The organism is Campylobacter sp. LR291e, assembly GCF_008633915.1.
Lineage (GTDB): Bacteria > Campylobacterota > Campylobacteria > Campylobacterales > Campylobacteraceae > Campylobacter_D.
Window position 1 is genome coordinate 1 of the sequence record NZ_VJNV01000022.1, and the last position, 57671, is coordinate 57671.

Sequence of the window (57671 nt, forward strand, 5' to 3'; positions counted from 1 at the left end):
CTTTTTTAAGTTCCCTTTTTACTCCATTTTTTTTAAATCTTTTATAAAAAATCTAAACAAGCCTAGTTTAAATGGGCTTTTATACGCCTTAATAAAGGCAGTTCCTATTTTATATCTTATGTCATTTTTAGCTAATTCATTTGTTTTTTTATCATTAAAAGCTAGGGCTAAATTTGGACTATTTTCTAATCTTTTTTGTGATAAAATTTGTTCTTTATCGTGCTTTTGCTTAATATAGCTTAATACAAAAAACATTTTTAACATACTAATTAAGCCCTTTTTATACTCAAGTATCACACTTCCTAGCTTATAAGCAAGATGATTTTTTGTTTTGTTAATGTCATCATTTTTAATAAGTACGAAATTTGAATTCTCACCAGCTAATAAGGCTTTAAGCCTTGCATTTTCATCATTTGCTAATTTTAACATAGCCCTTTCACTACTTAACCAACCAAGTCTAAATTCACTTCTTTGCAAGAAAAAATCCCTATTAAATTTATAATCTATGCCTATAACTGGAATTTTATGCATTTGAGAATAAGGCACAAACAAAGGATTAAAAGAACCAAACCACAATAAATCACCCTCACAAAAACACCTTGGGTCACTTACTGGCATTCTGTGAAAATAATTATTTGCTACAAAGATATGATTTTGAGGCAAAGGATGATTTCTTATGGCTTTGTTTTCATAAAATTTTATATAGGTATTTAATCTTAAAGGTGTATCAAAATAAATATCAGGGCGAGTTAATAGGGTATAATCGTAATTTATCAATTTTTCTTTTGCATATTCAAGGGCTAGAATTTGTACCTTTTTAATGCTTAAAAACATGCCCTTATCTTCGTTTAAATGTTCGATTAAATAGGATTTTGGATTATAAATTTTACAAAGTTCTTCTTTATCTTCATTGCTTAAAACCTTGCCATTTAAGCCTTTAAAAATTTCTTCTCCATTATACCAAGCAAAGCCCGATTTTTCAAACTCATCCCAGCTATGCAAAAAAATATCAATCTCCCAATTATCATTTAAATTTGTCTTAACTATATTTTTAAATAGCGATTGATAAGTTTGCTTATAGGTTCTTAAATGCCCAAAAAGACAAAGTGCTAATCTCATAAATATTCCTCATTATGTAAAAGCTCACTTAAAATTTGTGTAGCATAAGAGCCTTTTTGTAGAAAAAATTCCATGCAAAAATGTGCCTTTTCTTCATCATAGGTAAATTTAGTATTTTGCATAAAGCTCCACAAATATCTACGCGACCCTTGCATTTGTGATTTAAATTGCAAATAAGGATTAAAAATTTCTTCTTCTATATCCTTTGCAAAGCCGTTTTCACATTCAAACATTTTTTCACCAAATAAAGCACCTGTCGGGCTAATTTGCTTATTAATAAATCTTTGTACTTCTTCGTTTAAATTCTCACAAATAAAGCATTTTCCAAAGGGATAATGGCTTAACACTTCTGTTTTTAATAATTTAAAAAATTGTTTTTGTTCTTTAATGCACCTTAACTCATCCTTGTCTATTTTATAAATTTGTGCAAGTTCTTTGATTGAAAAATCACACATAAAATGAGAAAGCTGTACTCTTTTACTAAGATATCTATTAAAAAGTTCGCTTTGAAAGGCTGAGATTAAAAAATTTTGCATACGTTTATTTTTCATTTTTTTACCCTGTAAAATTTCAAGTCCACTTTGAAAATTATCCTTAAATTTGCCAAATCTTTGATAGCCAAAATAATTTGCAAAGCCTTCTTTATCAAGCATCTTAAAGGCTTCTTTTAATTTTAAAGCATCAATCTTACTTACCTTTTTAAGCCTTATAAAAAAGGAATTTCCCTTTAAATGTCCTATTTTTAATTTATTATTATGAGTAAATAAATTTATTATTTTTAGTTTTTCGTGTGAAAAATTTTCTATTGTATGTTGCATTTTTTTAGGCATAGAAAGGTATTGATAAGTAAGTCCTTGCTTATCTTTAAGTCCTGCATAGCCAAAATCTTTTATCTTAACTCCACTAATTTCACTTAAAATTTGCAAGGCCTCATTTGTGCTTAAATCCTTTTTGCAAATTTGTAAGATTAAATGCTCGCCACTGCCACTAAATTCATATAACGGCACCTCTCTAACCACAAAATCCTTACTATTTTTACTAAAATAAGCATCAATCTTACTATGTTTTAAAGCAAAAAGAGGCTTAAAAATGGTGTTCTCGTCCGATAAATTCATAACTTCCTTTTATTGCTTTTCCAAAAATATTAATCTTTGTTTTATGTTTTTTAGCAATTTTTTTAATTATATTTTCATATCTTTTATCAAAGGCAAACAAAATTTCATATTCTTCCCCACTATAAAGCGTATAAAAATCAAGTTCTTTAAAGAATTTTACTCCAAGCTTATTAAGGGCTAATAAACGCGACAAATCCTTACTTAGTCCATCTGAAATATCCATAGCACAAGATACAAATTTAGCTATATCATAAAAAAATTTAGGTTTTAATTTAGGTCTTATAAAGGTGTGATTAAAAGGCAGTTTCTTTCCATTTTGCAAAAGTTCAAGCCCCTTTAAAGAAGTCCCAAGTTTTCCTGTATAGGCTAATAAATGGTCTTTTTTTAAGCCCTTTCTAAAAACAGCTTTTTTATTGATTTTAGAAATCAAGCTTATAGAAATTGCTATTTTATCATTTTCAATTGTATCTCCACCTATGATTTTAATATTAAATTTTTTAGCACATTCTAAAAAGCCCTTTTGCAAGGATAAAATTTCATTTTTGCTTAAAGTTTTAGGTAGCCCAAGTCCTAAAAGAACAAATTGTGGTTTTGCATTCATAACAATTGCATCAGAGATATTAACTAACATTGCCTTATAGGCTATTTGTTTTAGGTTTAGCCATTCTCTTTTAAAGTGTACATTTTCAAAAAATAAATCCTTGCTAAAACACCATTTATCAAGCACGGCCCCATCATCGCCATTAATATCATTTAAAAATGCTTTTATAATAAATTCTTCCTTATCCATAGGCAAAATTTTATAAAATTTCTTTTTAAAAGCTAGTAAATTTTTAAGAATTTTTTATATAATTAAACAAAGGAAAAATTATGAAAGAATTAGAATTAAGAATATTTAGATTTGACAAAGATAAGGATTATGAAGCCTATTATAAGCCTTATGTGTATAAAAATTATGAAAATTTTGCTATGCTTTATGACTTGCTTTTACAAATTCAAGATGATGATATTTATTTTAGTTTTGATAAAAATGAGTCTTCTTTTGTTTTGGTTAACAAACAAGCATTTTCGCTAAGCACCCCTTTAAGCGAAATTTTGCAGCTTTGTGGTTTTGAATTAATTATCCAACCACTTAGCACAAAAAGGGCAGTTTATGATTTAATCATTGATAAAAGTGATTTTTTAGATAAATTTAAGCTCATAGAAGAACTTGTAAGCAAAGAAGATAAAAAGCTTTATGAAGGACTTGATTATTTATATTATACTAGTGAAATTTTAGAGTACTTGCCAGAATATTTAGGCGATTCATTTTTTTATTTTGTTAATGAAATGATACAAAAATATCCACTTAAAAAAAGAAAATTTTTAAGCCTTATAGCAGATAAAGAAAGAGGAATTTTTTATCATTTAAGCACTAAAAATGAGAATTTAGAAAAGATTATAAGTAACCTACAAAATGAGATTTTAAAAGAAGGGCTTTTTGATAAAAAATTACTTAAAGCAAATTTAAAAGATGATGAGATAAAAAAGAATCATTTAAGTAGTATAAAATACGATTTTAAAGACTTTAATATAGCTTGTTATGGTTTTAATCCTTGTGAGAATTTAAGGGCTAAGATTAAGGCTAATTTTGTTGATTATGATTTTAAAAGCAAGTCTAGTCCTTATACACTTTTAAATTTAAATGAAAATTTAGCTTATAAAATAGCTGCAAATATTATTTTAGATGCTTATGATAGTGGAAGCGATTTTTTAGTGGTAGCTAAAAATAATGATTTTTACCTTTTTGATACTTGTGCTAAAAAATTAATGAATGAAAGTGGTAGGGATTTTGATGATTTTTATGTCTTAACTAGGGCTGAGTTTATTAGTTTAATAGGTGGAGAAGTATCCTCAAGTCTTAAAAATCATAATTTAAAGGTAAGCTTAATATGAGAATTTCCTTAGAATGCAAAGATATATTAATAGCTAGGGCCTTGGAATTATTTTTAAAAGAACATTTAGTTATGAAAAAGGATTGTGATTTTATAATTTGTGATGAAAAAATAACAAGCCCTAAGCCCTTGTTTATCATATCTAACAATTCTCCTTTTTTATCTGTACCATTTAGCAAGGAAACTTTAATTGCAAATTTACAAGAATTTGACACTGCTTTAAAGCTTAACGCTCAAAAATTAGCAGATGAACAAAGGCAAATTTTAGAATCAAAGATTGATGCGATAACTACTGCTTTTAAGGAAGACTATCAACATAAAATTGACTTAGCTATAGCTGATTTAAAAGATAAACTTGTAAAAGCCTTAATGAATGTCTAGAAATGAAAAAAATTTATACCATTATAGAAAGTGGCAAATTTAAGGGTAAAAAGCTTTTATTGCCAAGTTTGACAAGTACTAGAAGCACTAAAAGTATAGTTAAAAACTGTGTTTTTAATGTGTTAAGATATATTTTAGAAGATAAAGTGTTTATTGAATGCTTTGGAGGAAGTGGGGTTATGGCAGCCCTAGCACTTAGCAATAATGCCTTAAAAGCTTATGTTATAGAACTTGATAAGGATGCTTATAAGATAGCTTATAAAAATGCCCTGTCTTTAAATTCAAATTTAGAGGTTTTGCAAGGGGATTGTTTTGAGCTTTTAGATACGCTTTTAAAAAGGCAAGATAAGGATATAATCTTATATTTTGACCCACCCTTTCATATAAGATATGGTTTTGAAAAAATTTATGAAAAACTTTGTGCTTTTTTAGAAAAAATTGACTTAACAAGGGTTAAAAATATCATTTTTGAACATAGTTCAAAGATTGAAATTTGTTTAAATATAAAAGAATTTCACAAAAATAAAATTAAAAAATTTGGAAATACTACTCTTAGTTTTTACGAAAAAATATAAGTTGGCATTATTTTTGCTTTAAAAGCATAAAAGCTAGTTATTTAAGGAACTAAGATGAGAATTTTATTAACAATTTTATTTTTTAGTGTAAGCGTTTTTGCAACGCAGATTAAAGAAATAGTAAATACCGTTGGCGTTAGGGATAATCAACTTATAGGTTATGGTTTAGTGGTTGGTCTTAATGGTAGTGGCGATGGTACTAGTAATAGATTTACCTTACAATCTGTATCTAACCTTTTACAAGGTATGAATATAAAGGTTGACCCAAATGATATTAAATCAAAAAATACAGCTGCGGTTATGGTAACTGCTAGAATTCCAGCCTTTGCTAAAAGTGGGGATAAGCTTGATGTAACCGTTTCATCTATGGGTGATGCAAAGTCTTTACAAGGTGGTACTTTATTATTAACTGCTTTAAGAGGAATTGATGGTGAAATTTATGCTATAGCCCAAGGAGCCCTTTCAATAGGTGGACTTAGTGCAAGACCTGGTGGGGCTGGTTCTCACCCAAATGCAGCCTCTGTTATAAACGGGGCAAATGTTGAAAGAGAAATTAATCAAAATTTTAGTACTAGCAATGATTTAACCCTAAGTTTAAAAAATGCAGATTTTAAAACAGCACATGATATTGAAAGGATTATAAATACTATCTTTGATGATGGCGTTGCTGTGGCAGTTGACTCAAGGACTATTAAATTAAATAAGCCTGATGAAATGTCTTCTGTGGAATTTATGGCAATGATTTTAGAACAAGACGTAGCTTACAAGCCTGTTAGAAAGGTAATAATTGATGAAAAAACAGGCACTGTTATAGCAGGAGTTGACGTAGAGGTTGAACCTGTTTTAATTACTCATAAGGACATTACTATCAAGGTTGAAGCAAATAATCAAGCAGGTATTAGTACTAATGAAATTGATATGAAAGATGGAGGGGCGATTGACCCAGCGTCAAATACCTTGCGTATAATGAATGAAAAAACCACGGTTGCAAATATAGCAAGAATGCTTAATAAACTTGGGGCAAGTCCTAATGATATTATTTCTATTATGGAAAATTTAAAAAGGGTAGGTGCTTTTAGTGCTGATTTGGAGGTAATTTAAAATGAAGATTGATACTTCTTTGAATAATTATATATTAAATGGAATAGGCTTTTCAAATATAGCTACAAATTCTATGACAAGTGAGGTTAAGATTGAAAGCAAAGAAGATGAGGCCTTAAAAGAACAAACCGATGCCTTTGAATCTTTTTTAATAAAGACAATTTTAGATATTTCTATAAATCAAGAAAACTCTCTTTTTGGAAAAGATGCAAGTGATGAAATTTATTCTTCTATGTATAATGATACAATGAGCAGGGCTTTAAGTGGTGGAATGGGATTTTCTAATATGTTATTTAATTTTTTAAAGGAAAGGGGTTAAATTTTTATCCTTAATGCCGATTTAGCTTTTAGAAATTTTTAAAGCAAGGAGGCATAATGATAAATCCTGTTAAACAAGGCTTTGTTGCGGGTTCTACTTTGAATACAACAAAGACCGATAAAGATTTAAAAACAAATCAGACTCAAAGAAGTGAGAATGATAAACTTGCAAGAATCAAAGAACAGGTAAAAAGTGGTAGCTATCAACTCGATATGAATGCTACTGCAAATGCCATGGCTGATTCTTTAATATAAAGCTTATCTCCTTTTTTTTTGAGTATGAATAAAAGTAAAGAAAGGAGATAAGATGATTAAACAATACTTAGACGAGGTAAATGAAATTCTCGAAAAACTCATTGATATCACAAACGAAGATATAGAAAATATAAAAGTAGCAAATCATTCTAGCGTTAAAGAAAGCGTAGAAAAGAAAAATAAGCTTATAGAAGAATTTGTACTAGCTAAAAGAAGACTTGATGCAGCCCTTGTTCAGCTTAATAGTAGCACAGATAAGGGCTTAGCAAGTATGCTTGATAGCGAGGATAAGCAAAAATTAGATATTTTAAAAAAGAATTTAAAAATGCTACATGAAAGAAATAAAGAATATGCAAAATTTATGTTAATAGTTAAAGATTTTATAGATGGACTTGTCAATAAAATGTTTAATATAAATGATGGAACAAATAATGCTTATGGTGATAAGAAGGCACAACCTGAATCGTTATTTAAATTAAATGTGTAAAAAGGAGATAAAATGGGTATTTTTGCAACATTATATACAGGTGTAAGTGGTTTAAAGGTTAATGAACTTCAAATAGCTACGGTTGGTAATAATATCACAAATGCAAATACTGAATTTTACACAAGACAAAGAGTTGTGCAAACTACGAGTGGCTATTATACCACTAGTGGAGGCGTGCAAGTTGGAACGGGTACCACTGCTGAAAGTATAATTAGAATACACGATGAACTTTCATATACTAAGCTTAAAGATGCTACTACCCAGCTTGAATATACTGAGTATATGGCCACTGTTTTACACGAGATAGCAGAACGTTTCCCGGACTTAGAAACTACTGGTATTTTAAATAATTTAGAAAATTATTACACAGCGTGGAATGACTTTGCTTCTAATCCTAATGAAGATGCCACAAAGGTAGCACTAGCAAATGCAGCCCAAACCTTAACTGAAAGCATTAATCAAGCTTATAATGATATGAAAGCTATACAAACTAGAGTTGATGATGAGATTAAATCAACGGTTGAAGAGATAAATTCAATAGCCGAACAAATAGCAGCTATAAACAAGCAAATTTATAGCTCAGAAGTACTCCCAACAGACCATGCAAACGAGTTAAGAGACCAAAGGGACCAACTAGAACTCCAACTTTCAAAGCTTGTTGATGCAGTGGCTAGCAAAACTGAAATTTCAAGGGATAGTTCGCAAGATTATACTATAACAGAACCTGGTCAGCAATATAATCTTAGTATTTGTGGTTATTCTATAGTAGATGGGGTTAATTATCACCCTTTAACCCTTGAATATAATGATATTACAGGTTCATATAGCATTTATTATCAAACAAGGGATGAAAAGGTACGTGATTTAACAGAAAAAATTTCAGGTGGACAGCTTGGTGCACAACTTGATTTAAGAGGTAGAAGTTATAGTTCTACAAGGGAAAAATATGATGATGGTATTATTCAAGGTTATTTAGATGCTCTTGATACCTTTGCTAAAACCCTTATAAATGAAACAAATAATATCTATGCCTCATCAGCCCAACACACAATGGCTTCTGATTATATGACAGGTTTAAAGAGTGATACTACCTTAATGAATTATGATAAGACCATACAAGCAGGGACCTTTGATATAGTAATTTATGACGAGGCAGGTAACGAACAAGTTAGAAAAACGATAACAGTTACCTTAAAAACTACTATGGAAGATATTGTCTCACAAATTACTTCAAATACTGATGATAATGGCGATAATAATTCATTAAACGACGCGGATGATTACTTACAATCTGTTGCTTTTAGTTATGATTATAAAACAGATAGTGGATTTTTTCAAATGGTTGCTAAGAATGGCTTTAAGGTGGCAATTGAAGATAATGGTACGAATTTTAGTGGGGCATTTAGTATAGGTGGTTTTTTTAGTGGAACAGATGCTAGTACAATTAGCGTTAAAAGCTCACTTCTAAGCGACCCAAGTACTATTAGGGCAAGTGTAAATGGGGTTGATAGTGGTAATGATATGGCAAATGCTATTATCCAGCTTCAATATACTAAGATAAATTTTTATAATGAAGATGGGACTATTGATTATTTAACCACTGAAGAATATTATAGAAAGCTTACAGGACAAATTGCAAGCGATGGGGAAAATAATGATATATTAAATGAAACCTATACTACGCTTTATAACTCAGTTTATAGCGAGTATCTATCAATAACAGGTGTTAATACAAGCGAAGAGTTAACTGCTTTAATACAATATCAATCCTCTTATGCAGCAGCTTCAAAGATTATTACAACCGTTGATGAAATGTTAGATACCCTGTTAGGACTTAAATAAATTGTCTCTAAAAGCTAGGCTTGATAATTTAGCCCTAAAACATAATACAAATTTAGGGCTTTTTACGGCAAGTGATCCCTTGCAGATTGCTAAAAATAATAAGGATGAATGTGCTATTTTACTTTGTGCCCTTTTTGCTTATGGCAATGCTAATCAAATTTTAAAATTCTTAAAAAAGCTTGATTTTTCTTTGTTAAATGAAAGTGAAAAGATCATTAAAAAAGATATTAAAAATTTAAAATATCGCTTTCAAAACGAAGTTGATATACAAGAAATTTTCATTAGTTTAAGAAGATTTAAGCAAGAATATAATTTAAAGGAATTTTTCTTTGAACATTATAAAAAAGAATTTAAGGTACAAGTTGCTTTTAGGGAATTTATAAGAAAAATTTATGCTTTAAATTCTTATAAGAGTCAGGGCTTTTCGTTTTTTTTCTCAAAGGTCTTTGAAAATGAGCCAACCTCTACGCTTAAAAGATATAATCTTTTTTTAAGATGGTTAGTTCGCAAGGATGAACTAGATATAGGAATTTGGGCTGATAAATTTAGCACAAAGGACCTTTTAATACCTCTTGATACACATACTCACAAGGTAGCTTTAAAAAATAAGCTTTTGCAAAGAAAAAGCTATGATTTTAAGGCCGTTTTAGAACTTACTAATAAGCTTAAAGAATTTGACAAAAACGACCCTATAAAATATGATTTTGCCCTTTATAGGTTAGGACAAAGTGGGGATAATTTATTAATTTAAGCAAAATCAAAAAAAATTATCCTTATTTTTAAAGGATAGCTATGAAAATTTTAAATTTTTTGATTTTAAGTTTATCCTTATTTTTAAGTGCTTGTGCCTATGTGGAAAATACTTCAACAAAGTTAAGCAATCCTACTAATAAAATTGTTGATTCTAGTGTTTCTATTTATGATGGCTTTGCTAATTTATTTTCATCAAATGAGTTAACAGAAGAAGATTTGTTTAAGCCTCAAGGTTATGTAGAAGAAGCATATAAATTATTTTATAAAGAATATTCTTCTGATAATTATTACCTTATAAGTTATGAATACGCAGAAAAACTCGCTCAACAAAAAATATAAATCAATTTATCAAAAAGGCGTTCACATAAAATCGCAAAAACAATGTATTGATAAAATAAAAAATGATATTAATACATTTTTTCTTCCTAGTTCTCAAGTTACAATGAGATTATATTATGTTAAAAAATCTAATATTAGACAATATTATATGAAGATTGCAACAATATATTTGCCAAAAGATAAAACTTGTGCAGATTATTTTAGTAAATAATTAAAATTTAAGGTAAAAAACTTTACCTTAAATTCTTAAAATAAGGCAAATAAACTTCCTTGAATCACAACAGCATTAATTAAATCTATAAAAAATGCCCCAACAAGTGGCACCACTATAAAGGCGACATGGCTTTGCCCGTAGTGTTGAGTGACCGTTTGCATATTTACCATAGCAGTAGGGGTTGCCCCAAGTCCAAATCCACAATGTCCAGCAGATAGTACAGCAGCATCGTAATCTTTTCCACAAAATCTAAATGTTATAAAGATAGCATAAAATATCATTAAAATAACTTGTGCGGTTAAAATCATAAGTATAGGCACGGCAAGGGCTACTAATTCCCAAAGATTTATACTCATCATAGCAAAGGCTAAAAATAGCGATAAGCTTACATTTCCAAGTACTGAAACTTCTCTATCAAAGACTTGGTGAATTCTTAAAATAGATAAGGCATTTCTTAATACTACCCCTATAAAAAGACAATATACAAAGGTTGGCAGGTTAAAAAGTGGCCAAGCTGTCTTTGCGTAAGCACTTATAAGTGTTCCTATAAGCAAGGAAATGGCGATTAAGGCAAGGGATTCTATAAAGCTAGTCGGGGTTATAAGCCTTTCTTTTTGTGGGGTTTCAAAGATATGAATATCTTTAATATCTTCTTCTTTTTTAGGTAATTTTAAATTATGCTTTTTTATTAAATACCTAGCAACTGGCCCACCTATTATCCCACCACATACTAAACCAAAGGTAGCACAAGTTACAGCTACTTCTGTGGCTGCACCAAAACTATAAGGTTCGCTTTTAAAAATTTCAGACCAAGCAGCACCTGTTCCATGACCTCCACTCATGGTTATAGAACCTCCAAGTAAGCCTATTAATGGCTCAACTCCCATAACATAAGCAAGGCTAACCCCTACTATATTTTGCAAGGCTAAAAGTCCACAAACTATTACTAAAAATATAGCCAACATTTTTCCACCCTTTTTTAAAGATGCAAAATCAGCACTTAAACCTATGGAGGTAAAAAAGGCTAGCAATAAAGGATCTTTTAAAGAACCATCAAATTTAAATTCTATCTTTAAGCTTTGATAGATTATTAAAATCGCAAGGGCTGCGATAATGCCACCAACTACAGGCTCTGGTATATTATAATCTTGTAGAAATTTTACCTTTTTTATGATTATACGACCAAGTAATAAAACTAAGACCATACAAACTAGGGTAGCATAAAAGTTAAATTCTAAAACTTGCATTTATTTCCTTTTTGAAAATTTATAAATTATATAAAATTTGAACTAAAAAATGAGTTAGCTATATGAAAATTTATATTTTTGTGTAACTTTTTTGCATGTTTTTATATTTTGAAAATATTGATCATTTATTAAAAATTTAAGTAAAAAAATCTTTTTTTATGTTAGACTTGCAATGTTAATTTTTATATTAAGGAGTAATTATGAAAATAACTAGGCTTAGTTTAGTTGCGACTTTAACTGCTGGTGTTTTTTCTAGCGTTAGTGCGATTTCTTTAGAAGAAGCTATAAAAGATGTAGATCTTAGTGGAGTTTTAAGATATCGCTATGATAGTGGTGCTGTTGATAGTGTAAAAACTCATGGCTTTAATGATTCAAGATCAAATGTAGGTGGTAGGCAAGACCATAACTGGTTGGCACAAATTAATTTTAATGCTGCCATTGCGGATAATTTCAAAGCTTTTATTCAATTAGCTTACGAACCAGAAGATGACCATGGTTTTACAGATGGTAGTGGTATTAAGGTGAGTAACTCAAATACTATTACACCTTTTACTGTTAGACAATTTTATCTAACTTATGAAAGCGAAGAAGCACAAGCTAGTGTATTATTTGGTAAGCAAGCAGTAAATTCTATCTGGTCTGATAATGGCGAAGAAGGACTTATAGGAACTGGTGTTAAAATTTTAAATCAAAGTGTTGAGGGTTGGACCTTTGCAGCCTATGCCTTTGATGGTTTTAATGTTGGTGATACAGGTGATGAGGGCGATGTTATCCTTAGTTCAGGTGTGTATGATGTTTTTAGCTTTAATCCATACAGTAATAACCTTTATGGTGTAGCAGCTATCGGTTCTTGGGAGCTTTGGGGATTTGAAATAAGCCCTCAACTTTGGTTAGCTTATCTTAATGATACAGCATTTTTCTATGCACTTGATATAGCTTATGCTACTACCTTTGGAGAAAGCTTGGATTATGTCCTTGAATTTGCATACTTAGGAAATGCTATACAAGGTGATTTAGAAGAAATGAGTTTTTATGCTAATGGTAACCTAATGGGAGGCGTAGGTAGTGCGTCTGCTGTTGATGATGGTAACTTCTTTGCCTTGCAAGGTGCTATTGAATATAATGGCTTTGATGCAAGTTTAGGTGGGGTTTTCTATGGTAATAAGGGCAAATTAACCATAAACACACTTGAAGATAATGGTAATATAGTACACCTTTTAGCAGGTGAAGAAATTTTCTATACAGATGGTTCTAACCTAACTGGTGATATCGGTCAAAATATCTTTGGTTATGTAACTGCTGGTTATACTTTTCAAGAGACTTTTCGCGTAGGTGTTGACTTTATCTATGGTGGTACTAAAACAAAGGGATATGCAAGAACTTACACACCAGGTGGTGAAAAAATGGAAGCTGTTGCAAGACTTGAATATCAATACTCTCCAAAACTTAACTTTTCTGCATTTTATTCTTATATGAGTGTAGATGGCAACAATGATTTAGAGGGTGAAAAAAATACAGTTCGCCTTGAGGCCTTGTATCAATTCTAAGAAAATAAAAAGAATTCTCCAAATTTAGCCTAGTTTAACTAGGCTAAATTACTCACTAAGACTATCAAGCAAAAAAGCGATATTTACAAATTCTATCTTAGAATATGAATTTAAGCCTATCTCACAGGTAGCACTTGAACTTACACCTAAATCAAAATCCAAACTTTCATCCTTTAAATACTTAGTCGAACTTTGATTAAGCTCAGGTACAAAAAAGCCCTTATCTCCGGCAAAACCACAGCACTCAAAGCTTTTTATTAGCTCTACTTCATCGCTACACATTCTTGCAAGTTTTTCTATAAATTCATCTTTTTTTGCCTTTTTAAGTAAGCAAAGTTTGTGGACTAGAATTTTTTTATCTGTTTTTTGAATTTTTAATTTAGAAGATATTTGAAATAAAAACTCGCTAATGTCAAGTACCTTTAAATTTGAACCCTCAAATTTTTTAAGCAATTCATAATAACAGCTTGAATGGTCCAAAACTATGCTAAATTTGCCATTTTCACTTAGACTTTCAAGCATATTTTTAAGTCTATTGATATTGCTTTCTTGCAAGTTATCAAAATTACTAAACATTTTTCCACAGCAAAGCTTAGGTAAATTTGGCGGGTAAAGCACAGAAATTTTTGCTTTTTTGCACAAATTTTCAAAAACTTCTTGTAAGCTTTTGTTTTTATTAAATTCTAAATTCGGTTTAAAAAGCCTATTTGTACAAGCACTAAAATAAATAATCTTTTCTTCAAATTCAAAGCTACTTTTTAGCTCATAATTATTAGCCAAAGGCATTTTAACAGGAATAAAAGGTATTTTTGAATTTAATTTTTTCACCCTTAAACTTAAACTTGAAATAAATTTTGGATTAAAAATTTTACTTGTTTGATGATAAATTTTAAGCCCCTTTTTAGCTAAGATTAATTTTTTATCTAAATTTTCATAAAGTTTAATAGCATTTTTTTCAAGGTCTTTATTTAAGCTTTTTCTTAAATCAAGGGCAATTTGTGCCGTGTCAATATTTAAAGGACAAAGTTCTAAACACCTAGAACAGATAGCACAGGTATTAACGCCAAAGTACTCATATTCTTTTAAAAGCTTGTTAGCTTCTTTGTGTAAGCTTTTATTATTAAGCCTTGCAACCTCTCTTAAAACGCTAATTCTTTGCCTTGGGGTTAGGGTAATTTCACGGCTTGGACAATGCTTTTCACAAAAACCACATTCTATACATTTATTTATCATCTCTTTAATGTTTGGTAAATTTTCAATTTCTACCATATCTTTTAAATTTTGCTTGTAAATATCCTTGTTTTTAGTAATTATTACGTCTGGATTTAAAAGATAGTTTGGGTCAAAAAGTTCTTTTATCTTTACATTTAACAAATAAGCCTTTTTACCCCATTCTAACTCAACAAAGGGTGCTACCATTTTGCCCGTGCCGTGTTCGGCCTTTATACTTCCTTTCATTAAGCTTACTTTTTCACTCATTTTTACAACAAGTTTTGCAAAATTTTCATACTGGGTCTTATCGCTTAAATTTGGCGTTATGATAAAATGCAAATTTCCACTTAAAGCATGGCCAAATATAACCCCATTATCATCAAAGCCAAATTCCTTAAAAAGTTCTTTTATAAAGGCAGCCCCATCGCAAAAATCTTCAATATGAAAACAAATATCCTCTGTTATTACGCTACTTCCTTTTTTTCTAACTCCAGCTACAATAGGTAGCAAGCCTTTTCTAATTTTCCACCAATTTATTTGTTCTTTTTCATCTACTGAAAATAAGGGCTCAAAGGCCATATCATATTCTTTTAAATTTTCCTTTATGATTTGTAAATTTTTATCAAGCCCTTCTTTGCTATCGCTTACACTTTGAAGCAAGATACAAGTATAATCTTTTTGACATTCTTTAACAATGCTAGGAACGCCCTCATAGTCCTTAACAGCATTTAAACAAGCATAATCCATCATTTCAGCTGCATTTACTAAATCTCGCCCTAAACTTGCAAGTTTTACAACCACCTTTGAAGTTTCATCTAAATTTTTAAAAAATAATAAGGCACAGCCCTTAAATTTATAATCCTTAACACTTTTATAACGTACCTTTGAAACAAAGCCAAGTGTGCCTTCACTGCCTATAAATAAATGGTTTAAAATATCTTTTATATTTTCAAAGTCAAGCAAGGCGTTAATAGAATAACCAGTGGTATTTTTTATCTTAAATTTATGTCTTATGAGTTCACAAAGTTTTCTATCTTCTAAAAGTTCTTCTCTTAATTTTAAAATGCTTTCAACTAAACTACCCCTAGTTTTTAAAAATCTTCTTATGCTAAGGGCGTCGCTAGTATCTAAAATAGAACCACAAGGCAAGATAACGCGTATTGAAGAAACGGTATGATAACTATTTTCTTCTACCCCACAGCACATTCCACTAGAATTATTATTAAAAATTCCCCCTATTAAAGCCGAACTAATGGTAGCTGGGTCAGGTCCTATTTTTTTATCAAAGCCCTTTAAGGCATTATTAGCTTCTTCTCCTATAACTCCACAATCACAATCTATAATACTAGCATCTTCGTTTAATTTTATATCCTTAAAATGCGAATTTGCAATAACCAAAACCCCACCACAACTTGCCTGACCACTTAAACTAGTCCCAGCTGCTTTAAAAGTAATGCTAGTTTTATGCTTATTTGCTAGTTTAAAAATCTTTTGAATTTCTTTTTCGTTATTTGCATTTATCACAACTTGAGGGGTATAATTATAACAACTTGCCTCTATGCCATAAGCATATCTTAGCAAATAGCTATCATAAACTTCCTTACAAACTCTTTTTGCATCCTTAATAAAATTTGCATAATTTTTTTCAATCTTATACATTGCTTTCCTTGTATTTAATTTTGATTAAAAATCAATTATACTTTAAATTTAAAGAAAATTTCTTAAAATTCTTTGAAAGCTTAAATTTTTAATTCAAAATAAAATTTCTTTTGTGTATAATCTTTCATTTGACTAGTAAAAAAAGGAAAAATCTATGCCAAAGCGAACTGATATTAATACTATTTTATTAATAGGTAGTGGTCCTATAGTTATAGGTCAAGCGTGTGAATTTGATTATAGTGGTACTCAAGCTGCAAAAACCTTAAAAGAATTAGGCTATAGGGTAGTTTTAATAAATTCAAATCCAGCTACCATTATGACAGACCCTGAATTTGCCGATGCAACCTATATTGAACCTATCACTAAAGAAAGTATTTTAAGTATTATAGAAAAAGAAAAGGTCGATGCGATTTTGCCAACAATGGGTGGTCAAGTAGCTTTAAATGTGGCTATGGAGGTCTTTGAAAGTAATCTTTTAAAAGATGTTACATTTCTAGGGGCAAAGCCAGATGCCATTAAAAAGGGCGAGGATAGACAGATTTTTAAAGAATGTATGCAAAAAATAGGTATGGATTTGCCAAAATCAATGTATGCTTATAATTATGATGAAGCCCTAAGGGCTACAAATGAAATAGGTTTTCCTTTAATGATTAGGGCTTCTTATACGCTTGGAGGTGCAGGGAGTGGGGTTGTTTATAATATGGATGAATTTAAAGAATTGGCCACTTCTGCTTTAAATTTAAGCCCTATACATGAAATTTTAATAGAAGAAAGTTTACTTGGCTGGAAAGAATACGAAATGGAGGTTATTAGAGATAGACTTGATAATTGTATTATAGTTTGTTCTATTGAAAATGTTGACCCTATGGGCGTTCATACAGGAGATTCTATAACTATAGCCCCTGCATTAACCCTAACCGATAAAGAATATCAAGCCATGCGAGATGCTTCCTTTGCTATTTTAAGAGAAATAGGCGTTGATACTGGTGGGTCAAATGTACAATTTGCTATAAATCCAAAAAATGGCAGAATGATAGTAATAGAAATGAATCCACGCGTAAGCCGTAGTTCAGCCCTTGCAAGTAAGGCTACAGGCTATCCTATAGCAAAGGTTGCTACCCTTTTAGCCGTTGGATTTAGTTTAGATGAGATTAAAAATGATATTACAGGTACTCCTGCTAGTTTTGAACCTGTAATTGATTATATAGTAACTAAAATTCCTCGTTTTACTTTTGAAAAATTTCCAGGGGCTATAACTACGCTTGGTACTGCTATGAAAAGCGTTGGCGAGATAATGGCTATAGGTAGGACCTTTAAAGAAAGCATTCAAAAGGCACTTTGTTCTTTAGAAAGAAATTTAAGTGGCTTTGATAGAATAGCTTATGAAGATAGTAATGAATTAATTTATAATATAAGAAATCCTAACGAAAAAAGATTATTATACATAGCACAAGCATTTAGAGAAAATTTTAGCGTTGATGAACTCTATGAGTTTTGCAAGATTGATAAGTGGTTTCTAGAACAAATAAAAGAAATTGTTGATTTTGAAAAAAATATAGATATGGATATTTTGCATAATAAAGAACTTTTAAGACAGGCAAAAACCTTTGGATTTTCTGATAAAATGATAGCCTATGAGATAAATTTAAAGGATAATTTAGATTTATGTCAAAATGATATTTATTATGCTAGAAAAAATTTAAATATTATTTGCGAATTTAACGAGGTGGATACTTGTGCGGGTGAATTTAAGGCCCTTACTCCTTATCTTTACTCAAGTATGAATGTAAGCGAATTAACCCCTATTAATAAAAAAAGTGAAAATAATGAAAAAAAGGTTATGATTATAGGAGGTGGTCCAAATAGAATAGGGCAGGGTATTGAATTTGATTATGCTTGCGTGCATGCTAGTTTTGCCTTAAAAGATATGGGTGTAAAGACTATAATGTATAATTGCAATCCTGAAACCGTTTCAACCGATTATGATACAAGTGATATTTTATATTTTGAACCTATTGATTTTGAGCATTTAAGAGCGGTTATTGAACATGAAAAACCAGATGGCATTATAGTGCATTTTGGAGGACAAACCCCTTTAAAATTTGCAAAAAGATTAAGTGCCTTTGGGGCTAAGATTATAGGTACAAGTGCTAGAGTTATTGATTTAGCAGAAGATAGAAAGAAATTTTCAGAATTTATAACAAGGCTTAAAATTTCACAACCTAAAAATTCTACAGCTACAAATATAGAAGAAGCCTTAATCAAGGCTAATCAAATAAAATATCCTGTCTTAGTTCGTCCAAGTTATGTATTAGGTGGTAGGGCAATGCGTGTTGTAAATGATGAAAATGAGTTAAAACTTTATATGCAAGAAGCAGTACAAGTAAGTGATAAAAGCCCTGTTTTAATAGATGAGTTTTTAGAAAATGCAAGTGAGATTGATGTTGATGCTATAAGTGATGGAAAAAATGTATATGTGGCTGGGATTATGGAACACATTGAAGAGGCTGGAATTCATAGTGGGGATAGTGCTTGTTCGTTGCCACCTTGTGATATAGATGAAAAAATGCAAGAATTAATCACTCAAAAAACTGCTGATATAGCCTTGAATTTAGGCGTTGTAGGCTTATTAAATATACAATTTGCAATTTATAATAACGAACTTTTTATGATAGAAGTAAATCCTCGTGCAAGTAGGACCGTACCTTTTGTAAGTAAGGCTACAGGAATTCCACTTGCTAAGGTAGCAACTCGCGTTATGTGGCAAGGAAATTTAGAAGAGGCCTTAAAATTTTATGATAAATTCGGGGTGGTTGATTATAGTAAAAACATATTAAGACCTAAAAAATCAAAGCATATTAGCGTTAAAGAAGCAGTTTTTCCTTTTGCAAAGCTTAGTGGAAGTGATTTAGAATTAGGACCTGAAATGCGTTCAACTGGCGAAGTAATGGGGATTAGTAAGGATTTTGCAACCTCTTTTGCTAAGAGTCAAATTTCTTCTTTTAATCACTTGCCTAAAAAGGGTACAATTTTCATATCTTTAAAACAAAAGGATAAAAATTACGCTAAAAAAATAGCCCAAGAATACTCAAAACTCGGCTTTAAGCTTATGGCTACAAGTGGGACTTGTAAGGAAATTATAAAAAATGGCTTTGAATGTGAGTTAGTTTATAAAATTTCAGAAGGAAGACCAAATGTTGAAGATAAGCTTAAAAATGGTGAAATCGACCTTGTAATTAATACAAGCGACCAATATAGCTTTAAGGATGATACGAAAAAGATAAGAGAAAACATAATAAGATTTAAAATTCCTTATTTTACAAATTTAAGCTCAGCCTTTGCAGGTGTAAAAAGCATAAGCACTATGCAAAATAAAACCTATTTAGAGGTGAAAAGTTTGCAAGAGTATTTGAAAAATGATTAAATGGGAGAGATTATGGAAACTCAAAATTTTACTTATGAAGAAATAGCACAAAAGATATTAAAAGAAGAGAAAAAGCCATTAGGTGGTAGGGAAATTTGGAAGATTGCGAAAGAAAGGGGTTTGAAAGAAAAACATGGTGAAACTCCTTGGCGAACAATCGATTCTCGTATGGCTACTATGAGCAAAGAAGGTGAAATTTTTTATAGAGTTTCAAAAGGAAAATATTATTTAATCGAATTAAAAGAAAGTTTACAAACCCCATTAAAACAAGAAAATAAAAATAAAGAATGTACTTATATAGAACGCGATTTGCACCCATTGCTTGTTAAATTTTTAAAAGAAAATAAGCAATTTAATCTTTATTGTAAGACTATTTATCACGAACAAAGTATAAAGGGTTTAAAAGGTCTTAACAAATGGGATTATCCTGATATCGTTGGTGTGCATTTTTCATTTGATGATAATTATGATGATTTAACTCTTAATTTGCGTAATATGCTTTATAAAAAACATAATTTTTATTCTTTTGAGTTAAAGGTAAGAATTAACTCGCAAAATTTAAAAGAATATTATTTTCAAGCAATTAGTAATTCAAGTTGGGCAAATGAGGGTTATTTGGTAGTTTTTGAAAAAATTGAAGAAGATATTTTTAAGGAGTTAAGAAGACTTAATGAAAGCTTTGGTATAGGAGTGATTTGCTTAAAAGAAAAAGAAGTAAAATTACAAGCTAAATATAAGGAAATTGATTTGTCTACAATTGATATGTTGATTAAACAAAATCCAAATTTTAAGGATTTTATGAAAGCTATAATAAAGGTTGTTAATATACTTGATAAGACAAATGAATCAAGTAAACCAGACATATACGATAAAATTTTAAGCGATGAAGAATTAATAAAGCATTGTAAAGAACATAATATCGAGTATAAAATTTGAACTCTATACAAAAACATTTAAACAAAGAAGAAAGTATAAATTTAGGTAGCTTTTATACGCCTTTAAATTTAGTTAATATTGCTTATGATTTGATTGAAAGGCTGAATTTAAAGCTAGATGAGTATATTTTTTTAGATTCTTCGTGTGGGTATGGGGATTTTTTCATTAAAAACTATACTTATATAGGCACAGATATCGATGAAAAGGCTTTGACAAGGGTTAAGAATGCTAAAATTTTTCATACAAATTCCTTGCTAAATGTTTCAAGGACTAAGTTTAAAATTTCACAAAGTCAAAGATTAATTATTATAGGCAATCCCCCTTACAATGACACGACTTCCTTAGCCCGTCAAAATTTAAAAAATAAAATCATGATTTGCGATAAAGATTTAAAATATAGGGACCTTGGAATTTCTTTTTTACGTTCTTATGCAAAATTAAAGGCTGATTTTGTCTGTGTTTTGCACCCTCTTTCTTATCTAATCAAAAAGACAAATTTTAATGCCTTAAATGATTTTAGAAAAAAATATAAATTAATCGACGAAGTAGTAATTTCATCGCAATTTTTTACGCCAAATTCAAGCACATTTTTTCCCATTATCATAGCCTTATATGAGAAAAATAAGCAAGGAATGACCTATGATTTTATACAAAATTATAAGTTTAAGACTTTGGAAAATACAAGTTTTAGCTTGAAAAATTTTGATTTTATTTCAAATTATATTTGCAAATATCCAAATTTAAAGGATAAAAGAAAGGCTGTTGCGTATTTTCATACCCTAAGGGATATAAATGCCTTAAAACGCAATAAAAGCTTTTTGCAAAAGCAAAGCTCAAATTCCATTAAGGTTTTTAAGGAAAATTTAAAATACTATGTTTACGTGCATCTTTTCAAACAATATGCTAGTAAATTGCCTTATTATTTTGGAAATTTAGATATTTTTATAGACAATGCTAGCTTTTTAAAAATCGCAGGTGAGTTTGAAAAATACTTTTATAAGCAAGATTTTAATCAAGGTGCGATTGATGATTATTTTATAAAACTTTTTGCAAGGTATAAAGTAAAGATTGATGATTTATAAATTAAGCTTTTGCAAAATAAGGAAAAATTATGATTTATGAACTGCCATTAACTCAAATTACGGGCAAAATTCGTATAAAAGAAAGACTTACCTTTAGTGATTATGGATTAAGTATCGCACCACTTAAGACCATAGTAAATGAAAGACATTATATAGAATGGCAGATTGGTTATGATAAAATTGCAACTAAGTATAATTTTCATTTTTATGGGGCAAATAAAAAACCTAAACGACTTTATGAACTTAGTGAGATTATTTTTGATTTTTATAAAAATGATATTATTAAAAGAAAAAGTTTAGAAAATATTAAATCTTTTTTAGAAAATAATACCGAGTTAATCGAAGATAAAGCACAAATCAACAGAAGTATTTTTAAGCCTGAAAATATAGCTAATACCCAGTTTTTACAATCTTTTATTTCTTATCCTTTGTTTATTTATAAGGATAAGAATTTTTTAAGTGAGATTATCATTAAAGAAAAACAAAGGGCAGTTGGTATACAAGCTATGCTTTATTTTTGCTTTCCACTTTCTATGCTAAAAAATAAAAAAGAAGAATCTTTTTTAAAGAAAAGCATACAAAGTAAGGAAAAAGGATATTTAGAAATCAATAAAGAAAATATAGATATATTTTTGAAAATGTTAAAAATTTTTGGAATTTTAAGTAAAAATCACAACTATGATATTTTACAAATTTTAAACTTTATGCTTAAAAATTAAATATCTTTAAAATTTTTCCCACCAAATTTTAAAAGAGCGCATCCCCAAGTAAAGCCACCACCAAAGGCATCAAGCAAGATTAAATCCCCATTTTTAAGCCTACCTTCTTCATAAGCATCATTCATAGCCATAGGTATAGAAGCAGCAGAGGTATTGCCGTATTTATGAACGCTAATAACGCATTTTTCATCGCTTAATTTTAGCTTTTCTTGCACAGCCTTAATTATACGCAAATTCGCTTGGTGAGGGATAAAAAGGTCTATATCATCGGCTTTTATATTGTTTTTTTGCAAGATATTTATCACATCACTACTTAGAGTTTGAACGGCTATTTTAAAAACCTCGTTGCCTTTCATTTTCATAGCTAACATTTCTTTTGTAACACTAAATTGAGCCCTTCTTGTGATGAGTAAATCACCATAATTACCATTGCTTGAAGTATGTACATCGATTATAGGATTTTGCGTATCAAGGCTTATTATCCCAGCACCTGCACCGTCCCCAAAAAGTATACAAATGCTTCTATCTGTATAATCCATAATAGAACTAGCCTTTTCAGCACCTACTATTAAGACATTTTTCTTAACCCCACTTTCTACTAAAGCCCTAGCCACATCTAGTAGATAAATAAAACCAGAACAAGCAGCCGAAATATCAAAGGCGGTTATATTTTCAAGTCCTAAATTTGCAGCGATTTTACAAGCAGTTGAAGGCATGGTAAAATTATCAGGGCTAAGCGTAGCAACTACTATTGCATCAAGCTCACTAGCCTTCATACCTGCCCTTTTTAGTGCTAAAATGGCAGCCTTTGTGCCTAAATCGCTTGTTAATTCGTGCTCACTTGCAATATGCCTTTGTTTAATGCCAGTACGTCTAACTATCCATTCATCATTTGTATCTAAAATTTGTTCAAAATAATGATTATCTAAAATTTTTGCAGGGACATAAGAGGCTATGCTTTTTAAACTAGCTTTTAAATTTGTTGAGTTCATTTTCTATTACTTCATTAATCTTGCAATTATAAAAATCAATGGCTTGAAAAATGGCGTTTTTAATAGCTCTAGCATCGCTTTTTCCATGGCTTATAATAACGCAACCATTTACACCAAGTAAGGGTGCTCCACCATATTCTTGCCAATCCATATGTTTTTTAAGCTTTTTAAAGGATTTTTTCATTAGTAAGGCACCCATTTTTGCACCAAAAGAACGTTTAACTTCTCTTTTTAAAATTTGAAAAATCGCCGTTGCTACGCCCTCACAGGACTTTAAAATTACATTACCACTAAATCCATCACAAACTAAGACATCAATACTTCCATTAAAAATATCACGCCCTTCAGCGTTACCTATAAATTCAGGGATTTTTTTCATTAATTGGTGGCTTTCTTTGGTTAGTTCATTACCCTTGCATTCTTCTTCACCATTAGAAAGTAGGGCAAGTCTAGGCTTTGATAAATTCATAATATGCTTTGCATAAACATTACCCATAACGCCAAATTGAAACAAATTTTCAGCCTTGCAATCAGTATTTGCACCTACATCTAAAAGTAAGGTTTTAACTTGTTCGTTTGGCATAAGCGTAGCAATAGCAGGTCTTAACACTCCTTTAATACGACCTAACCTAAGAGTAGCTAGGGACATTGTAGCCCCACTATGACCAGCTGAAACTACAGCTTGTGCCTTATTTTCTTTAACAAGTTCAATAGCCTTATAAATAGTGGTTTCTTTTTGTTTTAAGGCATCAGTTGCATTTTCTTCCATAGAAAAAATTTCACTAGCTTCTTCGTAACTAATGTATTTTTCTAAATTTTTTGGAATTAAAGGCTTTAAGATTTCAGATTTCCCAACTAAGATAGCATTAAAAGGCTTAGCATGTAAGGCCTGTATTAAGCCATCTATTATGGGTTTTTCTCCAAAATCTCCACCCATTGCATCAATAGCAATGTTTATCATAGATTTTAGTATTCCTTAGTTACAGGATTAACGCGATGAGACATTTTGTAACTTCCATCCTTATCCTTTACAGGTGTTGGAAGACTTACTTTATAATGAGTTCTACGTTTTGCTACGTGAGTTTTGCTCATCCTTCTTTTAGGTACTGCCATTTTATCTCCTTTTTTTTAAGTTTCATTACATTTTTGACAATAAAAATAATCGCTTAAATATGCTTCAAGCTCACTTATTCCAAGTTCTATAAGATTTATTTGTCCATCAAAAAATTCCATTACATCACTTGGAGTATGTGTATCATCTTTAAAAATTCCATCACTTGCGAAGAGTTCCAAATTTTCATCTATATCTAATTCTATTTCTTCGCCACATCTATCACAGGGTCTATAAACTACGCCCTGCATGGTAGAGTTAATTTTAACTAAATTTTGATTAACCCTTTGAATTTTGCCATCAAAGACCATATTTTCTAAATTTAAAGTGAAAGGATATGGGGTTTGATTGATTTTAGAAAATTCTATTTTCATTAACTAAGTTCATTTTCTTTAAAAAAGAAATTAATTTCAATTTTTGCATTTTCTAGGCTATCACTGCCATGTACAGCGTTTGCATCTATATTTTCTGCAAAATCAGCCCTAATTGTCCCAGGCTTTGCTTCTTTTGGATTAGTTGCACCCATTAAATCCCTATTTTTAAGCACTGCGTTTTCACCTTCTAAAACAGAAACTACCACAGGACCACTTGTCATAAATTCCACTAAATCATTATAAAATGGTCTTTCTTTATGAACTGCATAAAAATTTTTAGCATCTTCTTTGTTAAGTTGAATTTTTTTCATTGCAACAATTCTTAATCCATTGCTTTCAAAGCGATCTAAAATTTTTCCTATAACGCCCTTTTTTACAGCATCAGGTTTTATTATAGATAAGGTTCTTTGCATTATTTGCTCCTTATTATTTATTTAAGCTTGAAATTATACTTGACTTTGTATTAAATAAAGTTAAATTTTAGAAAGAAAAGCTAGTTTAAAACTAGCTTTTTGAATTTAGGCAAATACAGGAGTATTTGAATTTCTTAAATCAGCACCGATATTTTCACGGCTTGGTTGACCAGTTTCTACGCTACTCCATACTATACAACCCTCGGTTGGACAGGCGCTTGCACAGGCTGGCTGGTCATTGTGTCCTACACATTCAACGCATTTATTTGCATAAACATAATATCTATCAGCACCTTCTGGATTATTTGCATCATCCACTATTGCACCCACCGGGCATTCATCTATACAAGAACCACATGCAATGCATATATCTGTAATCTTTACTGCCATTTTTGACTCCTTTTTAAATTTTGGTTTTGAATTTACATTTTAACACAAGAAATCTTAAAAAATACAAAAATTATTAAATTTTGATAATCAAAAAAATAGTATTTTGATAAGATATATTAATTTTTAAAATTGGTGAATTTTTGTCTGATTTGTCTGAATTTAAATTTTTTTAAAGTTTTAAAGGATATAATTTTGCCGTCAATAAAATTTATTATTTAGGAGAATAAAAATGGTTGTTACAAAAAAAGCGGTTGATTTTACAGCCCCTGCGGTATTAGGAAACAATCAAATAGTTGAAGATTTTAATCTTTATAAAAATATAGGTCCAAAAGGTGCCGTGGTATTCTTTTATCCAAAAGATTTTACCTTTGTATGCCCTTCTGAAATTATTGCTTTTGATAAAAGATATCAAGAGTTTAAAAATCGTGGTATCGAAGTAATCGGCGTTTCTTGCGATAACGAATTTTCACATTTTGCTTGGAAAAACACTCCTGTAAATCAAGGTGGTATCGGTCAAGTACAATTTCCATTGGTTGCTGATTTAACAAAACAAATCGCTAGAAATTTTGACGTGCTTTTTAGCGAAGCTGTTGCTTTACGCGGTTCTTTCTTAATTGATGCAGATGGTACAATTCGCCACGCTGTTATTAATGATTTACCACTTGGTAGAAACATTGATGAAATGGTTAGAATGGTTGATACTATGCTTTTCACTAATGAACATGGCGAAGTTTGTCCAGCTGGTTGGCATAAAGGCGATGAGGGTATGAAAGCTGATCCTAAAGGCGTTGCTGATTATCTTGGTAAAAACGAAGGTAAACTATAAAAATACAAAGTCCTTTTTTAAGGACTTTTCACTTCTTTAAAATTTCTTTTATAAAATTTCACTTTTAAAACTTTAAAAACAAATTTTATGTAGTTTTATATGCTATAATATTTGCAATTTTGATTAAAATTTAAGGTGCAAAATGGCAGCTGATGACCAAGAAAAAACAGAAGAACCCACGTCCAAAAAGATAAATGACGCTAGAAAGGAAGGCAATGTCCCAAAAAGTCAGGATGCAAGTGCTGTTACTACATTGCTTGTGGCTGTTGTCGTATCACTTTTCACTATAGGTTATATGGGCGATAGGATTAGTACTCTTTATAAATATTATCAAAGTTTAATAGGGCTTGAAGTAAATGTTCATTTAATACAATCTGTTATGATTAAAACTATGCTTGAAGTTGCCTTAATGGTAGCACCTATTTTTATTTGCATTATGATAGCTGGAATTTTTGGTAATGTTATGCAATTTGGCTTTATATTTACCACTAAGCCTATAACTCCAAATTTAAATAAGATGGACCCTATTAAGGGCATTAAAAATCTTTTTTCTATGAAAAAGCTTATTGAAGGTGTGAAGATTATTTTAAAGGTAGGAACTATTTTTACGATTGCTTTTATAGTGCTTTTAAATTTTATGAGAGAATTACCTAGGGTTGAATTATATGACCTTATTTCGCAAATGTATTGGCTTAAAGAAAAGGCCATTATTTTAGCTGCAATCGTAATTATCGCTTTTATAATTATCGCTGTAATTGATATATTCTTAGTCCGTTTCCAGTATTTTAAAGGGCTTAGAATGAGTAAGCAAGAAATAAAGGACGAATATAAGCAAATGGAAGGAGATCCTCAAGTTAAGGGCAGAATTAGACGTTTGCAAATGGAGGCTGCAAGACGTAGAATGGTGCAAGATGTAGCTGGTGCTGATGTTGTTATTACTAACCCTACTCATTATGCTGTTGCCTTGCGTTATGATAGAACCAAAGAACAAGCCCCAAGGGTAGTGGCTAAGGGGGTAGATTATTTAGCCTTGCGTATTAAGGAAGTAGCTTATGAAAATAATGTTATTATCTATGAAAATCCTCCACTTGCAAGAGAACTTTATAAGATGTGCGATATAAATGATATTATCCCAAGGGAAATGTTTAAGGCAGTTTCTGAGGTCTTTAAATTTGTTTATCAAGCAAATTCAAAGGGTCGCCTTGCTACTCAATTTAGACAAGAACACCAATAATTAAATATTTGGCTTTTGATTGATTGCCAAGATAATAACTTCTGGCTTTGCTATTTTTTTTATCTCATCAAGAGGTAAATTTAGCATTTTTTCATCATTATAAATATAAAGTGTGTTGTTTGAAAAGGCAAAATTTATTTTTTCTTCATTTAGACTTAAAATTTTTGCTAGGGCAAGTATGAAATTTAACCACATAAGTACGGGAAGTTTTGGTAATAATTCCTTAAAATTATTTATATAATAAGGGTTAAGTTTTTTGCCATTAAAGCGAATAATACTTGCAATTAATGCCTTTTCTTGGTGTGAAAAACCATAATTTAAGCTATTTAAAATAAAATAAAAAGAATGTTCATTAGCAAAATAAAAATCCAAATACTCACCTATATGACAAAGCTTAGCAGCGTTTATAAGGCTTGTTCTAAAATGAGTTTGTAGTTTATGCAAGGGATTTAGGGCGTTAAAAATTTGCAAGGCAAAATGTGGAGTTTTTTTATCTCCGTGTAAAAATCTATCTTGCAAGCATTTAAGACTTGTATTAAAATTTGCAGGAAATTTATTTGCAGGTCGCAATAAATCTTGCAAATAAACGCCCTCTCTAATGCCAACTCCACTTGTAATAACTTGTTTAATTTTAAGTTTATCAGCTATCTTTAAAAAGATCAGGGTGCCCTCTTTTATAGTATCAAAACGTTCTTTTTTAATGCCATAATTTATTAAATCATCAAAATCAGCGTTTAAAATTTTATTGACATGATTATATTCAGCCTTAAAATCATATCTAAAATCGTGTAAATTTTTCAAAGGATAAGAATTTTTTTGCATAATAGAATTTGAAATCGCTCTTAGACTACCTCCAATTGCTATTAGATTATCATTTGCAAAATTTGCAGGGATTTGCTCTAAAATAGGCTTTAAAAAATCATCAAGGCTATCTTGCTTTTTGGTATCGTAAAATAATTCTTTAAGCCTAACTGTTCCCACGTCAAGTGATATAAAATCAACAATTTTACCATTTTGTATCAAGCATAATTCACTAGAACCTCCACCTATGTCAAGAGTGGTGGCATTTTTAAAAGAACTTAGTAAATTTAGTGCAGCAAAGCCACCTAAAAAAGATTCGTTTTTGCCGTCAATCACTTTTATATTTAAGCCAAGTTTATCTTTGATTCTTTTTACAAAATATTTAGAATTTGGTGCATCTCTAAGGGCTGAGGTACCAACTATAAAAATTTTTTTACACTGGTGTTTAATTGCCCTTTGTTTAAAAAATGCTAGTGTATCTTCTGCCCTTTGCATAGGTTCTTCTTGCAAAACCTTGCCATTATTATAGGCATTTTCACCAAGTCTAACCTTTCTTTTATACTCATAAGTAGTGAAAAATCCATACCTTGAAGTTTTTTCAAAGACAACCATTCTAATGGAATTTGAACCAAGGTCCACAACAGCGGTTTTTTTTGCCATTAATACTCTTTATTATGGCTTTTAAGACGCAATTCTTCGATTGTTTCTATATTGTCAGGGTCTGCTATAATACACTCATAAGGACAAGCCACTATACAAGCAGGTTCTGAAAAATCATTCACACATTCAGAACAAAGGTCAGGGTCAATCACATAAATAGGACTATTTTCATAAATTGCCTCGTCAGGACATTCTTCCCTACAAGCATCACAGCAAACACAATCTTTTGTTATTAAAAGAGACATTGTTACCTTTCATGAAAAAAATTTTAGCAAAGTTTATACAATAATAAGACTTAAAGAAAATTTAAATTTTTGCAAAATTGATTGTGTTGAGAATTTATTGAGAAATTTGCACCAAAAAAGGTGCAAAATATTTTAAGCTTTTTTAGGAAAGCAAAATCTATAACCCCTACGACGAACTGTTTCAATAGTAGAGATATTTAAAGGCTTATCCATTTTTTGACGAATTTGATTAATGGCTACTTCTATCACATTTGGAGTAACAAGTTCAGGCTCTTCCCAAATAGCATCCAAAAGCTGTTCTTTAGATACGATTTGATCAGAATGTCTTGCTAAATGCGTAAGTACCTCAAAAGGCTTACCCTTAAGCTCAATTTCTTGTCCTTTATAGGTGATTTTTTCTTCATCTGGGTCTATTATTAAATCTTCTATTTTAATAATATTTGTACCACCCATTCTTAATCTAGCCTCAATCCTTGCAAGTAAAATATCAAAATCTATAGGTTTTTTGATAAAATCATCAGCCCCAAGTCTTAGCATTTCAATTTCTGTTTCCTTGTCTGTTTTAGAAGACATAATCAAAACAGCAGTGCGTGGAGATTTATGCTTAATAGTATTTATAAGCTCACTACCATCGCCATCAGATAAATTCCAGCTTATTAAAACTAAATCATAATGTCTAATACCAATGAAGTATTCACCATCTTTGAAATTCTCGGAATTATCTGTTTGATAGCCATAATCACTAAGATTGTTAATAATTGCCTTGTTCAAATGAAGGTCATCTTCTATTACCAAGATTCTCATTTTTTATCCTTATTAAGAAAATTTTAAAGGATTGTAGCAAATTTAAGTTAATGTTTAAGTAAATTATAAATTTTTTAAAAGAATTTTTTAATTTTTGCCCCAACCCTTGTATTTTTAAGGATTTGAGGCTTATAGGTAATGATTTTTAAATAAGAGAGTTCATTAAAATTATTTTTTAAGTTTTCACTAATAAATTTAAGAGATTCTTCAATAGTATAAAATTTTTCTTTCTTATAAATTTTTTTAATCTCTTTTGCTAGCTTTGCATAATCTAAAAATGTGTTAGACTTTGCAGAAATTTTTACTATAATTTTTTGTTTTTTCTTGCGTTCAAAATCAAGCATTCCTATTATACATTTAAATTTAAGCCTTATTCTTATATCACTTTGCATTCTTCTTTAAAGACCAATCTTTTTATATTTGGAATGTGCTTGTAAAAGATTATAAAAACTATGATTATAACGGGTGCGTGCGTGTCAATTACAGGCATTTCATAATGATAAATAAAAGAACAAATTATAAAGGTAAAAATGGCAACTAGCGAGGCAAGGGAGGAAATTTTAAAAATTTTTCCTATTATAAACCAAGCAAAAAGGGCACTAAGTGCTTCAAGTGGTAACATTACAAGCATTGCCCCAACCCCTGTTGCTATGCCTTTTCCACCATCAAATAATAAATAAATTGAAAAACAATGCCCAAGTATAAGCAATACAGCCACTGACCATAATAAGCCTTCATCAAAGCCTATAACTTTCATCACAAGCAAGGGAATAAAAGCCTTAGCAAAATCAAGTAAAATAGTAGCAATTGCAAGTTTTTTTGCTAATTTTGGATTATTTTTTTTAACAACCCTTAATACATTTGTAGCCCCTATACTTTGAGAACCATCCTTTCTAATGTCTAAATTTGCAAATTTCTTAGCTATTATCAAACCAAAGGGAATTGACCCTATCAAATAAGCAAGGGCGTAAATTATCAAATTTTCCATTTATTAACCTTATAAAATTTTTCTAAATTATAAGATAAAAATATAAATAAACAAAGTAAATTACCCAACCACTAAAAATGGTTGGGATTAAGATTAAAGTTCAGGTTTTGGTGTCTTATCAGTAGAAATAGGTAGTTGAGGATAGCTAATATCTGGTTTTTTACCTGTTAAAGTGCGTAAAAATACTTCGATTTTAGCTGCTTCTTTATCGTTTATATTAATGCCAAGTTGCACACTTCCCATTTCTTTAATAGCATCTTTTAAAGACCAAATAGCACCATTATGAAAATATGGGGCAGTTTCTGTGATATTTCTTAAAGTAGGAGTTTTAACCAAACCATTTTCATCGCCTTTAAAATCTCCTAAATTTGCAAATTTATACTTTCCAGCCACTTCAAAAGCTTGCATAGAACCACCCAAATTTACACCAGTATGACAAGCTATACAACCCTTATCTATAAACAATTTAAGTCCTGCTTGTTCATCCTTGCTAAGAGCTTTTTCATTACCATTTAAAAATTCATCAAAGCGAGAAGGGGTAATAAGTGTTCTTTCAAAATTTGCAATTGCATCGGCGATATTGTCAAAGCTTACGCCACTTTTTCCATAAATTTTCTTAAATTCAGCTACATATTCAGGCAAAGAAGAAATTTTTTCAACAGCTAATTTTGCAGGAGTTGCCATTTCAGGTTCTGCCTCGATAGGTCCTTTAGCTTGGTCAGCTAAATCACCAGCTCTACCATCCCAAAATTGAGTAGTATTTAAAACAGAATTATAAACGGTTGGAGAATTTAAGTGATGAGGATTTGACGCCCATTTATGCCCAACTGCAGCACTAACACCATCAGTTCCTCCAAGTCCTAAATTATGACAGGTATTACAGCTTATAATCCCACTTTTTGAAAGTCTTGGTTCAAAATAAAGTTTTTTACCAAGTTCAGCCTTTTCAATGCTAAATTCACTTGCCTTAACATTGTTTTCTTTAAGAATTTCATCAACTCCCTTTTGGTCACTTGGCAGTGCAACTAAACCAGAAGATTTTGCCTCTTCTATTAAACTAGCGCCAAATACGCTAGAACAAGCTACCATCAATGATGAAGCAATCATAAATTTAATTTTCATTAAAAACTCCTTAAAATTTGATTTAGAATTGAGAAATTATTATATTTAGTATTGTCTTAAAGAAAGATAAAAATTATTAATTGAATATATTTATTAATAGATATTCTTGAAGATAATGTTTCTATAAATTATTATTTTGATACAGATAAAATTAAAGATTTTTTAAATGATAGTGATTTTAAAATAAGTCAAAAAAAAGAAAAAAAGATTATAAAGCTATTTGATTTACCAAAAGAAGTGCATAATGATTTAGAACGACAAAGAAGAGTATATTCTATATGGAATTTCACCCACTGTATTAGCAAGGTCCGATACAACAAAAATATATATTGAAAAAAATGGAATAAAAAAAATTAGAAAAATAACCCCTGAGGAGAATTTCTATATACAAGGCTTTGATAAAAAATTTGTCAAAAATATTAAGGATACTGGCATAAGCGTGGCACAAATGTATAAGCAATCAGGAAACGCTGTTAGTCCACCAGTTATATCTAAAATCTTAATTACTTTAAATGAAAAGTATAAAAAATGATGATTAAATTTATAGATTTATTTTGTGGTCTTGGTGGTTTTAGAATTGCCTTTGAATCCTTTGGGGCTAAGTGTGTATTTTCTAGCGATATAGACAAATATGCTGGGCAAACATATAACTTAAATTTTGGCGAATATCCAAAAGGAGACATAAGCAAAATAAACGAAAAAGATATTCCTAACCATGATATTTTATGTGCAGGATTTCTATGTCAACCATTTAGCATTGGTGGCAAAAGACTATGTTTTGATGATGCAAGAGGAACTTTATTTTTTGATATATTAAGAATACTTAAAGAAAAAAGACCCTCTGCTTTTTTTAGAAAATGTGGCTGGAATATGCAGTCATGATAGTAGAAGAACAATTAAAATTATAATAAATTCTTTTAAAGAAATTAATTATCAACCTATTTTTAAAGTAATAAATGCCAAAGATGTAGATTACTCTCAAAATAGGACTAGGTGGTATTGTGTTGGATTTGATAAAAGTATATTTAAAAATATAAATGATAGTTTTGAATTTGCTTTTCCAAAAAAGAAAAATCTTAAATATAGTGTTGATTCACTGATTGAAAATGTGGTATCAAATAATTATTTAAATACAAAAATTTGTCAAAATAATATTTTAACCCATATTGATAAATTTAAAAAAAGTAAGCGATTTAATAATAAATATATACTACTAGCTTATGAAGTTAGAAAATCTAGGTGTAATTTTAGATGCGATGGGATATCACCATGTATAACAGCTAAAATGGGTACTGGAGGAAATAATGTACCTATTGTTGTTGAATAAGGAAGAAAATTAACCGAAAGGGAATGCCTAAGAATTATGGGTTATCCCGACTCCTATCTTATTAAAGAAAATTTTCATCAAAGCTATAAACAAATTGGAAATAGTGTTGTAATTCCAATAATAAAAGACATAGCCAAAGAAATTATAAAAATTATAAAAAGTCAAACAAACCTATGATAATCTCTAGGTCTAAATTCAATAGTATACTTTTCCTTGCTACGACCAGCCCCCGTAATAATGGAAAAATCATTTAATTCATTTTTATGCAATTGTCCATTTTCATATATAAAGATGTTAATAAAAATGGCAATAAACAAGAAAATAAATTTAACTCACCATATCTTTTATTATTTAAATATGATGAAATTTCAATTTAATTGCTAAATCCATGTACATTGCTTGCCATAATAAATTTCTCCAAAAAAGCTTAATCTCTTTTTATAATACCAAATTTATAGCATTTTACGCGAAAAAGTATGAATTTTTAAGTAAGTTTTATAAAAAATTGATAAAATTACAATTTTTAAAAAAAGGGTTATAAATGCACTTCTTGCAAAGCTTAGCTTTAAAATATTCTCATATAAAAATGCAAAAGGATTTAAATAAAAATTTAAATATAAGTTTTAATACAAATGAAGATTTTAAAATTCCTACAAAAAAAAGCTATATGCTTTATATGCATATCCCATTTTGCCATACTTTTTGCCCATATTGTAGCTTTCATAAATACTATTATGAAGAAGAAAAAGCTAGGATATATTTTGAAAATTTACGCAAAGAACTTCATTTTATAAAAGAAAAAGGCTTTGATTTTCATACCTTATATGTTGGAGGTGGGACTACTTTGATAAATGAAAATGAGCTTTTAAAAACCTTAGAATTATGTAAAAAGCTTTTTAATATAAAAAAAATATCTTGTGAAAGTGACCCAAATCATATAAGTATAGAACAACTTAGTAGATTTAAAGGCTTAATAGATAGATTAAGCTGTGGGATACAAAGCTTTGATAATGAAATTTTAAAAAAGATTACAAGATATGAAAAATTTGGAAGTAGTGAAATTTTACAAGAAAAATTAAGCAAGGCTATAGGAGTCTTGCCTATTTTTAGCATAGATTTAATCTTTAATTTTCCAAACCAAAATAAAGAAATGCTTTTAAAAGATTTAAATATAGCCAAAAGTCTAAGTCCAAATCAAATAACTACCTATCCATTAATGAAGTCAAATTTAACTAAAACAATCATTACAAAAGCGTTAGGTACCAGTTTAAAAGACAATGAATTTGAATTTTATAAGATAATTTGTGAATTTTTTAAGGATTTTAAGCAAAATAACGCCTGGTCCTTTGCCTTGCAAAAAAGCGATTTTAATGATGAATATGTAAGTTCAAATAACGAATATGTAGGCGTTGGAAGTGGGGCTTTTAGCTTTTTAAATAATAGACTTTTGATAAATATATTTGATTTAGATGATTATACAAAAGCACTTTTTGAAAAAAAAGACGCAAATATAGCTTATGCGAGTTTTGAAAAAAAAGAAATTTTAAAATATCTCTTTTTAACAGAACTTTTTTCAAATAAAATAAATATAAATGCTTTTAATACTATGAAAAATTGCAATTTAAAAAAAGTGTTAAATTTAGAAATGAAGGGCCTAAAAGCTTGTAATGCTATCATAGAAGAAAACGATAATCTTATAAATACTGATTTTGGAAAATATTTATGCCTAACATTAATGAAAGATTTTTATATAGGAATGGATAAAATAAGGGCTGTGTTTAGGGAAAATAAGCACATTTACACAAAGAATAATATAAATATTATGAAAGCAAAACTCTCTTAAAAAGGTCTTGCAATCATAACAATAGCAATTACTATAAAAATAAGGGTTGGAATTTCATTGTAAGCCCTAAAAAACTTACCACTTTTTTTACAGCTATCATTTGCTAAGCTTTTTAAAGATAAGAAATTGTGAAAATGATACAATAAAAGTAGCACTACGCATAAAATTTTAACATGCATAAAACCAGCACCCTTTAAAAGAGCTGGATTAGCAATTAACATTAAAATTCCAGTTATCAAGGCTACAATCATAGCAGGGCTTTGAATATAATAAAAAAGCTTGTATTCTTGAATCTTAACAACCTCAACAAAGCCTTTATTTTCAATGTGTTCAACATGATAAACAAAAAGCCTTGGTAAATAAAAAAGCCCTGCCATCCATGAAACAAAGGCTAGATAATGAATAACCTTAATCCAAATATAATACTCATATAACATTTTAATCCTTTTTAAACATAAAAATTTAAGACTTTGAATTTTTTCTAGTTTTTATAATATTTTGAATCTTTTTTTTATTTTCTTCAAAAGTAGAGTCAAATTCATTATTTTCTTTTTCCTTTTCTATAGGATAAGATTCAAGCAATAAATTTGAAGAACCAAGTATTAAAACATAACGTTTTTCATTGTAATCTATGATAACAAATTGATTATTTTTATCAAGAGGTCTTTGAAAGCTTATGTTAAAGTCTTTAATGCCAAGGACGTTTTTATAAGCCACCCTTCTTTTAAACCACCAAAGCACCAATAATAAAAGCACCAAAATAGATATTATCAAAACATAGTTTAAATAATCAAAATTTGTATTAACTTGCTGCTTGGTACTAACCTTGTCAATATCAGCTTGAAGTGGCTTTTCTACTAAATCTAAATTTGGCGTCGGCAAAGCTTGAGAACTTTGAGATAAATTTTCTTCTGTCTTTGGAACTATCCTTATACGAAAGCCTAAATTATCAGCAATGCTTGGCAATACTTCTATATCTTCTTTACTTTGAAAGATTATATAGGTATTGTTATTATCCGAACTAATCTCCATTTTATCTAGCAATTTAGACTTAAAGCCTTTTTTTTCCTTTGTAGCATAGGTAGCATCTTTTAGGGTTAAAAGCGTGAAATTTTTATCCTTTTGCTTGATAACCTCGCCACCAAAAGCACTATCAAAAGAAAGCATTATATCAACTCTTTCATTCCTATCATAAATATTATAACCTACTATTTGTGCCCCAAATAATGGCAAGGCACATATTAAAAACAATAAAAATTTCATTGAATTTCTTTTTTAAAATATTGAAGCACAGTTTTTGAATCTAAAATTTCATTAATTCTAATGGCGAGATTTTTTTCATAAACCATAACCTCGCCCTTACCAAAAATTCTCTTATTAATATACACCTCAACGCTCTCACCAGCCGGTTTTTCAAGATCTATTACAGAACCAACCTCTAATTTTAAAAGTTCAGCCACGTACATATTTGTAGTACCAAGCTCACTAACAAAATCAACGGTTATATCTAAAATATCCTCATAAGATTCTAAAAGACCATGTGGGTCGTCAAGTACATTATCATCACTCATGATTTCTTATAGCCTAATCTAAATGCGTGTCCATTTATACCATAAGTAATTGATTTTTCAAGTACTATGCTTGAAAAATCAATCCTGCCTAAATACTCAGGAATTCCAAGCTTATAAGCATCATCGCCCTTAATATCGTTTAATAAATTTTTAGCATAACCTACTATTTGATTTGCACATTCTTTTATTAAATCACACCAATCATCTTCTTTAAATTTATTATTAGTAATAAGCACATCAGCAAAAATCTTTAAGGCCTCTTTTGGAAAGAAAAGATAAAAGCTATACTCACCTTCTTCACCAGTAACTGGTATAGAAGCACCATATAATTCACCACCTATACTATCCATCTCAGTAATATGCAATCTTAAAATATGCTCACAAAAATGCGTAGTTGAGTACTCTAAAATCTTTATCATAGTAAAACCACCTTTAAAAAAACTCTTTGCTTGAAATTGTAATTAAATATAGTTAAAAAATCTTTTAATTTTTAAAAATTTCTCTAATTTCTTGCAAAATTTTATCCACATTGCCATCTTCAAAAAGCTTAACAATGCTAGTGCCTACAATACAACCATCAGCCAAGTTTCGCACCCTTTGTACGTCTTGATTGTTTTTAATGCCAAAGCCTATAAAAATAGGCAAAGTTGAAAAATTGCGAATTTCTTCTACCTTTTGTGCTAAAAGTTCATGTTGAGATATTGTTCCACCTGTAATTCCAACACAAGCAAGTAGATAAATAAAACCCTTAGCATCTTTAAGAAGCTTTTTAAGCCTTTCTTTTGGAGTGCTTAAACTAATAAGGGTTATTAAGGCCAAATTTTGTTTATCGCATTCCTTTCTTAAATCATCGCTTTCTTCAAAACTAAGTTCTGGTACTATTAAAGCACTAATGCCTACTTCTTTTGCCTTTTGAACAAAACTAGCCAAGCCATAAGAAAAAATAAGATTATAATACACCATAAAAACAAGGCTTTTTTTTATTTTAATATCCTTTAAAATTTCAAAAACCTTATGTATATCACAACCATTTTCTATGGCCTTTAAGGCTGCATTTGCGATAATTTGCCCATCGGCAATAGGGTCAGAATAAGGCACTCCAACTTCTAAAATATCAATATCGCTTTCATCAAGCCTATTTAAAAATTCCTTGCTAGTATCTAAATTTGGATAGCCCATCACCATATAAGCTACATTTGCATTATCTTTATAAACTTCTTTAAAATCAACCATAAATCGTTCCTTTTTTATAGTTTCTAATAGTATCCATATCCTTATCACCTCTACCTGATAAATTCACTACTATAACGCTTTTTTTCTTTAAAGTAGGACAAAGTTTTTCTAAATAAGCTAAGGCGTGAGAACTTTCAATAGCAGGAATAATGCCTTCTTTTTCACAAAGCAATTTTAAGGCATTCATGCACTCATCATCACTAATTGCTACATAATCTGCCCTTTTTATTTCTTGCAAATAAGCATGTAATGGCCCAACACCTGGATAATCAAGCCCGGCTGATATACTATGAACTGGCAAAATATTACCTAAATCATCTTGTAAAAGCTTAGTTTTCATGCCATGGATAATGCCTGTACTACCCTTTGTCATAGTAGCTGCATGATAAGGCGTATCAATTCCAAGCCCTGCTGCTTCAACCCCTATTAATTTTACATTTTCATCTTTTAAAAAGGCAGAAAAAATTCCAGCTGCATTCGAACCACCTCCAACTGCAGCTATTATATAATTAGGCTTTTTACCCAATTTTTCAAGCTGTTTTTTGCATTCCTTGCCTATTATGCTTTGAAAATGCATTATCATTTGTGGATAAGGATAGGGACCTACCACGCTACCTACTACATAAAATAAATTTTCTATATCATTTACCCAAGCTTGAATTGCAGCAGTAGTGGCTTCTTTCAGGGTTTTAAGCCCTGTTTCAATGGCTTCTACCCTTGCTCCTAAAAGCTTCATTTTATAAACATTTAAAGCCTGTCTTTGCACATCTGTTGCACCCATGAAAATTTCACATTCTAAACCCAAAAGTGCTGCTGCAGTTGCAGTTGCAAGCCCATGTTGTCCAGCACCAGTTTCAGCAATAATCTTTTTTTTACCCATTTTTTTGGCTAAAAGTGCTTGTGCTATTGCATTATTAATTTTATGTGCACCCGTATGATTTAAATCCTCTCTTTTTAAATAAATTTCATGCTTGTAAATTTCACTTAATTTTTTAGCATAATATAAGGGCGTTGGGCGACCTACATAATCTTTTAAAAGATTTTTAAGTTCTCTTTTAAAGGATTTTTTAAAACTAAATTTTAAAAATGCCCTTTCTAACTCATCTAATGCAAACATAGCACTTTCGGGCAAAAATTGTCCACCAAAATTTCCATAATAAGTTTTTTTCATTTAAACTCCTTAATAAGTTCCTTAATCAATTCTACATTTTTTAAGCCCGGTTCTATCTCAACCTTTGAATTTATGTCAATTGCAAAGGGCTTTAAATTTAGGGCATCTTTTATATTGCTAAGCCCTATTCCACCTGCTATTATATAATCTTTTTTAAAATTTTCAAGCAAGGACCAATCAAAACTAGTGCCATTTCCTCCTCTAAATTTACCCTTAGTATCAAATAAAATATAATCATAATAAGCATTTTGTGGTAAAATCAATTTATCTAAAATGCTTACTACCTGCCATACAAAAAGATTTTGTTTTTTTAATCTTGTATAAAATTCCTTGCTTATAGTTTTATGAATTTGTACCCCATCAAACCCAACTTTTATAGCACTTTGTAAAATCATTTCATTATCTTCATCAACAAAAACGCCTACAACTTTTTTATTATTTTCATGTATTATTTTAGCTAATTTTATGCCCTTTTCAATGCTAACTTGCCTTGGGCTTTTTGCAAAGATTAAGCCAAAAAAATCAATATTTAACAAAGATAGTTCATAAGCATTTTGCTCATCTTTTATGCCACAAATTTTAAGCTTTGACAATGATTTTACTCTTTTCTTGGAAGTTTTTAAAATATTCTAAGCACTTACCAGAATGAATATGTTCTAAAATCATATCTTTAGCCTTTAAAGGATTATCTACAATATTTGCTGTATAAAGTGCAAACATGGTATTTAAGATAACTACGTCAAATTTAGCCCCTTTCATTGTGCCACTTAAAGTTGCAATTAAATCTACTGCATTTTCTTCAGGACTTCCACCCGTAATATCACTATGAAAAGCCCTTTTAAAGCCAAATTGTTCAGGTGAAACATTATATTCTAAAATTTCTTTTTCACTCACCTCAAAGACCTTTGTTTCATCACAAATACTAAGTTCGTCCATGCCATCATTACCCCTAACTATTAAGGCATGTTTTCTACCTAGCATTTGTAAAACCTGTGCTAATAATCTATGTACAGGGGCGTGATAATTACCCATTAATTGATATTTTAGCTTTAAATTTGGATGCATTAATGGACCTAGTACGTTAAATACCGTTCTAATGCCAAGTTTAACGCGAATTTCGCGAAGTCTCCCAACTAGTGGATGAAAAAATCCAGCATGAAAAAAGCTAAGTCCTGTATCTTCAAGCAGGGCTAGATTATCTTGCAAACTAGTACCTAGTGGGATATTTAGGGCTTCTAGTACGTCTGAGCTCCCACTTTTGCTAGTCATAGCCTTGTTTCCATGTTTTGCAACCTTTACGCCCATACTTGCAAGTATAAAAGCAGAGGTAGTTGATATATTAATAGTCTTAAAGCCATCACCTCCGGTCCCAACAATATCAAGCATCTCACTATCATCAACAAAGGTCTTTGAATACCTTAAAATGCTACGTACAAAATAACTTAAAGATTCTTGATTTAAGGATTTTTCAGTGATTAAAACTAAAAGTGCTGCAAGTTGAATGGGTTCAAAATTTTCACTCATAATTAACTCACAAACTTCTTCAAAATCATCGCTTTCTAAGGCTACATTATCGCTTAATTTTTGCAAATAAGGCGTAAAATCTTTTATATTTTTTTCTTTTTTAATATCAGCATTTAAGAAATTTGCAAAAATTTTAAGTCCATATTCACTAAAATAGCTTTCTGGGTGAAATTGAACACCAAAATAAGGTAATTCTTTGTGTCTCATAGCCATTAAAACGCCGTCTTCACTATATGCTAAGGCCTGTAAGCACTCAGGTAGATCGCTAACTTCTAAGGAGTGATAACGCATTATAGAAAATTCTTTTATAAAATCTTTGAAAATTTCACTTTCGTTTATGATTTTTATTTTTGAATTTTGAGCGTGGGCAATTTGCTTTAAAACAGAAATTTTAGCCCCAAAACTAAGACCTAGGGCTTGGTGACCAAGGCAAATTCCAAGTACTGGAATATTAAGCCTTGCCTTAAAAATTTCAAGGCAAATTCCACTATCTTTTGGGTGTTTTGGACCGGGGCTTAAAATGATATGAGTAGGGTTTAAATGCCTTATCTCATCAAGGCTAATTTTATCATTTCTAACAACATAAATTTCATCCTTGCAAAGACTTTCAAGCATTGTTTTTACATTAAAAACAAAAGAATCATAATTATCTATAAGTAAAATCATTTTATCAACCTTTTTTCAAAACTAGCTACTAATGCCTTTCTTTTAGCACAAATTTCAGCATATTCTTTTTGAGGCACTGAACTAAGTACTATACCTGCCCCACTTCCAATATAAGCTTTATCATCTTTAAAAAATGCCGAACGAATAATTATAGCTAAAACAACGTCCTCGCTAAAATTTAAAAAGCCAACGGCCCCTCCATAAACGCCTCTGTCTATTTTTTCAAGCTCACTTATAATCTCAAGTGCCCTAATCTTAGGTGCCCCACTTAGAGTCCCTGCTGGAAAAATAGCAACTATTACATCAAAAATACTAACATCTTCTTTCATTTTTGCGTAAACATCGCTTACTATATGCATTACAAATTTGGTCCTAACTATGCTTAATAGATTATCCACCCTAGTTTTTGTACCAAATTTAGATATATCATTTCTTGCTAAATCAACTAGCATTTTATGTTCACTTAACTCCTTTTCATCGCTTAATAAATCCTTTTCAAGTGCCATTAAATCACTATTTTCATCCAAATTTCTGGTACCAGCAATAGGGGCTACAAAAATTTCCTTATTTTTAATGCTTAAAACAAGCTCAGGTGAAGCCCCAAGCACCACCCCATACTTACTAGGAAAATAAAACATATAAGCACTAGGATTTAACTTGCTTAATTCTTCATAATAATCAAAGGCGTTAAGATTATGCTTTATACAAAGGGTTTTTGATAATACAACTTGAAAAATATCCCCATTAATTAGATATTCTTTTGCCTTTTCTATCATCTTTATATAATCATTTTTTTCATCTTCAAGTTTACTTAAATACTCAAATTCTCCACCACTTTTTTCAAAGATATAATCATCGCTTAAATACTCAAAATACTTTTCATCTCCAAAGCTAAAAATCATCTTGCTTTCTTTTTCATAAACCAGATAAGCCCTAGCATTTGCAAATAAAAACAAAGGATATTCATAATTTTTTTGCCCACATTTTGGCAAGTCTTCAAATAAAGTAATAAAATTTGCACTAAAAACACCAAAAAACCCAGCATATTCACAAAGTTTTTCTCTACTAGCACACTCATAAAATTTAGCCTTAAAATCGCTAAATTCCATATCATTAGCATCTAAAAATTCACAATCAATGCCTATGATAGTTTTATTTAAATCCTGTGCAAGATAGGAATTTGGGTATCTTTGTAAAATTTGTCTATAATAAAAATTTGCTTCCTTACTAAGCATGATAAAACCTTTACTAAAAAATTAAAAAATAAAATGAAAATAAAAAGAAAATTAGAAACGCCAATAACGAAAGGTATAAATAAATAGAGTTAAAAAACGCATAAAAAACTGACTCATCGCTTACCTTTCTTAATTTAAGTGTCAAGGATTATAAGACAAAAAAAATAAATTTTTGTTTAAAAATTGTCAAATTTAAGTTTTAACTTTGATTAGTTAAATTTTTCATTATTTACAAATTTGCCATAAATTTAAACAGAAAATAAAAAATATCAATATTTTTTAAATAATCCTTTGATAAATTATTTAAAAAATGTTAGAATAATGACGATTTAAATTTATGAAAAGGAAATATTATGAAAAGTGCTAAAGAGACTATAAAAACAACTTGTAATGAATTGGGTCTTACGCAAAAAGAATTGGCCAAAACCATGGGAATAGCCGAAAATACAATAAGCCAATGGGCAAGGGGTGTTACAAGTTTACCTATATGGGCTATGAAAATGTTTGAACTTCTAATCATACAAAAAAGATTTAACATTATGCGTGAATTTTTCAACGATAAAATAAAATCTTAACAAAGCCCTTAACTTAGGGGCTTTTTCTTAAAAAACAACTCCTTTACTATAATCAATACAAGACTAAGATTAATAAACACATCAGCTAGATTAAAAATAGCAAAATTAAACCACTTATGCCAAAAAAACATATCTACAACCCCACCATGAATAAAGCGATCAAGCAAATTTGAAGAACCAGATGAGAGCATTATCCCAAAAGCGATTATATTATCTTGTAAAAATTTTTTTTGCCAAAAAAGATAAATAAAAAGGGCAACAACCAAGGCTAAATGCAAGTATTTTAAATAAGGCCCTAAAAAATCAAACATAGAAAAGGCTACTCCGTCATTTAAAACCAAGGTTAAATCTAAGAATTCACTATTAAATCTAAACCCTTTTAAGCTTAGAAATTTTAAGCCCTGGTCTAGTAAAAAAACTATTACAAAGCTTAAAAAAAATAAAAAATAAGATTTTTTATCTAAAATTTTAGCCATTTAAAGCTTTCTTAAAAAATTCACTAACCACTTTCATTTCTTTTTCTAAAAGCTTACTATCCTTTGCCTCAAGTAATAATCTAATCAAATTTTCAGTCCCTGAGTATCTAAATAAAGAATTAATGCCCTTTTTTTCTAAATCTTGCTTTAATTCCTTTAAGCCCTTGATTTTATTTAAATCCTTTTTTTCTGAAATTTTAAGATTAACTAAAAGCTGAGGATAAGGCTTAATTTGTGCTAAAATTGCACTTGCTGATTTTTTCTTTGTAAGCATTAAGGCACTAAATTGCAAAGCAGCTATCAAGCCATCCCCTGTCTTTGCATAATCACTAAAAATAATATGACCACTTTGTTCTCCACCAAAATTTCCCCCACAAGCCTTTAATTTTTCAAGCACATATTTATCGCCAACATTGCAAATTTCAAACCCGATACTATGTTTATGTAAAAATTCCTTTAAGGCCCCATTACTCATAACCGTAGTTACTACCTTTGAATTTAGACAATCTCTTTCTTTTAAGAAAAGTGCTAAAACACCAAGTAAGCTATCTCCATTTGCTACCACGCCTTTTTCATCAACTACCACAAGCCTATCAGCATCCCCATCAAAGGCAAAGCCAACATCTGCCCTGAGTTTTTTAACCTCTAAAGCCAAATTCATAGGATATAGTGCCCCACAATTATCATTTATATTTAAACCATTTGGCTCATCATTTATAACAATAACCTCGGCCCCAAGTTCTTTAAACACGGTAGGGGCTACTTTATAAGCAGCCCCATGTGCTACGTCCAAAACCACTCTTAAAGGCTTTAGGGTTAAATTTTTTGGAAAGGAATTTTTAATACAAACTATATAACGCCCTATAACATCATCAATACGTTTAGCCTGACCTATCTTATCCATAGAAACTTGAGAACTTTTTATAAGATTATCATTAAAATAAATTTCTTCAATCTTTTTTTCTTTATCTTCGCCCAGTTTATTGCCATCAGAATCAAAAAATTTAATGCCATTATCAAAATAAGGATTATGAGAAGCTGATATCATAATACCTGCATCACAACGCATATCCTCTGTTAAAAAAGCAATGGCAGGGGTTGGCATAGGACCTATTTGAATTACATTATAACCTATAGAAGTAAGCCCTGAAACAATGGCATTTTCTATCATATAACCACTTCTTCTTGTATCTTTTCCAACTAAAATATTATTAGTTACACGTTTATCCTTAAAATAAATTCCAGCAGCCATAGCCAAACGCATAGCTAAGAAAGAATCTAAAAATTCTCCAGCCTTACCTCTAACCCCATCAGTCCCAAAAAGTTTCATAATAAGCCTTTGTAAAATTTTAAATAAATTATAGCTAAAATAAATAACAAAAAATAATTGCCTTAAATTTGTTACTTATCTATACAAAAATTTATTTTAATGCGTATTTTTTGTAAAATTTTTTAAAAAATTTCTAATTAATAAACATTATTAATTAGATTTTATATAATTTCAAACTTTTATAATAAGGATTTGATATGAACGAAAAAATAAGGACTAGTTTTCCAAAAGAAAGCTTTGAAGAATTTATTAGAAAAAATGAGTTAAAGGCAAGTGAGTATTCTTACAAAATTAGTGATTTTTTTACGCATTATAGTGAGAATAATGATGGCAATTATATCTTACTTGATAAAGAAGAACTAGTAATGTTTGAACATGATAATTTTTTTGTCAATACAAATTTTAAGATTTATCAAGAATATGAGATTGAAATTTATAAAAAAGAAAATGAACCTGTGATTGATTTAAAATTTGTAAATATGGGAAATGTAACCATTGGGGCTGTGCTTAAAAAAAGTGAAAGACCTATTAAGCAAGATATAACACAATTTTTAAAGGATAGAATTTATAGGGCTATGGCAAATGCTGGCTTTTTGCTTGATTTTAGAATTTTTGATTTTCACAATAATATAAAGCTTTTAGGGGCTAAGTTTTTAAAAGATGGTATTATTGATAGAGATTATAGTTTACCTATTGCAAGAGGCGTTGCTAGTGTTGATGATACTGATGAAAAATTAATTTTGCATTATGAACAAATTTTAGAAGAAAAAAAGGGTAAGGATTTTTCTTATGCAAAAAAGGAATTTTCAAGCATTATAGAAAAAAATGAACTTGTTTTAGAATATAAAAAAATCATTGAAGGCAAGGATGGAAAAAATTTAAAATGCCAGTTTTTAAGTCATATTTCTTACTCGCCTCAATTAATTTTTAGCGTTAATGATGAACACTTCATTAAAGAAGAAAATTCAAGCAGTATAAAGTATTTTGCTAAGATTAATGGCTTTGTAAAAAATGAGAGTTTTTATTTTGATATAGTAAATAGCTTGGATATGAAAAATTTAAATCTCAAAAATACAGGCTCAGTTCTTGCAGGTGATAATAAAAAAGTATCCTTAAATATCCAAACCCTAAAAGAAGAAGATGGGATAAAAGATGGGATTGTGGTTGAAACTGAAAAGATAAATTTGCAAGGTTCAGTAGCCCAAAGCACGATTAGAAGTAAAAATGTAAATATAAACGGACAAACGCATTCAAAGTCTAAAATTTATGCAAAAAAGGCACAAATTTTTAATCACAAAGGCTATTTAGAAGCTGATACTGCCTTTGTAAATGTGGCTGAAAGATGCTTTATAAAGGCTAGGATTGCTGTTGTTAAAACTTGCATAAATTCTAATATTGAAGCAGAAAAAATTTATATTAAAAGTTTGCATTCTCAAAATACCATTAAATTTTTAAAAACTTGCATTATAGAACACTGCAAAGGGGAATCAAATACCTTTTCTTTTGATATGAATGTTTCTCAATCTTTTAAAAATAGTTTAGAAGAGTCATTTAGAGCTATTGAAACCTTTAAAAAGACAAATGTAGCCTTAAAAAAGGAGTTAGAATTTATTAAAAAAAGCCTGGCTGCTAGTAAGGAAAGTATGAGTAATATCTTAAAATCATACAAGCAATTAAGAGAAAATAATCAACCTGTACCTCAAAGCTTTGAAAGGCAGATTGTAAATTTTCAAGGGCTTATTAAAAGGGAAAAAGAACTTATTGAAATTCTAGGAAGTGGGGAGGAAAATGTAGATAAGCTTGGAGAACACTTGACAAAAATGCAAAAAATAGTGACCCAGGCGAAAGTAATAAATATAGACAATACTTGGGGAGATGGTTATAATAAGATTATTTTTAATATACCCTTTCCAAAAACTACACTTGCCCATACTTTAAGAGGAGAAGAAGATTGCACTAAGATTACCTTAAAAGAACAAAATGATTCTTATGTGCTAAATTTTGGACATGCCATGGATGAGAATGAGTTAAAGCCTTTTAACAAGCAAAAATATTTAGATTTTATTTATGAGTAGAGTCTAAATTTTAGCTTTAAATAAGCAATTAAGCCATTTTTAAAATGGCTTAATCTTATAAATTTACGCAAAAATAAATATCTATTAATATATTTATTTTTTGCAAAAAAATGCACATTATTAAAAAAATTAAATCCCTTAAATTTATAGTTATTTAATTTTATTTTTAGTTGATTAATCTTGTTATTTTTAGTATCTTTGATAAATTTCTCACATTTACCCTTATATCCCACATATATATGTGCTATTTCTGTTTTGTGGTACTCCAGCTTCTAATGAATTTATTATTGTAAAGTCAACAACATACCCAATTTTATTTAATGTAATTAATATTTTTTGTATAGTTTGACAATTATCATGGCTAATAAGATTTTTGACATTTTCTAATAATACATATTTAGGTTTTTTTCCTTAAGAATTCTTGCTATATCAAAAAAACAAGGTTCCTCTAATATCATCAAATCCCTTTTGTTTACCTGCAATACTAAATGATTGACATGTAAAACCAGCTACTAATAAATCATGGCTTGGGATATCTTTTTCGTCAATTTTTGTAATATCTCCATATAAATTTTTATTTGAAAAATTCGCAATATAAGATTGTCTTGCAAAAGAATTAATTTCTGATGCAAATACGATATCTGCTTTTATTTTTGCTTTTTTAAAGCCTTCTTCAAATCCACCAATCCCAGCAAATAAAGATACAACTCTTATTTTAGACATAAAGTTCTTTATTATTTATCTTTGTTATCTTCATCAACTCTTAATATAAGCTGAGAATTAATCTTGTCATAATAAACCTTAAATTTGCTTTTTCCTTTTACAATATCTAAATTTTCTAAGATACTTTTAGGCATACGAATTCGCATATCTTGCTGTAATACATAAGTATCAAGGTAAATTAAATCTTTATTTTTCATTTTTGTTTCCTAGACTATATTTAGTTTAATTATAGTCTAAATTTTAAATTTTGTCAAAGCAAAGATTATTTGCAATATTTAGCTAAAATTACTATTAAAATTTTTTTAAAGGATAAAATGTGAAAAAGGACTTAAAATATTATATGAATTTGCCTTATGAACTTATTATAACAAGTAAAGAGGGAAAGTATTTTGCTAGGTATAAGGATTTTCCTTTAAGCCTTAGTGCAAAGACAGAAAAAAAGGCTATTAAAAGGTTAAAAAATGCTTTTGCTAAAAGGCTTAAAATAATGCTTAAAAATAATGATTTTATAAAAGAACCTAGCAAAAAAGAAACAATACTTAAAAATCTTAATGAACTTTTTGTTTCTAGGGCTAAATTTTATGCCTTTTTTGATGAAAATATAGCAAAAATAAAGGGCGATATTTTTGATTTTGAAAACGCTGAGGCTTTAAATGTAAAAAAAGTTTATGAACGATTTTATCATTTTGATTATGCTATTAGAAAATTATTACCTAGTGTTTATAGTGCTTATGAGATTAAAGATAGTGATTTAAGTAAGGACTTTTAAGTCCTTACTCTCTAAATGAAAAATTTAAATTCTTAGCATCTTCTTCTATATTATCACCTATCTTATCGTCTGCCTTAAAGCCACCTCCAAAGGCTTTAATTACTTCAACAATAGCATTTGCCATATCGTAATTTGCACTAGCAAAGGAAATTCTAGCATTAAGTAAATTTCTTCTAGCATCTAAATATTCTATAAGTGGAATATTGCCATTTTCATAACGAATACTTGCTAGGTCATAAATTTTTTCTTGAGAACTTAGCAAGGTTTTATAATTTTCATAATTTTGCATACTTGTTTGTCTTTGGGCTAAGGCTAAACGCACTTCTGCAAAGGCAGTTCTAAGTATGTTTTCATAATTTAAAAAGGCCTCATCCTTTGCAAGTTTAGCTAAATTTACACTTTGCCAAATTTCACCCCATCTAAAAATAGGCAGGGTAAAGCTACCACCTATATTCCAGGTTTTGCTACCATCTTTTAATAAAAGGTCTAAATCATAGCTTTCAAAACCAAAAAGTCCTGTTATAGAAATGCTTGGCAAAAAGGCAGTTCTTGCCACACCTACAAGGTAATTTTGCTGTGTTAGTGTTTGTAAGGCTGCACCAATATCAGGTCTTTGAAGTAAAATTTCACTACTAATGCCCTCGGGCAAAGATAGGGAATATTTTGCAAATTTAGTATAATCTTGTTCATTATATAAAATATCATCTAAATCATCACTTCCTATTAAAATTTTAAGCACCTTTAAGTAATTTTCCTTAGTGGCAATGGCACTTGTATATTGAGCCCTTACGCTTTGTAATTCAGCCCTATTTTGTTCTAACTCATACTCATCAATGCTACCTGCTTCAAATTGAATTTCTTTTATCTCATAGGTTTGTGTATAAGCATCCAAAGTTTCTTTTAAGATATTCATATTTTCATAAGCATTTGCTAGGTTAAAATATCCTTGTACCACACTTGCAATAATAGACAAACGAGAGGCCTCATAGTCAAATTCACTAGCCCTTAGGGCTGCTTGTCCTGCAAAAAAGGAATCTCTATATTTACCCCATAAGTCAAGTTCATAACTCATTTGAAGACCTAGGATAAAATCATTGCCATATACAAAATTATTTGTTTGATTGCTTGGGGCATTTTTTGAAGTTTTAGCCCTAGTCCCACTTCCAGTAGCATCAATTTTAGGCAATAAATCGCTAAATTCAATACCAAGTTGCGCGGCTGCTTTTTCAAGGTTAATATAAGCAATACGCAAATCGGTATTATTTTTTAAGGCCTGTTCTACAAGTTTATTTAATTTTTCATCCTCAAAGCCTCTCCACCATTGTTTAGAAAGGCTTGTATTATCATCCTTTGCAGTGTAATTTGCCTCGGGTATTACTAATCTAGGCTTTAAAGAACAAGCCGTAAAAAACAAGGCAAAAATTAAAATTAAAATGTGTAACTTATTCATTTATTATTCCTTTTTTCTTATCAAGCCATTTATTAAAGGTTTCTAGTAGATAGAAAAATAAAGGTACAAAAAAGATTGCTATGGTAGATGCTGCTACTATGCCTCCAAGAAGTCCGGTACCAAGTGATTGGCGACTTGCCGCACCTGCCCCAGTTGCTACAACTAGTGGCACAATTCCAAGACCAAAGGCTAAGGAGGTCATAACAATAGGTCTAAATCTAAGTCTAGCAGCTTCTAAACTAGCATCAAATATGCTTTTTCCATCTCTTAAATGTGCCTCCATGGCAAATTCCACGATTAATATTGCATTTTTTGCCGAAAGTCCTATTAAGAGTAAGAGTCCAGTTTGCAAGTATACATCATTACTAAAATCCCTTAAATAAGTAAACAACAAAGACCCAAGCACCGCAAAAGGCACGGCCGTAATAACTGCTGCTGGCATAAGCCATCTTTCATATTGGGCTGCTAAGATTAAAAACACGAAAACAAGTCCTATAGCAAAGGCTATTTGCCCATCGCTTGAACTTGTTACTTCTTGATAAGCAGTACCTGACCAAGCAATAGTATAATCACTTCCTAAAACCTCACTTGACACCTCAGAGATTGCTTGAATGGCTTGACCTGAGGTATAACCAGTAGCAGGGTCGCCTTGTACGAGGGCAGCTGGGAAGAGATTAAATCTTTTAACATCATCAGGACCACTTGAAGTACTTAGTGTTAAAATTGCATCAAGAGGTATCATATTGCCATCACTTGATTTAACATAAATTTTATTTAAGGCATCTTGGGTATTTCTAAAATCACCCTTAGCCCTAACATTTACTTGGAAATTCTTTCCATACATTGAAAAGTCATTTACATAATAAGTTCCTATAGTAGAAGCAACCGTTGTAAAGACATCTTGCATAGTAAGATTATAAAATTTAAGTTTATCTCTATCAATTTCTAGTTTATATTGAGGATAACTTGTATCAAGCGTTGTACGCACATTAGAAAGTTCTGGTCTAGCCCTTGCTACTTGGACTAACTCATTTACATCAAGTTGAATCTCATTATAAGTTTTACCACTACGATTTTGCACATACATATCAAAGCCACCTGTTATACTAAGACCTTGAATTGGTGGTGGGTTAATGAAAAAGGTTTGACCTTCCGTATTATAAGCATATTTTCTATTATAAGAATTTGTAACATCAAAGGCGGTTTCTTTTCTATTTTTTATATCTTTAAGATTAACAAAGGCAACCCCTGAATTTTCTTTTAAAGATGAAGTTAATATATCCCAACCTATCATAGCCATACTATCTTTAATTACGGGGTCTTGTTTAAATACCCCGTCCATTTTATCTATATAATCAACCGTTCTATTTAGTGACGAACCTGCTTGTAAATTTGTAATGGCTATAAATACACTCTGATCTTCCACAGGCACTAATGAGGTAGGAATTTTTGTATATAAAAAAACGGTTGCTACTATAAAGATAAAAAATAATATAACAAATAATTTTAATCTATGCAAAACATAACGAACCCCATTTACAAAGACCTCTGTCGACCAATCAAAAAAGGCGTTAAATTTTTCCACAAATTTAAAGGGTGATTCATGAGTTCTTCTTAGATACATAGCACAAAGTGAAGGCGTTAGGGTAAGTGCCACAAAGCCTGATATTGACACTGAAACAGCTAGAGTTAGGGCAAATTGTTTTTGAATTTCGCCAACAAAGCCTGAGTTAAAGGACACAGGAATAAACACAGCACAAAGTACTAAAACTATAGAAACAACAGGTGAGGTCATTTCTTTCATGGATTGAATGGCCGCATCTTTTATGGATATATCTTTGTTTTGGTGAATGATTCTATCTATGTTTTCCACAACTATAATTGCATCATCAACAACTATACCAATAGCCAAAATCAAAGCAAAAAGGGTAAGTAAATTTATAGAAAAGCCTAAGGCATAAAGTCCTGCAAAGGTCCCTATAATAGAAACAGGCACGGCTATCATAGGGATAATGGTAGAACGAAAATTCTTTAAGAACATATACATAACCAAAATAACTAAAACTAGGGCTTCAAAAAAGGTTTTTACCACCTCTTTTATAGAATCTATGATAAAGGTAGTAGTATCATAAGGAATTCTATATATTAAGCCTTCTGGAAAGGTTTTTGAAAGTTCTTCCATTTTTTCACTTACAAGCCTTGCTGTTTCAATTGAATTTGCACCAGATTGTAAATTTATGATAATAGGCACAGCATCCCCACCTGTATCTCTACCTTGAGAAACATATTGTTTAGACCCTATCTCTACTTCTGAAACATCCTTTAATCTTAAAAAAGAACCATCACTATTTACTCTTAAAATTACATTTTCAAATTCCTCAACCGTTCTAAGTTGCCCTTGCATAGTGATTTGATAAACATAAGGAGACTTATTAATTACAGGCTCTTCTCCTATCTTACCTGTGGCATATTGCATATTTTGGTCATCAATTGCACTAAGCACTTCATTAGCTGTGATTTGATATTTATTTAATAAGTCAGGGTCAAGCCATACACGCATAGAATAGTCTTTATTACCAATTGCTGTAGCATCACCAACACCTGGAACGCGTTTTAAGTCATCTAAGACATTTAAAACTATATAATTATAAACTTCTGTTGAATTCATACTTCCATCAGTTGAAACTAAGGTTAGGGCCTCAAGTGTAGTTGAACTTGCCTTTCTAACCGTAACACCTAGTCTTTTTACCTCTTCTGGTAGTTTAGAACTAGCATTTGAAACGCGATTATTAACATCTATTGTAGCTTGGTCAGGGTCCGTTCCTATCCTAAAATAAACAGTCATTCTCATAGTACCAGCACTTGCTGTAGTTTCCATGTAAATCATATTATCCACGCCGTTAATTTGTTCTTCAAGTGGCGTAGCAACGGTTGTTGCAATGGTTGCAGCATCAGCACCTGTATAAGTAGCACTAACACTAACTGTTGGAGGGGTTAGTGAGGGGTATTGTTCTATAGGTAAGGATATTAAAGACATAGCACCTGCTAGCGTGATTATAATAGAAATAACACAAGCTAAAACAGGTCTTTCTATAAAAAATTTAGAAAACATTGCTAGCTCCTAATTTGTCTCGTTATTTTCACTAGCAATCTCACTAGCTATATGGGCTTGAATATTTTCTTCTTGTGCTCCAAGTTCTCTAACAGGACTTCCAGCACCGATTTTTTTGAAATTATCAATTATAACCTTATCACCTTCATTTATACCACTTTCAATAATCACGTAATCACTTGTTTGATAACTTACCTTAACAACATTCTTTTTAACCGTGCTTTCTTCGGAGATAGTATAAAGATAATTTTCTTTTTGGTCCTGCATCAAAGCAATGCGTGGAATTTTAAAACCACCCTTTTGTATAAAACCATCACTTGCAAGAGTTACAAAGGTACCTGGTAATAAAACAGAATTTGAATTATCAAACACGGCCTTAGCTTTTACAGAACCACTTTTTAAATCAATAACTGAATCAATAAAATAAAGCTCGCCTTCATATTCTCTTTCAGCCGTTTTAAAAGAAACCTTATAATTTTGCAAATCCCATCTTCCATTTTGCAAATTTCTTTCTATATTTAATTTATTTGTATCAGAAATGTAAAAATCAGCATAGATAGGGTTTAAATTCGTAACCCTAACTAAATCAGTACTAGATGCTATTACATAATCGCCCACATTAATTAAGGCATCGCCTACCATGCCATCAAAGGGTGCTTTTATCTCAGTATAATCTAAGTCAATCTTAGCATTTGAAACATCAGCCCTAGCACTTTCAAGCGTAGCTTTAGTGCTTTTATAGGTTGCAAGGCTTGTGTCAAAATCCTTTTGAGATATAGCATTTTTAGCAATTAAAATTTTATTTCTTTCGTGGTCTTTTTCAGCATTGTCAAAATCAGCCCTAGCTTGTAAGGCCTTACCCCAGGCTGCATCAACTGCTGCTTTGTATTTGTAAGGTTCTATTAAAAAGAGTTTATCCCCTTTTTTTACATAGTCACCCGCCTTAAAATATTTTTCCATTATGACCCCATTAACTTGAGGTTTTATCACTACATCATAATCACTTACTAACTGGGCTGGATATTCAAATTTTAAAGGTAAATCCTCAGGTATAGCAATTACTATGTTAACTCCTTGTGGTGGCAAAGCTTGTGGGGCTGGTTTTTCACAAGCTGTTATTAATAAGGTTGCAAGTAGTGTAAAGCATATATTTTTATTTACAAAGTTCATTTTTTTACCTTTCTGTTTTTAAAATTTTATATTTTAGTATTTGTAATTTAACGATTGTTTTATAAACCTTCTAAGTCCCTTAAAACTTCGATTTGTTAAAAAAGTAATTGTTATTACTAAATTAAAAAAATGTAGTTTACATAAATTTGGTTAATATAATGGTTAATGAAAAAAATTATTTTAAATTTTTTATACCACTTAAAAAAATTTCAACTACAAGTTTTACGCGTTTTTTTTGTTCTTGTTTACTTAAAAGCTTTTTATCCATTAATACGCTTAAATTATAATTTGGGTCCTTTATCATAGTACAAAATAACTCAGCTAACTCAAGCGCATTTTCACTTAAAAATTTACTATCTTGTTGTTTAAAATAATTTGCTAAAAGCTGGTCTATGAATTTAGACCTATTTTTGTTAAACCAAGTAGCTATTAATTTATCCTTGCTATAAACTTGCGAGTAAATTATCTTACCAAGCGTAATAGTATTGTTATCATTAAAAATTTGTATAAAGGCTAATCCAAAACGATACAAAATATCCTTTAAATCATTATTTTTTATCTTTGCTAAATGCTTTGTAACATTCTCAAAATGCTTTGTAGTTCTTTCTTCTAGTATAACTAAAAATAAGTCCTTTTTGTTTTTGTAAGTATTATAAATATTAGAATAAGAACCACCCGATAACTTAATAATATCGTTAATACTAGTTTTCTCATAACCCTTGGTTAAAAATAACTCAAGGGCTACTTCTTTAATCTTTTCTTGCCTAGCTATTGCCTTTGGCGTTGGAGTTTTATTTTTTTTCATCTTTAAACTTGTCAAATTCGGTATTTTTAGGATAAGAAAAAATACTTTCTCTAAACACAACTATATTTTCATCATCAACTGCGTAAGCCCTTATGTGTAAAGGAATGATAGTATCTTTTTTATCATCATTTGCAAGTTTTTTTGTAGCCCTTAGGGTTACTACTTTTTTAGTATTTGCACCTGCTTTTAAGGTAAATGGCTTACTAGGACTTACTATTTCAATCCCACCTTCAATGCCTTCTAAAATGGCTTCAAAATAATACTGGTGGTCTTTATTATCAGTATTTTGGAATAAGAAAGTATAAGCATTAATTACTTCTAATTTATCATTTTTCTTTTCTATGTGATATAGTTCAGTAGCCCTATTTATGTTTAAAAGCATATGCTCTTTTTTCGTACTTGCAATCAATAAGCCTATAAAAACTATACTTAAAACTACCACATAAGCAATGGTTCTAAATCTAAAATAATTTACCTTTTGCCTTGTTTCAATGGACTTTGCACTGGTCCAATTTATCAAAGAAGGTCTATTAAATTTAAGTTGAATTTTAGAACAAGCATCAGCACATTCTAAGCAGTTAATACATTCCAGTTGCATACCCTTTCTTATATCAATATGTGTTGGACACACGCTAACACAGGCCTCGCAACCTATACATTCTCCTTGAGGCGGCTTTTTATGTAATTTTGTATGCCCATCATAAATAACCCCTCCTCTTTTTTCATCATAAATTACTTGAATGGTATCATGGTCAAACATTACAGATTGTATTCTTGCATAAGGACACACATAAATACAAAATTTTTCTTGCAAATACATAATATCAAAGCTTAAAAACAAAGATGCAAAAAAGATAATCCCTATTAAAAGCATATGTTCGCCCGGATTTTGAATATAAGCAAAAAAATCTTCTGGTGGTATAAAATACCATAATAAATTACTCACTGCTATAATAGAAACGCAGTAAAACAAAATACCAGCTATAAATTTCTTAACAAATTGTCCTTGAAATTCCTTTTGTTTATCCTTAATATTTTTTCTAATTTTAAGTAGTTTAGTTTGGATAATATCCCTATAAATAACGCGAAAAATTGTCTGTGGACAGGACCACGCACACCAAATTCTACCAGCTAATGTTGTTATAAAAAATATTGTTAAAAATAAAAGTATCAACAAAAACGGCATTAAGTAAAGTTCTTGAGTATCAAAGGCTACAAAAAATAAATTTAATTTTTTGTGGTCAAAACTAAGTAAAAAGAAATGGTTTTTATTAACTCTAATAAAGGGCAAGGCAAAAATAACAATAGTAGCAAGTATATAAAAAATATACCTTTTATTTGTATAATTAGTAATACAGGCTTTCATAAGCACTCCTTCTCATTTTTTGTGATATTAATACTAAAAAAATAAAATAAGACTTAAATAGTGTTAAAATATCAAAAAAAAAAAAAAAAACTACACGATTATACACTTTTTAGGCTTAAACTTAAATTCATATTTTTATAATATAATTTAGCTTTTACAAAATTTATACAGAAAGGTGGTGAGGATAGTGCCAGGTATCAAGGTGCATCCTAATGAAAGTTTTGACGAGGCTTATCGTAAATTTAAAAAGCAAGTAGATAGGAATCTTGTAGTTACAGAAGTAAGGGCAAGACGTTTTTTTGAGCCTATGACTGAAATTCGTAAAAAACAAAAAATTTCAGCTCGTAAAAAAATGCTTAAAAGACTTTATCTGCTAAGACGTTACGAATCAAGACTCTAAAATTAAGCCCTTTTTTAAGGGCTTTTTATTCTTATAATTTAAAAAATATTTTTAATCTTTGCATTTATTTTTTTTTGCTAGAATTTAACAATTTTGAAATTTAGGAAAAAATATGAATAAACATATCAAAAAAATTATTCAAATTAGTATGTTAGGTGGCATTGCTGCTATTAGTGGTGGTGTTTTAACAGCTTGTAGTACAGAAGAAAATGTCCAACAAGCACAACAAGGTGCCTTTGTGATAATAGAAGAAATAGCCCCAAATCAATACAAAATAAAAGACCAATTTCCAAGCGATGAAACAAGGGTAGTTTTAAAGCAACTTGATGGCAGTGAAAGGGTATTAAGTAAACAAGAAATGGATGCTTTGATAAAAGAAGAAGCAGCTAGGATTGACAATAACACCTCGGCTTTAATAAGCGATAATGCCCAATTAAGTAGCGGAGGTTTAAGCTTAGGCGAAACCTTACTAGCTAGTGCAGCTGGTGCTATTTTAGGTAGCTGGATAGGTTCAAAGCTTTTTAATAATCAAAATTTTGCGAATCAACAAAGAGGGGCTTTTTCAAATCAAAGTGCCTATCAAAGAAGTGTAAATAGCTTTAATAATGCAGGTGCTAAAAGTAGCACAAAA

57 protein-coding genes and 4 pseudogenes (1 of these 61 running past the window's edge) are annotated in these 57671 nt (G+C 30.2%); 26 read left to right on the forward strand and 35 right to left on the reverse strand.

Going from position 1 to position 57671, the window contains the following annotated elements:
• Positions 1–18: 18 nt before the first annotated feature.
• From FMM58_RS04015 to FMM58_RS04025, 3 genes are read right to left on the reverse strand one after another with little or no spacing between them, the layout of a single operon-like run.
• Complete coding sequence (locus FMM58_RS04015) at positions 19–1119, reverse strand: hypothetical protein (RefSeq protein WP_150180424.1); 1101 nt, start codon at positions 1117–1119, stop codon at positions 19–21.
• Positions 1116–2234, reverse strand: coding sequence for a tRNA pseudouridine(13) synthase TruD (gene truD / locus FMM58_RS04020; protein ID WP_150180425.1), 1119 nt, complete (start codon positions 2232–2234; stop codon positions 1116–1118). The genes FMM58_RS04015 and truD overlap by 4 nt, the downstream gene beginning before the upstream one ends.
• Entirely contained in the window at positions 2203–3024 is an 822-nt protein-coding gene (locus FMM58_RS04025) for a thiamine-phosphate kinase (RefSeq protein ID WP_150180426.1), read from the reverse strand. Before FMM58_RS04025 ends, truD begins: the two co-directional genes overlap by 32 nt.
• 80 nt (positions 3025–3104) lie before the next feature.
• Between FMM58_RS04025 and FMM58_RS04030 the strand changes: the two genes are divergently transcribed.
• The 10 genes and pseudogenes from FMM58_RS04030 (at position 3105) to FMM58_RS04075 (ending at position 10219) form a co-directional block, all read left to right on the forward strand.
• Entirely contained in the window at positions 3105–4169 is a 1065-nt protein-coding gene (locus tag FMM58_RS04030; RefSeq protein WP_150180427.1) for a DUF5644 domain-containing protein, read from the forward strand.
• Entirely contained in the window at positions 4166–4549 is a 384-nt protein-coding gene (locus tag FMM58_RS04035; protein ID WP_150180428.1) for an ornithine carbamoyltransferase, read from the forward strand. Before FMM58_RS04030 ends, FMM58_RS04035 begins: the two co-directional genes overlap by 4 nt.
• A gap of 2 nt (positions 4550–4551) precedes the next feature.
• Complete coding sequence (locus FMM58_RS04040; RefSeq protein WP_150180429.1) at positions 4552–5124, forward strand: RsmD family RNA methyltransferase; 573 nt, start codon at positions 4552–4554, stop codon at positions 5122–5124.
• Between the two features lie 54 nt (positions 5125–5178).
• On the forward strand, positions 5179–6225 hold the full coding sequence (locus tag FMM58_RS04045) for a flagellar basal body P-ring protein FlgI (protein ID WP_150139997.1): 1047 nt from the start codon (positions 5179–5181) through the stop codon (positions 6223–6225).
• Between the two features lie 94 nt (positions 6226–6319).
• Positions 6320–6544: pseudogene (locus FMM58_RS04050) on the forward strand (rod-binding protein); the annotation flags it as partial.
• 56 nt (positions 6545–6600) lie between these two features.
• Entirely contained in the window at positions 6601–6798 is a 198-nt protein-coding gene (locus FMM58_RS04055; protein WP_150139999.1) for a flagellar biosynthesis anti-sigma factor FlgM, read from the forward strand.
• A 52-nt stretch (positions 6799–6850) separates the two neighbouring features.
• Positions 6851–7285 carry a flagellar export chaperone FlgN gene (flgN, locus tag FMM58_RS04060; RefSeq protein WP_150140000.1) on the forward strand — a complete coding sequence of 145 codons (435 nt, stop codon included), beginning with the start codon at positions 6851–6853 and terminating at the stop codon, positions 7283–7285.
• A 12-nt stretch (positions 7286–7297) separates the two neighbouring features.
• Positions 7298–9127 carry a flagellar hook-associated protein FlgK gene (gene flgK / locus FMM58_RS04065; RefSeq protein ID WP_150151376.1) on the forward strand — a complete coding sequence of 610 codons (1830 nt, stop codon included), beginning with the start codon at positions 7298–7300 and terminating at the stop codon, positions 9125–9127.
• A 1-nt stretch (position 9128) separates the two neighbouring features.
• Complete coding sequence (locus tag FMM58_RS04070; protein WP_150140002.1) at positions 9129–9878, forward strand: TIGR02757 family protein; 750 nt, start codon at positions 9129–9131, stop codon at positions 9876–9878.
• 41 nt (positions 9879–9919) lie between these two features.
• Positions 9920–10219 (forward strand): hypothetical protein, encoded by a 300-nt coding sequence (locus FMM58_RS04075; protein ID WP_150151373.1) that lies wholly within the window; start codon positions 9920–9922, stop codon positions 10217–10219.
• A 246-nt stretch (positions 10220–10465) separates the two neighbouring features.
• On the opposite strand, the gene gltS is transcribed toward FMM58_RS04075, so the two are convergent.
• Positions 10466–11680: a sodium/glutamate symporter gene (gltS, locus tag FMM58_RS04080; RefSeq protein ID WP_150140004.1), complete on the reverse strand. Its 1215-nt coding sequence runs from the start codon at positions 11678–11680 to the stop codon at positions 10466–10468.
• A gap of 200 nt (positions 11681–11880) precedes the next feature.
• Here gltS and FMM58_RS04085 point away from each other — a divergent pair, with 200 nt between their 5' ends.
• Positions 11881–13227, forward strand: a complete 1347-nt coding sequence (locus tag FMM58_RS04085) for a major outer membrane protein (protein ID WP_150180430.1) — start codon at positions 11881–11883, stop codon at positions 13225–13227.
• 48 nt (positions 13228–13275) lie between these two features.
• Here FMM58_RS04085 and FMM58_RS04090 read toward each other — a convergent pair whose 3' ends face one another.
• Positions 13276–16098, reverse strand: a complete 2823-nt coding sequence (locus tag FMM58_RS04090; protein WP_150180431.1) for an FAD-binding and (Fe-S)-binding domain-containing protein — start codon at positions 16096–16098, stop codon at positions 13276–13278.
• Between the two features lie 154 nt (positions 16099–16252).
• Here FMM58_RS04090 and carB point away from each other — a divergent pair, with 154 nt between their 5' ends.
• From carB to FMM58_RS04110, 4 genes are read left to right on the forward strand one after another with little or no spacing between them, the layout of a single operon-like run.
• Positions 16253–19522 carry a carbamoyl-phosphate synthase large subunit gene (carB, locus tag FMM58_RS04095; protein WP_150140007.1) on the forward strand — a complete coding sequence of 1090 codons (3270 nt, stop codon included), beginning with the start codon at positions 16253–16255 and terminating at the stop codon, positions 19520–19522.
• Positions 19523–20458, forward strand: a complete 936-nt coding sequence (locus FMM58_RS04100) for an HTH domain-containing protein (protein WP_223810452.1) — start codon at positions 19523–19525, stop codon at positions 20456–20458.
• On the forward strand, positions 20455–21540 hold the full coding sequence (locus FMM58_RS04105; RefSeq protein ID WP_190317946.1) for an Eco57I restriction-modification methylase domain-containing protein: 1086 nt from the start codon (positions 20455–20457) through the stop codon (positions 21538–21540). The genes FMM58_RS04100 and FMM58_RS04105 overlap by 4 nt, the downstream gene beginning before the upstream one ends.
• A 29-nt stretch (positions 21541–21569) precedes the next feature.
• On the forward strand, positions 21570–22259 hold the full coding sequence (locus tag FMM58_RS04110) for a R.Pab1 family restriction endonuclease (protein ID WP_150151367.1): 690 nt from the start codon (positions 21570–21572) through the stop codon (positions 22257–22259).
• On the opposite strand, the gene FMM58_RS04115 is transcribed toward FMM58_RS04110, so the two are convergent.
• From FMM58_RS04115 to FMM58_RS04140, 6 genes are all read right to left on the reverse strand, one after another.
• Positions 22256–23251, reverse strand: coding sequence for a beta-ketoacyl-ACP synthase III (locus tag FMM58_RS04115; protein WP_150140009.1), 996 nt, complete (start codon positions 23249–23251; stop codon positions 22256–22258). The genes FMM58_RS04110 and FMM58_RS04115 overlap by 4 nt on opposite strands.
• Positions 23226–24212 carry a phosphate acyltransferase PlsX gene (plsX, locus tag FMM58_RS04120; protein ID WP_150140010.1) on the reverse strand — a complete coding sequence of 329 codons (987 nt, stop codon included), beginning with the start codon at positions 24210–24212 and terminating at the stop codon, positions 23226–23228. The genes FMM58_RS04115 and plsX overlap by 26 nt, the downstream gene beginning before the upstream one ends.
• Positions 24213–24217: 5 nt before the next feature.
• On the reverse strand, positions 24218–24364 hold the full coding sequence (gene rpmF / locus FMM58_RS04125; RefSeq protein WP_150140011.1) for a 50S ribosomal protein L32: 147 nt from the start codon (positions 24362–24364) through the stop codon (positions 24218–24220).
• Positions 24365–24379: 15 nt separating this feature from the next.
• Positions 24380–24736: a DUF177 domain-containing protein gene (locus FMM58_RS04130; RefSeq protein ID WP_150140012.1), complete on the reverse strand. Its 357-nt coding sequence runs from the start codon at positions 24734–24736 to the stop codon at positions 24380–24382.
• Positions 24736–25149: a nucleoside-diphosphate kinase gene (gene ndk / locus FMM58_RS04135; protein ID WP_150140013.1), complete on the reverse strand. Its 414-nt coding sequence runs from the start codon at positions 25147–25149 to the stop codon at positions 24736–24738. Before ndk ends, FMM58_RS04130 begins: the two co-directional genes overlap by 1 nt.
• 105 nt (positions 25150–25254) lie before the next feature.
• Complete coding sequence (locus tag FMM58_RS04140) at positions 25255–25539, reverse strand: 4Fe-4S binding protein (RefSeq protein ID WP_150140014.1); 285 nt, start codon at positions 25537–25539, stop codon at positions 25255–25257.
• 229 nt (positions 25540–25768) lie between these two features.
• Between FMM58_RS04140 and FMM58_RS04145 the strand changes: the two genes are divergently transcribed.
• The gene (locus tag FMM58_RS04145) at positions 25769–26365 is read left to right on the forward strand and encodes a peroxiredoxin (RefSeq protein ID WP_150140015.1); all 597 of its coding nucleotides are present in this window, start codon (positions 25769–25771) and stop codon (positions 26363–26365) included.
• Between the two features lie 142 nt (positions 26366–26507).
• Positions 26508–27599, forward strand: coding sequence for a flagellar biosynthesis protein FlhB (gene flhB / locus FMM58_RS04150; RefSeq protein ID WP_150151364.1), 1092 nt, complete (start codon positions 26508–26510; stop codon positions 27597–27599).
• On the opposite strand, the gene FMM58_RS04155 is transcribed toward flhB, so the two are convergent.
• The 6 genes from FMM58_RS04155 to FMM58_RS04180 all read right to left on the reverse strand — a co-directional run bounded on the left by FMM58_RS04155 (position 27600) and on the right by FMM58_RS04180 (position 32204).
• Positions 27600–29060 carry a Ppx/GppA phosphatase family protein gene (locus FMM58_RS04155; protein WP_150140017.1) on the reverse strand — a complete coding sequence of 487 codons (1461 nt, stop codon included), beginning with the start codon at positions 29058–29060 and terminating at the stop codon, positions 27600–27602.
• Positions 29060–29305 (reverse strand): YfhL family 4Fe-4S dicluster ferredoxin, encoded by a 246-nt coding sequence (locus FMM58_RS04160; RefSeq protein WP_150140018.1) that lies wholly within the window; start codon positions 29303–29305, stop codon positions 29060–29062. The genes FMM58_RS04155 and FMM58_RS04160 overlap by 1 nt, the downstream gene beginning before the upstream one ends.
• A 132-nt stretch (positions 29306–29437) precedes the next feature.
• Positions 29438–30109 (reverse strand): homeostatic response regulator transcription factor HsrA, encoded by a 672-nt coding sequence (gene hsrA, locus FMM58_RS04165; RefSeq protein WP_150140019.1) that lies wholly within the window; start codon positions 30107–30109, stop codon positions 29438–29440.
• Between the two features lie 74 nt (positions 30110–30183).
• Positions 30184–30501: a dihydroneopterin aldolase gene (locus FMM58_RS04170; protein ID WP_150151361.1), complete on the reverse strand. Its 318-nt coding sequence runs from the start codon at positions 30499–30501 to the stop codon at positions 30184–30186.
• Entirely contained in the window at positions 30486–31097 is a 612-nt protein-coding gene (gene plsY / locus FMM58_RS04175) for a glycerol-3-phosphate 1-O-acyltransferase PlsY (RefSeq protein ID WP_150140021.1), read from the reverse strand. The genes FMM58_RS04170 and plsY overlap by 16 nt, the downstream gene beginning before the upstream one ends.
• A gap of 93 nt (positions 31098–31190) precedes the next feature.
• Positions 31191–32204 (reverse strand): cytochrome-c peroxidase, encoded by a 1014-nt coding sequence (locus FMM58_RS04180; RefSeq protein ID WP_411675290.1) that lies wholly within the window; start codon positions 32202–32204, stop codon positions 31191–31193.
• A gap of 343 nt (positions 32205–32547) precedes the next feature.
• On the opposite strand from FMM58_RS04180, the gene FMM58_RS09335 reads away from it, so the two are divergent.
• The 4 genes and pseudogenes from FMM58_RS09335 (at position 32548) to FMM58_RS04195 (ending at position 35389) form a co-directional block, all read left to right on the forward strand.
• On the forward strand, positions 32548–32751 hold the full coding sequence (locus tag FMM58_RS09335) for a DNA cytosine methyltransferase (protein WP_411675291.1): 204 nt from the start codon (positions 32548–32550) through the stop codon (positions 32749–32751).
• Complete coding sequence (locus tag FMM58_RS09110; protein ID WP_263312606.1) at positions 32748–33101, forward strand: DNA cytosine methyltransferase; 354 nt, start codon at positions 32748–32750, stop codon at positions 33099–33101. Before FMM58_RS09335 ends, FMM58_RS09110 begins: the two co-directional genes overlap by 4 nt.
• Positions 33079–33723 (forward strand): annotated as a pseudogene (dcm, locus tag FMM58_RS09115) (DNA (cytosine-5-)-methyltransferase). Before FMM58_RS09110 ends, dcm begins: the two are co-directional and overlap by 23 nt.
• 364 nt (positions 33724–34087) lie before the next feature.
• Complete coding sequence (locus FMM58_RS04195; RefSeq protein WP_150140023.1) at positions 34088–35389, forward strand: coproporphyrinogen III oxidase family protein; 1302 nt, start codon at positions 34088–34090, stop codon at positions 35387–35389.
• Here the strand turns inward: FMM58_RS04195 and hemJ are convergent.
• The 9 genes from hemJ to FMM58_RS04240 form a co-directional block, all read right to left on the reverse strand.
• Positions 35386–35826 carry a protoporphyrinogen oxidase HemJ gene (gene hemJ, locus FMM58_RS04200; RefSeq protein WP_150140024.1) on the reverse strand — a complete coding sequence of 147 codons (441 nt, stop codon included), beginning with the start codon at positions 35824–35826 and terminating at the stop codon, positions 35386–35388. The two genes, FMM58_RS04195 and hemJ, sit on opposite strands and share 4 nt — an antisense overlap.
• A 25-nt stretch (positions 35827–35851) precedes the next feature.
• On the reverse strand, positions 35852–36652 hold the full coding sequence (locus FMM58_RS04205; protein ID WP_150151358.1) for a hypothetical protein: 801 nt from the start codon (positions 36650–36652) through the stop codon (positions 35852–35854).
• Positions 36649–36960, reverse strand: a complete 312-nt coding sequence (gene fliN, locus FMM58_RS04210) for a flagellar motor switch protein FliN (RefSeq protein WP_150140026.1) — start codon at positions 36958–36960, stop codon at positions 36649–36651. The genes FMM58_RS04205 and fliN overlap by 4 nt, the downstream gene beginning before the upstream one ends.
• Positions 36957–37379 (reverse strand): hypothetical protein, encoded by a 423-nt coding sequence (locus tag FMM58_RS04215; RefSeq protein ID WP_150140027.1) that lies wholly within the window; start codon positions 37377–37379, stop codon positions 36957–36959. The genes fliN and FMM58_RS04215 overlap by 4 nt, the downstream gene beginning before the upstream one ends.
• A 64-nt stretch (positions 37380–37443) precedes the next feature.
• Entirely contained in the window at positions 37444–38193 is a 750-nt protein-coding gene (trpA, locus tag FMM58_RS04220) for a tryptophan synthase subunit alpha (protein WP_150140028.1), read from the reverse strand.
• On the reverse strand, positions 38186–39364 hold the full coding sequence (gene trpB, locus FMM58_RS04225) for a tryptophan synthase subunit beta (protein WP_150140029.1): 1179 nt from the start codon (positions 39362–39364) through the stop codon (positions 38186–38188). The genes trpA and trpB overlap by 8 nt, the downstream gene beginning before the upstream one ends.
• Positions 39361–39957: a phosphoribosylanthranilate isomerase gene (locus FMM58_RS04230; RefSeq protein ID WP_150140030.1), complete on the reverse strand. Its 597-nt coding sequence runs from the start codon at positions 39955–39957 to the stop codon at positions 39361–39363. Before FMM58_RS04230 ends, trpB begins: the two co-directional genes overlap by 4 nt.
• Positions 39944–41554, reverse strand: a complete 1611-nt coding sequence (gene trpD, locus FMM58_RS04235) for an anthranilate phosphoribosyltransferase (protein ID WP_150180432.1) — start codon at positions 41552–41554, stop codon at positions 39944–39946. Before trpD ends, FMM58_RS04230 begins: the two co-directional genes overlap by 14 nt.
• Positions 41551–42789 carry an anthranilate synthase component I family protein gene (locus FMM58_RS04240; protein WP_150140032.1) on the reverse strand — a complete coding sequence of 413 codons (1239 nt, stop codon included), beginning with the start codon at positions 42787–42789 and terminating at the stop codon, positions 41551–41553. Before FMM58_RS04240 ends, trpD begins: the two co-directional genes overlap by 4 nt.
• 353 nt (positions 42790–43142) lie before the next feature.
• Here FMM58_RS04240 and FMM58_RS04245 point away from each other — a divergent pair, with 353 nt between their 5' ends.
• Positions 43143–43364: a helix-turn-helix domain-containing protein gene (locus FMM58_RS04245; RefSeq protein ID WP_150140033.1), complete on the forward strand. Its 222-nt coding sequence runs from the start codon at positions 43143–43145 to the stop codon at positions 43362–43364.
• An 8-nt stretch (positions 43365–43372) separates the two neighbouring features.
• Here the strand turns inward: FMM58_RS04245 and lspA are convergent, their stop codons facing one another.
• Both lspA and glmM read right to left on the reverse strand, forming a co-directional pair.
• Entirely contained in the window at positions 43373–43840 is a 468-nt protein-coding gene (gene lspA, locus FMM58_RS04250) for a signal peptidase II (protein WP_150140034.1), read from the reverse strand.
• Positions 43833–45170, reverse strand: a complete 1338-nt coding sequence (gene glmM, locus FMM58_RS04255; protein ID WP_150180433.1) for a phosphoglucosamine mutase — start codon at positions 45168–45170, stop codon at positions 43833–43835. Before glmM ends, lspA begins: the two co-directional genes overlap by 8 nt.
• Positions 45171–45367: 197 nt before the next feature.
• On the opposite strand from glmM, the gene FMM58_RS04260 reads away from it, so the two are divergent.
• Positions 45368–47245: a flagellar assembly protein A gene (locus FMM58_RS04260; protein ID WP_150140036.1), complete on the forward strand. Its 1878-nt coding sequence runs from the start codon at positions 45368–45370 to the stop codon at positions 47243–47245.
• Positions 47246–47467: 222 nt separating this feature from the next.
• Here FMM58_RS04260 and FMM58_RS08965 read toward each other — a convergent pair.
• Together FMM58_RS08965 and FMM58_RS04275 are read right to left on the reverse strand one after the other, a co-directional pair.
• A pseudogene (locus tag FMM58_RS08965) lies at positions 47468–47968 on the reverse strand (DNA cytosine methyltransferase).
• A gap of 11 nt (positions 47969–47979) precedes the next feature.
• On the reverse strand, positions 47980–48165 hold the full coding sequence (locus FMM58_RS04275; protein WP_150140038.1) for a sucrose-6-phosphate hydrolase: 186 nt from the start codon (positions 48163–48165) through the stop codon (positions 47980–47982).
• 290 nt (positions 48166–48455) lie between these two features.
• Between FMM58_RS04275 and cmeU the strand changes: the two genes are divergently transcribed.
• On the forward strand, positions 48456–48737 hold the full coding sequence (cmeU, locus tag FMM58_RS04280) for a CmeU family protein (protein ID WP_150140093.1): 282 nt from the start codon (positions 48456–48458) through the stop codon (positions 48735–48737).
• 4 nt (positions 48738–48741) lie between these two features.
• Here cmeU and FMM58_RS04285 read toward each other — a convergent pair whose 3' ends face one another.
• The 5 genes and pseudogenes from FMM58_RS04285 to ccoG all read right to left on the reverse strand — a co-directional run bounded on the left by FMM58_RS04285 (position 48742) and on the right by ccoG (position 56640).
• Positions 48742–50187 carry an efflux transporter outer membrane subunit gene (locus FMM58_RS04285; RefSeq protein WP_150151340.1) on the reverse strand — a complete coding sequence of 482 codons (1446 nt, stop codon included), beginning with the start codon at positions 50185–50187 and terminating at the stop codon, positions 48742–48744.
• Positions 50180–53299, reverse strand: coding sequence for an efflux RND transporter permease subunit (locus FMM58_RS04290; RefSeq protein ID WP_150151337.1), 3120 nt, complete (start codon positions 53297–53299; stop codon positions 50180–50182). Before FMM58_RS04290 ends, FMM58_RS04285 begins: the two co-directional genes overlap by 8 nt.
• 72 nt (positions 53300–53371) lie before the next feature.
• Positions 53372–54469, reverse strand: a pseudogene (locus FMM58_RS04295) (efflux RND transporter periplasmic adaptor subunit); the annotation flags it as partial.
• Between the two features lie 175 nt (positions 54470–54644).
• Entirely contained in the window at positions 54645–55274 is a 630-nt protein-coding gene (locus tag FMM58_RS04300; RefSeq protein ID WP_150151331.1) for a TetR/AcrR family transcriptional regulator, read from the reverse strand.
• On the reverse strand, positions 55261–56640 hold the full coding sequence (ccoG, locus tag FMM58_RS04305; protein WP_150140043.1) for a cytochrome c oxidase accessory protein CcoG: 1380 nt from the start codon (positions 56638–56640) through the stop codon (positions 55261–55263). The genes FMM58_RS04300 and ccoG overlap by 14 nt, the downstream gene beginning before the upstream one ends.
• 187 nt (positions 56641–56827) lie before the next feature.
• Here ccoG and rpsU point away from each other — a divergent pair, with 187 nt between their 5' ends.
• Positions 56828–57040, forward strand: coding sequence for a 30S ribosomal protein S21 (gene rpsU / locus FMM58_RS04310; RefSeq protein WP_150140044.1), 213 nt, complete (start codon positions 56828–56830; stop codon positions 57038–57040).
• A gap of 112 nt (positions 57041–57152) precedes the next feature.
• A protein-coding gene (locus FMM58_RS04315) for a UPF0323 family lipoprotein (RefSeq protein ID WP_150140045.1) crosses the window boundary here: on the forward strand, positions 57153–57671 show its 5' portion. It continues 57 nt past the right edge of the window; 519 of the gene's 576 nt are visible here — the first part of the coding sequence; it begins with the start codon at positions 57153–57155; its stop codon lies beyond the right edge, outside the window.

What these genes read in the sequence shown, in the direction of transcription:
- FMM58_RS04015 (WP_150180424.1), bottom strand. Translation starts at nt 1,119, where the DNA reads ATGAGATTAGCACTTTGTCTTTTTGGGCATTTAAGAACCTATAAGCAA.
- truD (WP_150180425.1), bottom strand. Translation starts at nt 2,234, where the DNA reads ATGAATTTATCGGACGAGAACACCATTTTTAAGCCTCTTTTTGCTTTA.
- FMM58_RS04025 (WP_150180426.1), bottom strand. Translation starts at nt 3,024, where the DNA reads ATGGATAAGGAAGAATTTATTATAAAAGCATTTTTAAATGATATTAAT.
- FMM58_RS04030 (WP_150180427.1), top strand. Translation starts at nt 3,105, where the DNA reads ATGAAAGAATTAGAATTAAGAATATTTAGATTTGACAAAGATAAGGAT.
- FMM58_RS04035 (WP_150180428.1), top strand. Translation starts at nt 4,166, where the DNA reads ATGAGAATTTCCTTAGAATGCAAAGATATATTAATAGCTAGGGCCTTG.
- FMM58_RS04040 (WP_150180429.1), top strand. Translation starts at nt 4,552, where the DNA reads ATGAAAAAAATTTATACCATTATAGAAAGTGGCAAATTTAAGGGTAAA.
- FMM58_RS04045 (WP_150139997.1), top strand. Translation starts at nt 5,179, where the DNA reads ATGAGAATTTTATTAACAATTTTATTTTTTAGTGTAAGCGTTTTTGCA.
- FMM58_RS04055 (WP_150139999.1), top strand. Translation starts at nt 6,601, where the DNA reads ATGATAAATCCTGTTAAACAAGGCTTTGTTGCGGGTTCTACTTTGAAT.
- flgN (WP_150140000.1), top strand. Translation starts at nt 6,851, where the DNA reads ATGATTAAACAATACTTAGACGAGGTAAATGAAATTCTCGAAAAACTC.
- flgK (WP_150151376.1), top strand. Translation starts at nt 7,298, where the DNA reads ATGGGTATTTTTGCAACATTATATACAGGTGTAAGTGGTTTAAAGGTT.
- FMM58_RS04075 (WP_150151373.1), top strand. Translation starts at nt 9,920, where the DNA reads ATGAAAATTTTAAATTTTTTGATTTTAAGTTTATCCTTATTTTTAAGT.
- gltS (WP_150140004.1), bottom strand. Translation starts at nt 11,680, where the DNA reads ATGCAAGTTTTAGAATTTAACTTTTATGCTACCCTAGTTTGTATGGTC.
- FMM58_RS04085 (WP_150180430.1), top strand. Translation starts at nt 11,881, where the DNA reads ATGAAAATAACTAGGCTTAGTTTAGTTGCGACTTTAACTGCTGGTGTT.
- FMM58_RS04090 (WP_150180431.1), bottom strand. Translation starts at nt 16,098, where the DNA reads ATGTATAAGATTGAAAAAAATTATGCAAATTTTATTAAGGATGCAAAA.
- carB (WP_150140007.1), top strand. Translation starts at nt 16,253, where the DNA reads ATGCCAAAGCGAACTGATATTAATACTATTTTATTAATAGGTAGTGGT.
- FMM58_RS04100 (WP_223810452.1), top strand. Translation starts at nt 19,523, where the DNA reads ATGGGAGAGATTATGGAAACTCAAAATTTTACTTATGAAGAAATAGCA.
- FMM58_RS04110 (WP_150151367.1), top strand. Translation starts at nt 21,570, where the DNA reads ATGATTTATGAACTGCCATTAACTCAAATTACGGGCAAAATTCGTATA.
- FMM58_RS04115 (WP_150140009.1), bottom strand. Translation starts at nt 23,251, where the DNA reads ATGAACTCAACAAATTTAAAAGCTAGTTTAAAAAGCATAGCCTCTTAT.
- plsX (WP_150140010.1), bottom strand. Translation starts at nt 24,212, where the DNA reads ATGATAAACATTGCTATTGATGCAATGGGTGGAGATTTTGGAGAAAAA.
- rpmF (WP_150140011.1), bottom strand. Translation starts at nt 24,364, where the DNA reads ATGGCAGTACCTAAAAGAAGGATGAGCAAAACTCACGTAGCAAAACGT.
- FMM58_RS04130 (WP_150140012.1), bottom strand. Translation starts at nt 24,736, where the DNA reads ATGAAAATAGAATTTTCTAAAATCAATCAAACCCCATATCCTTTCACT.
- ndk (WP_150140013.1), bottom strand. Translation starts at nt 25,149, where the DNA reads ATGCAAAGAACCTTATCTATAATAAAACCTGATGCTGTAAAAAAGGGC.
- FMM58_RS04140 (WP_150140014.1), bottom strand. Translation starts at nt 25,539, where the DNA reads ATGGCAGTAAAGATTACAGATATATGCATTGCATGTGGTTCTTGTATA.
- FMM58_RS04145 (WP_150140015.1), top strand. Translation starts at nt 25,769, where the DNA reads ATGGTTGTTACAAAAAAAGCGGTTGATTTTACAGCCCCTGCGGTATTA.
- flhB (WP_150151364.1), top strand. Translation starts at nt 26,508, where the DNA reads ATGGCAGCTGATGACCAAGAAAAAACAGAAGAACCCACGTCCAAAAAG.
- FMM58_RS04155 (WP_150140017.1), bottom strand. Translation starts at nt 29,060, where the DNA reads ATGGCAAAAAAAACCGCTGTTGTGGACCTTGGTTCAAATTCCATTAGA.
- FMM58_RS04160 (WP_150140018.1), bottom strand. Translation starts at nt 29,305, where the DNA reads ATGTCTCTTTTAATAACAAAAGATTGTGTTTGCTGTGATGCTTGTAGG.
- hsrA (WP_150140019.1), bottom strand. Translation starts at nt 30,109, where the DNA reads ATGAGAATCTTGGTAATAGAAGATGACCTTCATTTGAACAAGGCAATT.
- FMM58_RS04170 (WP_150151361.1), bottom strand. Translation starts at nt 30,501, where the DNA reads ATGCAAAGTGATATAAGAATAAGGCTTAAATTTAAATGTATAATAGGA.
- plsY (WP_150140021.1), bottom strand. Translation starts at nt 31,097, where the DNA reads ATGGAAAATTTGATAATTTACGCCCTTGCTTATTTGATAGGGTCAATT.
- FMM58_RS04180 (WP_411675290.1), bottom strand. Translation starts at nt 32,204, where the DNA reads ATGATTGCTTCATCATTGATGGTAGCTTGTTCTAGCGTATTTGGCGCT.
- FMM58_RS09110 (WP_263312606.1), top strand. Translation starts at nt 32,748, where the DNA reads ATGATGATTAAATTTATAGATTTATTTTGTGGTCTTGGTGGTTTTAGA.
- FMM58_RS04195 (WP_150140023.1), top strand. Translation starts at nt 34,088, where the DNA reads ATGCACTTCTTGCAAAGCTTAGCTTTAAAATATTCTCATATAAAAATG.
- hemJ (WP_150140024.1), bottom strand. Translation starts at nt 35,826, where the DNA reads ATGTTATATGAGTATTATATTTGGATTAAGGTTATTCATTATCTAGCC.
- FMM58_RS04205 (WP_150151358.1), bottom strand. Translation starts at nt 36,652, where the DNA reads ATGAAATTTTTATTGTTTTTAATATGTGCCTTGCCATTATTTGGGGCA.
- fliN (WP_150140026.1), bottom strand. Translation starts at nt 36,960, where the DNA reads ATGAGTGATGATAATGTACTTGACGACCCACATGGTCTTTTAGAATCT.
- FMM58_RS04215 (WP_150140027.1), bottom strand. Translation starts at nt 37,379, where the DNA reads ATGATAAAGATTTTAGAGTACTCAACTACGCATTTTTGTGAGCATATT.
- trpA (WP_150140028.1), bottom strand. Translation starts at nt 38,193, where the DNA reads ATGGTTGATTTTAAAGAAGTTTATAAAGATAATGCAAATGTAGCTTAT.
- trpB (WP_150140029.1), bottom strand. Translation starts at nt 39,364, where the DNA reads ATGAAAAAAACTTATTATGGAAATTTTGGTGGACAATTTTTGCCCGAA.
- trpD (WP_150180432.1), bottom strand. Translation starts at nt 41,554, where the DNA reads ATGATTTTACTTATAGATAATTATGATTCTTTTGTTTTTAATGTAAAA.
- FMM58_RS04240 (WP_150140032.1), bottom strand. Translation starts at nt 42,789, where the DNA reads ATGCTTAGTAAGGAAGCAAATTTTTATTATAGACAAATTTTACAAAGA.
- FMM58_RS04245 (WP_150140033.1), top strand. Translation starts at nt 43,143, where the DNA reads ATGAAAAGTGCTAAAGAGACTATAAAAACAACTTGTAATGAATTGGGT.
- lspA (WP_150140034.1), bottom strand. Translation starts at nt 43,840, where the DNA reads ATGGCTAAAATTTTAGATAAAAAATCTTATTTTTTATTTTTTTTAAGC.
- glmM (WP_150180433.1), bottom strand. Translation starts at nt 45,170, where the DNA reads ATGAAACTTTTTGGGACTGATGGGGTTAGAGGTAAGGCTGGAGAATTT.
- FMM58_RS04260 (WP_150140036.1), top strand. Translation starts at nt 45,368, where the DNA reads ATGAACGAAAAAATAAGGACTAGTTTTCCAAAAGAAAGCTTTGAAGAA.
- FMM58_RS04275 (WP_150140038.1), bottom strand. Translation starts at nt 48,165, where the DNA reads ATGAAAAATAAAGATTTAATTTACCTTGATACTTATGTATTACAGCAA.
- cmeU (WP_150140093.1), top strand. Translation starts at nt 48,456, where the DNA reads ATGCTTAAAAATAATGATTTTATAAAAGAACCTAGCAAAAAAGAAACA.
- FMM58_RS04285 (WP_150151340.1), bottom strand. Translation starts at nt 50,187, where the DNA reads ATGAATAAGTTACACATTTTAATTTTAATTTTTGCCTTGTTTTTTACG.
- FMM58_RS04290 (WP_150151337.1), bottom strand. Translation starts at nt 53,299, where the DNA reads ATGTTTTCTAAATTTTTTATAGAAAGACCTGTTTTAGCTTGTGTTATT.
- FMM58_RS04300 (WP_150151331.1), bottom strand. Translation starts at nt 55,274, where the DNA reads ATGAAAAAAAATAAAACTCCAACGCCAAAGGCAATAGCTAGGCAAGAA.
- ccoG (WP_150140043.1), bottom strand. Translation starts at nt 56,640, where the DNA reads ATGAAAGCCTGTATTACTAATTATACAAATAAAAGGTATATTTTTTAT.